General features: G+C 69.3%; 58 protein-coding genes (1 of these 58 only partly in view). 26 read left to right on the top strand and 32 right to left on the bottom strand.

Annotated features, from left to right (window positions below; genetic code table 11):
- Positions 1-2: 2 nt before the first annotated feature.
- The 5 genes from ISP17_RS08290 (at position 3) to ISP17_RS08270 (ending at position 7837) form a co-directional block, all read left to right on the top strand.
- Positions 3-2138, top strand: a complete 2136-nt coding sequence (locus ISP17_RS08290; RefSeq protein WP_404631977.1) for a RelA/SpoT family protein — start codon at positions 3-5, stop codon at positions 2136-2138.
- Positions 2139-2229: 91 nt separating this feature from the next.
- Positions 2230-3978, top strand: coding sequence for a tetratricopeptide repeat protein (locus ISP17_RS08285; RefSeq protein ID WP_404631975.1), 1749 nt, complete (start codon positions 2230-2232; stop codon positions 3976-3978).
- A gap of 32 nt (positions 3979-4010) precedes the next feature.
- Positions 4011-4856, top strand: a complete 846-nt coding sequence (locus ISP17_RS08280) for an SDR family oxidoreductase (protein ID WP_404631973.1) — start codon at positions 4011-4013, stop codon at positions 4854-4856.
- 120 nt (positions 4857-4976) lie between these two features.
- Positions 4977-7301 (top strand): penicillin-binding protein 1B, encoded by a 2325-nt coding sequence (gene mrcB / locus ISP17_RS08275; RefSeq protein WP_404631971.1) that lies wholly within the window; start codon positions 4977-4979, stop codon positions 7299-7301.
- A 5-nt stretch (positions 7302-7306) separates the two neighbouring features.
- Positions 7307-7837: a tetratricopeptide repeat protein gene (locus ISP17_RS08270; RefSeq protein ID WP_404631969.1), complete on the top strand. Its 531-nt coding sequence runs from the start codon at positions 7307-7309 to the stop codon at positions 7835-7837.
- On the opposite strand, the gene ISP17_RS08265 is transcribed toward ISP17_RS08270, so the two are convergent.
- Complete coding sequence (locus ISP17_RS08265; RefSeq protein WP_404631967.1) at positions 7831-8421, bottom strand: DUF4166 domain-containing protein; 591 nt, start codon at positions 8419-8421, stop codon at positions 7831-7833. The two genes, ISP17_RS08270 and ISP17_RS08265, sit on opposite strands and share 7 nt — an antisense overlap.
- On the bottom strand, positions 8414-8650 hold the full coding sequence (locus ISP17_RS08260) for a hypothetical protein (protein WP_404631965.1): 237 nt from the start codon (positions 8648-8650) through the stop codon (positions 8414-8416). Before ISP17_RS08260 ends, ISP17_RS08265 begins: the two co-directional genes overlap by 8 nt.
- A 122-nt stretch (positions 8651-8772) precedes the next feature.
- On the opposite strand from ISP17_RS08260, the gene ISP17_RS08255 reads away from it, so the two are divergent.
- The 5 genes from ISP17_RS08255 (at position 8773) to ISP17_RS08235 (ending at position 14403) form a co-directional block, all read left to right on the top strand.
- Positions 8773-10734 (top strand): ATP-dependent DNA helicase, encoded by a 1962-nt coding sequence (locus tag ISP17_RS08255; RefSeq protein ID WP_404631963.1) that lies wholly within the window; start codon positions 8773-8775, stop codon positions 10732-10734.
- A 15-nt stretch (positions 10735-10749) separates the two neighbouring features.
- A complete protein-coding gene (locus ISP17_RS08250) occupies positions 10750-11121 on the top strand; it encodes a VOC family protein (protein WP_404631961.1) in 372 nt (123 codons plus the stop codon).
- A gap of 130 nt (positions 11122-11251) precedes the next feature.
- Entirely contained in the window at positions 11252-12673 is a 1422-nt protein-coding gene (locus tag ISP17_RS08245; protein ID WP_404631959.1) for a sugar porter family MFS transporter, read from the top strand.
- Between the two features lie 135 nt (positions 12674-12808).
- Complete coding sequence (gene tsaB, locus ISP17_RS08240) at positions 12809-13507, top strand: tRNA (adenosine(37)-N6)-threonylcarbamoyltransferase complex dimerization subunit type 1 TsaB (protein ID WP_404631957.1); 699 nt, start codon at positions 12809-12811, stop codon at positions 13505-13507.
- A 38-nt stretch (positions 13508-13545) separates the two neighbouring features.
- Complete coding sequence (locus tag ISP17_RS08235; RefSeq protein WP_404631955.1) at positions 13546-14403, top strand: methyltransferase domain-containing protein; 858 nt, start codon at positions 13546-13548, stop codon at positions 14401-14403.
- A 9-nt stretch (positions 14404-14412) separates the two neighbouring features.
- On the opposite strand, the gene ISP17_RS08230 is transcribed toward ISP17_RS08235, so the two are convergent.
- Positions 14413-15462 (bottom strand): YeiH family protein, encoded by a 1050-nt coding sequence (locus tag ISP17_RS08230; RefSeq protein WP_404631953.1) that lies wholly within the window; start codon positions 15460-15462, stop codon positions 14413-14415.
- A gap of 92 nt (positions 15463-15554) precedes the next feature.
- Here ISP17_RS08230 and ISP17_RS08225 point away from each other — a divergent pair, with 92 nt between their 5' ends.
- Positions 15555-16427 (top strand): LysR substrate-binding domain-containing protein, encoded by an 873-nt coding sequence (locus ISP17_RS08225; protein WP_404631951.1) that lies wholly within the window; start codon positions 15555-15557, stop codon positions 16425-16427.
- A gap of 15 nt (positions 16428-16442) precedes the next feature.
- Here ISP17_RS08225 and ptsP read toward each other — a convergent pair whose 3' ends face one another.
- From ptsP to ISP17_RS08165, 12 genes are all read right to left on the bottom strand, one after another.
- On the bottom strand, positions 16443-18185 hold the full coding sequence (gene ptsP, locus ISP17_RS08220) for a phosphoenolpyruvate--protein phosphotransferase (RefSeq protein WP_404631949.1): 1743 nt from the start codon (positions 18183-18185) through the stop codon (positions 16443-16445).
- A gap of 162 nt (positions 18186-18347) precedes the next feature.
- Entirely contained in the window at positions 18348-18617 is a 270-nt protein-coding gene (locus tag ISP17_RS08215) for an HPr family phosphocarrier protein (protein WP_404631947.1), read from the bottom strand.
- Positions 18610-19002: a PTS sugar transporter subunit IIA gene (locus tag ISP17_RS08210; protein WP_404631945.1), complete on the bottom strand. Its 393-nt coding sequence runs from the start codon at positions 19000-19002 to the stop codon at positions 18610-18612. The genes ISP17_RS08215 and ISP17_RS08210 overlap by 8 nt, the downstream gene beginning before the upstream one ends.
- A 4-nt stretch (positions 19003-19006) precedes the next feature.
- Positions 19007-19912 (bottom strand): RNase adapter RapZ, encoded by a 906-nt coding sequence (rapZ, locus tag ISP17_RS08205; protein ID WP_404631943.1) that lies wholly within the window; start codon positions 19910-19912, stop codon positions 19007-19009.
- 3 nt (positions 19913-19915) lie between these two features.
- On the bottom strand, positions 19916-20866 hold the full coding sequence (hprK, locus tag ISP17_RS08200) for an HPr(Ser) kinase/phosphatase (RefSeq protein ID WP_404631941.1): 951 nt from the start codon (positions 20864-20866) through the stop codon (positions 19916-19918).
- Positions 20867-21028: 162 nt separating this feature from the next.
- Positions 21029-21358 carry a ribosome hibernation-promoting factor, HPF/YfiA family gene (gene hpf, locus ISP17_RS08195; protein WP_404631939.1) on the bottom strand — a complete coding sequence of 110 codons (330 nt, stop codon included), beginning with the start codon at positions 21356-21358 and terminating at the stop codon, positions 21029-21031.
- 146 nt (positions 21359-21504) lie between these two features.
- Positions 21505-22989, bottom strand: a complete 1485-nt coding sequence (locus ISP17_RS08190; protein WP_404631937.1) for an RNA polymerase factor sigma-54 — start codon at positions 22987-22989, stop codon at positions 21505-21507.
- 117 nt (positions 22990-23106) lie between these two features.
- A complete protein-coding gene (gene lptB / locus ISP17_RS08185; protein ID WP_404631935.1) occupies positions 23107-23826 on the bottom strand; it encodes an LPS export ABC transporter ATP-binding protein in 720 nt (239 codons plus the stop codon).
- Between the two features lie 3 nt (positions 23827-23829).
- Positions 23830-24402 carry a lipopolysaccharide transport periplasmic protein LptA gene (lptA, locus tag ISP17_RS08180; RefSeq protein WP_404631933.1) on the bottom strand — a complete coding sequence of 191 codons (573 nt, stop codon included), beginning with the start codon at positions 24400-24402 and terminating at the stop codon, positions 23830-23832.
- Entirely contained in the window at positions 24374-24970 is a 597-nt protein-coding gene (gene lptC, locus ISP17_RS08175) for an LPS export ABC transporter periplasmic protein LptC (protein ID WP_404631931.1), read from the bottom strand. The genes lptA and lptC overlap by 29 nt, the downstream gene beginning before the upstream one ends.
- Positions 24967-25512 (bottom strand): KdsC family phosphatase, encoded by a 546-nt coding sequence (locus tag ISP17_RS08170; protein ID WP_404631929.1) that lies wholly within the window; start codon positions 25510-25512, stop codon positions 24967-24969. Before ISP17_RS08170 ends, lptC begins: the two co-directional genes overlap by 4 nt.
- 57 nt (positions 25513-25569) lie before the next feature.
- Positions 25570-26580 carry a KpsF/GutQ family sugar-phosphate isomerase gene (locus ISP17_RS08165; RefSeq protein WP_404631927.1) on the bottom strand — a complete coding sequence of 337 codons (1011 nt, stop codon included), beginning with the start codon at positions 26578-26580 and terminating at the stop codon, positions 25570-25572.
- Positions 26581-26792: 212 nt separating this feature from the next.
- On the opposite strand from ISP17_RS08165, the gene ISP17_RS08160 reads away from it, so the two are divergent.
- Positions 26793-27032, top strand: coding sequence for a BolA family protein (locus ISP17_RS08160; protein WP_404631925.1), 240 nt, complete (start codon positions 26793-26795; stop codon positions 27030-27032).
- 45 nt (positions 27033-27077) lie between these two features.
- Complete coding sequence (gene murA, locus ISP17_RS08155) at positions 27078-28337, top strand: UDP-N-acetylglucosamine 1-carboxyvinyltransferase (RefSeq protein WP_404631923.1); 1260 nt, start codon at positions 27078-27080, stop codon at positions 28335-28337.
- Between the two features lie 67 nt (positions 28338-28404).
- Here murA and ISP17_RS08150 read toward each other — a convergent pair whose 3' ends face one another.
- The 3 genes from ISP17_RS08150 to purM all read right to left on the bottom strand — a co-directional run bounded on the left by ISP17_RS08150 (position 28405) and on the right by purM (position 30933).
- Positions 28405-29136: a DUF3108 domain-containing protein gene (locus ISP17_RS08150; protein ID WP_404631921.1), complete on the bottom strand. Its 732-nt coding sequence runs from the start codon at positions 29134-29136 to the stop codon at positions 28405-28407.
- A 66-nt stretch (positions 29137-29202) separates the two neighbouring features.
- Positions 29203-29868: a phosphoribosylglycinamide formyltransferase gene (gene purN, locus ISP17_RS08145; protein ID WP_404631919.1), complete on the bottom strand. Its 666-nt coding sequence runs from the start codon at positions 29866-29868 to the stop codon at positions 29203-29205.
- A gap of 30 nt (positions 29869-29898) precedes the next feature.
- Positions 29899-30933 (bottom strand): phosphoribosylformylglycinamidine cyclo-ligase, encoded by a 1035-nt coding sequence (purM, locus tag ISP17_RS08140; RefSeq protein WP_404631917.1) that lies wholly within the window; start codon positions 30931-30933, stop codon positions 29899-29901.
- Positions 30934-31027: 94 nt separating this feature from the next.
- Between purM and ISP17_RS08135 the strand changes: the two genes are divergently transcribed.
- From ISP17_RS08135 to ISP17_RS08115, 5 genes are all read left to right on the top strand, one after another.
- Positions 31028-32014, top strand: a complete 987-nt coding sequence (locus ISP17_RS08135; RefSeq protein WP_404631915.1) for a DUF2066 domain-containing protein — start codon at positions 31028-31030, stop codon at positions 32012-32014.
- Positions 32015-32061: 47 nt separating this feature from the next.
- Positions 32062-33231, top strand: coding sequence for an AI-2E family transporter (locus ISP17_RS08130; protein WP_404631913.1), 1170 nt, complete (start codon positions 32062-32064; stop codon positions 33229-33231).
- Positions 33228-33932, top strand: a complete 705-nt coding sequence (hda, locus tag ISP17_RS08125) for a DnaA regulatory inactivator Hda (RefSeq protein ID WP_404631911.1) — start codon at positions 33228-33230, stop codon at positions 33930-33932. The genes ISP17_RS08130 and hda overlap by 4 nt, the downstream gene beginning before the upstream one ends.
- A 17-nt stretch (positions 33933-33949) precedes the next feature.
- Positions 33950-34534: a hypothetical protein gene (locus tag ISP17_RS08120; protein ID WP_404631909.1), complete on the top strand. Its 585-nt coding sequence runs from the start codon at positions 33950-33952 to the stop codon at positions 34532-34534.
- Between the two features lie 87 nt (positions 34535-34621).
- Positions 34622-35011 (top strand): YbjQ family protein, encoded by a 390-nt coding sequence (locus tag ISP17_RS08115; protein ID WP_404631907.1) that lies wholly within the window; start codon positions 34622-34624, stop codon positions 35009-35011.
- Positions 35012-35078: 67 nt separating this feature from the next.
- Here the strand turns inward: ISP17_RS08115 and ISP17_RS08110 are convergent, their stop codons facing one another.
- Positions 35079-35882, bottom strand: coding sequence for an inositol monophosphatase family protein (locus ISP17_RS08110; protein ID WP_404631905.1), 804 nt, complete (start codon positions 35880-35882; stop codon positions 35079-35081).
- A gap of 156 nt (positions 35883-36038) precedes the next feature.
- On the opposite strand from ISP17_RS08110, the gene ISP17_RS08105 reads away from it, so the two are divergent.
- On the top strand, positions 36039-36803 hold the full coding sequence (locus ISP17_RS08105) for an RNA methyltransferase (RefSeq protein WP_404631903.1): 765 nt from the start codon (positions 36039-36041) through the stop codon (positions 36801-36803).
- Between the two features lie 15 nt (positions 36804-36818).
- Here ISP17_RS08105 and ISP17_RS08100 read toward each other — a convergent pair whose 3' ends face one another.
- The gene (locus tag ISP17_RS08100) at positions 36819-37427 is read right to left on the bottom strand and encodes an exopolysaccharide biosynthesis protein (RefSeq protein ID WP_404631901.1); all 609 of its coding nucleotides are present in this window, start codon (positions 37425-37427) and stop codon (positions 36819-36821) included.
- A gap of 16 nt (positions 37428-37443) precedes the next feature.
- The gene (locus tag ISP17_RS08095) at positions 37444-38781 is read right to left on the bottom strand and encodes a hemolysin family protein (protein WP_404631899.1); all 1338 of its coding nucleotides are present in this window, start codon (positions 38779-38781) and stop codon (positions 37444-37446) included.
- Between the two features lie 134 nt (positions 38782-38915).
- Between ISP17_RS08095 and ISP17_RS08090 the strand changes: the two genes are divergently transcribed.
- Both ISP17_RS08090 and ISP17_RS08085 read left to right on the top strand, forming a co-directional pair.
- Positions 38916-39545, top strand: a complete 630-nt coding sequence (locus ISP17_RS08090) for a DUF47 domain-containing protein (protein WP_404631897.1) — start codon at positions 38916-38918, stop codon at positions 39543-39545.
- Between the two features lie 54 nt (positions 39546-39599).
- Complete coding sequence (locus ISP17_RS08085) at positions 39600-40718, top strand: inorganic phosphate transporter (RefSeq protein WP_404631895.1); 1119 nt, start codon at positions 39600-39602, stop codon at positions 40716-40718.
- A gap of 72 nt (positions 40719-40790) precedes the next feature.
- Here ISP17_RS08085 and ISP17_RS08080 read toward each other — a convergent pair whose 3' ends face one another.
- Positions 40791-41195 carry a hypothetical protein gene (locus ISP17_RS08080; RefSeq protein WP_404631893.1) on the bottom strand — a complete coding sequence of 135 codons (405 nt, stop codon included), beginning with the start codon at positions 41193-41195 and terminating at the stop codon, positions 40791-40793.
- Between the two features lie 52 nt (positions 41196-41247).
- On the opposite strand from ISP17_RS08080, the gene ISP17_RS08075 reads away from it, so the two are divergent.
- Positions 41248-41610 carry an MGMT family protein gene (locus ISP17_RS08075; RefSeq protein ID WP_404631891.1) on the top strand — a complete coding sequence of 121 codons (363 nt, stop codon included), beginning with the start codon at positions 41248-41250 and terminating at the stop codon, positions 41608-41610.
- 74 nt (positions 41611-41684) lie between these two features.
- Positions 41685-43499: a DNA helicase RecQ gene (gene recQ / locus ISP17_RS08070; protein ID WP_404631889.1), complete on the top strand. Its 1815-nt coding sequence runs from the start codon at positions 41685-41687 to the stop codon at positions 43497-43499.
- A 162-nt stretch (positions 43500-43661) separates the two neighbouring features.
- Here the strand turns inward: recQ and ISP17_RS08065 are convergent, their stop codons facing one another.
- Positions 43662-43922: a hypothetical protein gene (locus ISP17_RS08065; protein WP_404631887.1), complete on the bottom strand. Its 261-nt coding sequence runs from the start codon at positions 43920-43922 to the stop codon at positions 43662-43664.
- A gap of 223 nt (positions 43923-44145) precedes the next feature.
- On the opposite strand from ISP17_RS08065, the gene ISP17_RS08060 reads away from it, so the two are divergent.
- Positions 44146-45192 (top strand): LacI family DNA-binding transcriptional regulator, encoded by a 1047-nt coding sequence (locus tag ISP17_RS08060; protein ID WP_404631885.1) that lies wholly within the window; start codon positions 44146-44148, stop codon positions 45190-45192.
- A gap of 61 nt (positions 45193-45253) precedes the next feature.
- Here the strand turns inward: ISP17_RS08060 and ISP17_RS08055 are convergent, their stop codons facing one another.
- From ISP17_RS08055 to ISP17_RS08035, 5 genes are all read right to left on the bottom strand, one after another.
- Complete coding sequence (locus tag ISP17_RS08055) at positions 45254-46780, bottom strand: cryptochrome/photolyase family protein (RefSeq protein ID WP_404631883.1); 1527 nt, start codon at positions 46778-46780, stop codon at positions 45254-45256.
- Positions 46777-46926 (bottom strand): DUF2256 domain-containing protein, encoded by a 150-nt coding sequence (locus ISP17_RS08050; RefSeq protein ID WP_404631881.1) that lies wholly within the window; start codon positions 46924-46926, stop codon positions 46777-46779. Before ISP17_RS08050 ends, ISP17_RS08055 begins: the two co-directional genes overlap by 4 nt.
- A gap of 17 nt (positions 46927-46943) precedes the next feature.
- Entirely contained in the window at positions 46944-47696 is a 753-nt protein-coding gene (locus ISP17_RS08045) for an SDR family NAD(P)-dependent oxidoreductase (RefSeq protein ID WP_404631879.1), read from the bottom strand.
- Positions 47697-47783: 87 nt separating this feature from the next.
- The gene (locus tag ISP17_RS08040) at positions 47784-48245 is read right to left on the bottom strand and encodes a cupin domain-containing protein (RefSeq protein ID WP_404631877.1); all 462 of its coding nucleotides are present in this window, start codon (positions 48243-48245) and stop codon (positions 47784-47786) included.
- A 30-nt stretch (positions 48246-48275) separates the two neighbouring features.
- The gene (locus ISP17_RS08035) at positions 48276-48713 is read right to left on the bottom strand and encodes a carboxymuconolactone decarboxylase family protein (protein WP_404631875.1); all 438 of its coding nucleotides are present in this window, start codon (positions 48711-48713) and stop codon (positions 48276-48278) included.
- Between the two features lie 108 nt (positions 48714-48821).
- On the opposite strand from ISP17_RS08035, the gene pdxR reads away from it, so the two are divergent.
- The gene (pdxR, locus tag ISP17_RS08030; RefSeq protein WP_404631873.1) at positions 48822-50258 is read left to right on the top strand and encodes a MocR-like pyridoxine biosynthesis transcription factor PdxR; all 1437 of its coding nucleotides are present in this window, start codon (positions 48822-48824) and stop codon (positions 50256-50258) included.
- 400 nt (positions 50259-50658) lie between these two features.
- Here the strand turns inward: pdxR and ISP17_RS08025 are convergent, their stop codons facing one another.
- The 4 genes from ISP17_RS08025 to ISP17_RS08010 form a co-directional block, all read right to left on the bottom strand.
- Positions 50659-51114 carry a ferritin-like domain-containing protein gene (locus tag ISP17_RS08025; RefSeq protein WP_404631871.1) on the bottom strand — a complete coding sequence of 152 codons (456 nt, stop codon included), beginning with the start codon at positions 51112-51114 and terminating at the stop codon, positions 50659-50661.
- A gap of 266 nt (positions 51115-51380) precedes the next feature.
- A complete protein-coding gene (locus ISP17_RS08020) occupies positions 51381-51992 on the bottom strand; it encodes a hydrolase (RefSeq protein ID WP_404631869.1) in 612 nt (203 codons plus the stop codon).
- Positions 51989-52489, bottom strand: coding sequence for a cupin domain-containing protein (locus ISP17_RS08015; RefSeq protein WP_404631867.1), 501 nt, complete (start codon positions 52487-52489; stop codon positions 51989-51991). Before ISP17_RS08015 ends, ISP17_RS08020 begins: the two co-directional genes overlap by 4 nt.
- Positions 52486-53415, bottom strand: a complete 930-nt coding sequence (locus ISP17_RS08010) for an alpha/beta fold hydrolase (protein ID WP_404631865.1) — start codon at positions 53413-53415, stop codon at positions 52486-52488. The genes ISP17_RS08015 and ISP17_RS08010 overlap by 4 nt, the downstream gene beginning before the upstream one ends.
- A 113-nt stretch (positions 53416-53528) precedes the next feature.
- Here ISP17_RS08010 and ISP17_RS08005 point away from each other — a divergent pair, with 113 nt between their 5' ends.
- Positions 53529-53998, top strand: the 5' portion of a protein-coding gene (locus ISP17_RS08005; RefSeq protein ID WP_404631863.1) for a LysR family transcriptional regulator. It continues 436 nt past the right edge of the window; only the first 470 of its 906 coding nucleotides appear in the window; the start codon lies at positions 53529-53531; its stop codon lies off the right edge, out of view.

The following is a 53998-nucleotide window of genomic DNA, read 5'->3' as shown; positions in this document are numbered from 1 at the left end:
CGATGATCCCCATCACCCACGGCAATACGCCCACGCTCGCGCCCTGGCTGGCGCGCCGCGCCGAGTTGCCCGCCGTGCTGGTCGCCGCGCTCGATGCCTGCGCCGAGGCACCGGTGCTGCAGGGCGAATGCGCCGACGTGCTGGACCTGCTGGTGATGCTCGGCTGCGATGCGCAGACCCAGGCCGCCGCGCTGTGGTTTGCCCTGGCGCAGGCGGCGCCGACCGCCTACGAGGCGCAGGCGGGCGCGCTGGCGCCGGAACTGCGCCGGCTGGTGGACGGCCAGCAGGCCGCCGAGAAGGTGTGGGCGCTGCATGCTCAGCGCAGCGGCGCGGCCAGTTCCGAAGGCTTGCGCCGGCTGCTGCTGGCGATCATCCGCGATCTGCGCGTGGTGTTCGTGCTGCTGGCGCGGCAGCTGGCGCGCATGCGCACGGCGCTGGCGCTGCCGGATCCGGCGCGCGCCGAGCTGGCGCGGCTGACCCGCGACATCCACGCCCCGCTGGCCAACCGGCTCGGCATCTGGCAGCTGAAGTGGGAGCTGGAGGATCTGGCATTCCGCTATCTGGAGCCGGACACCTATCGTCGCATCGCCAAGCTGCTCGACGAACGCCGCGAAGACCGCGAGAACTTCATCCGCGAGTCGCTGGCCGAACTGGGCAAGGCGCTGACCGCCGCCGGCATCCGCGCCGATCTGGCCGGGCGGCCCAAGCACATCTATTCGATCTGGAAGAAGATGCAGCGCAAGGCGCTGGATTTTTCCGACCTGTACGACATCCGCGCCGTGCGCATCCTGGTCGACAGCGTGGCCGACTGCTACGCCGCGCTCGGCGTGGTGCACACGCTGTGGCCGCACCTGCCGGGCGAGTTCGACGACTACGTGGCGCGGCCCAAGGCCAACGGCTACCGCTCGCTGCACACCGCGGTGATCGGCCCGCGCGGCAAGACGCTGGAAGTGCAGATCCGCACCCACGAGATGCATCGGGCCAACGAGCTGGGCGTGGCCGCGCACTGGCGCTACAAGGAAGGCGGCAGCGCGGATGCCGAGTTCGAGTCGAAGATCGCCTGGATGCGCAAGCTGCTCGAACCGCGCGCCGACGGCGAAGGCGAACTGGCCGCCGAGCTGCAGACCGAGCTGCTGGAAGACCGCGTCTACCTGCTCACGCCGCGTGGCGAAGTGTTCGATCTGCCGCACGGCGCCACCGTGCTCGATTTCGCCTACCACGTGCATACCGAGGTCGGGCACCGTTGCCGCGGCGCCAAGGTCAACGGGCGCATCGTGCCGCTGACCTTCCAGCCGCACAGCGGCGATCGCGTGGAGATCCTCACCACCAAGGTCGGCGAGCCCAGCCGCGACTGGCTCTCCACCCATCACGGTTACCTCAACACGGCGCGGGCGCGGGAGAAGGTGCGCGCGTGGTTCCGCCGCATCGCGCACGATGCCAACCTCGCCGCCGGCCGCGCCATGCTGGAGCGCGAACTCAAGCGCCTGGCGATGCCAAACGCCGATCTCGCCGGCCTGCCCGCGCAGTTCCACCTGAAGACGCACGACGAGTTGCTGATCGCGCTGGCGCTCGGCGAGGTGAACCCGGGACAGATTTCGCGCCTGCTGCAGGAGGCCGCGCAGCCCCCGGCGCCGCCCGAGGCGACGCCCGCACTGCCGGCATCGCGCGCGCCGGCGATCGATCAGAGCGCGCTGAGCATCGAGGGCGTGGGCAACCTGCTCACCGTGCTGGCGCGCTGTTGCCAGCCGCTGCCGGGCGATCCGGTGCGCGGCTTCGTCACCCGCGGGCGCGGCGTGTCGGTGCATCGGGCCGACTGCGCCGCGCTGGCGCGACTGGCGCGGCGCGATCCCGAGCGGGTGATCGACGTCAGCTGGGGACGCGTGGCGGCGCAGGCCTACCAGGTCGACATCGAGCTGCACGGCTACGACCGCAAGGGCCTGCAGAAGGACGTCACCGCGGTGATCAGCAATGCGAACATCCCGATCATCGCCTCCTCCAGCCGCATGTTCGTGCGCACCGGCGAGGTGGAGATGCGCTTCACCCTGCGCGTGCGCGACTACGAGCAGCTCTCGCACCTGCTGGCCAAGCTGGTGGCGCTGCCCAACGTGGTCGATGCACGCCGTGTCGGTGGTCGCTGAGCCGGCTGGCAGTTGAACGGCGCTGCGAACCGGGGCGGTGCGGCCGAGGTCCGATGCTAAGCTTCGGCGGTTTCATCCACAGCGGCAGATCATGAGCGGACGCAACGACCCGCGCGGCCCGCAAGGGCGCACCGAGCCCACCCTGGGCAACCTCGACGACCTCGATCGCCCGGCCGCGCCCGTTTCGGCGCCCACGGACGACCTGCCGCGCGTCACCATCGATCCATCGCCACGGCGCGGCGCGCCGACACCGGCGTCCCGGGCGCCGTCACCCGAGCCGCCGCCCCGACGCGGCTGGCTGGTTCCGCTGGCGCTGCTGCTGCTGGTCGGCCTGATCACGGTGCTCTGGCTCAATCAGGATTCGCTGCGCGGACTGGTGCCGCGCACCAGCTTCAACGACGTGCTCTCGCGCGCCACCGCCGCGCTCGACGCTGGCCATCTCGACGGCAGCGACGGCACCAGCGCGCGCGAATTGTTCCAGGCCGCGCGCGCGCTGGAGCCGGACAACGACCGCGCGCTGGCCGGCCTGCGCAACGTGGGGCAGGCCGAGCTCGCCCAGGCACAGAAGCAGCTGGCGGCCGGCCAGCTCGACGAGGCCGCGCGTTCCGCTTCCGCGGCGCGCGAACTGCTCGGCGGTGGCGACGAGGTCGACCAGCTCGATCGCCGTATCGCGCAGGCCCGCACCAACGGCGTGCACGCCGACGACTTGGTCGACCGTGCCCGACAGGCGCTGGCCGCCGGCCGCCTCGATGGCGACGACGGCGCCGCCGCGCTGTTCGCCAAGGTGCTCGCCGGTGATCCCGGCAACGCGGTGGCTGCGCACGGGCTGGACCAGGTCGGCGGCGCGTATGCCGACCAGGCGCGCAAGGCGCTCGATGCCGGCGACGCGGTCAACGCCGCCGGCGCCATCGACAAGCTCGCCTCGCTGCTGCCTCGCTACGGCGACCTGCCCTCGCTGCGCGCGCAGCAGGCGCAGGTGCAGCGCGCGCACGACGATGCGGTGAACCAGGCAGTCAGCCAGGGCATGGACGCGCTGCGCGCCGGCCACATCACCGGCAGCGGCGACGACACGGCGCTGGCGCTGTTCCAGAAGGCGCTCGCGCTCGATCCGCAGAATCCCGACGCGCGCGCCGGCCTGGGCAAGGTGGTGCAGGCGCTCACCGTGCAGGCCAACGCACTGATCGACAGCGGCGGCACGGATCAGGCCAGGGCGCTGCTGGACCAGGCCGACGCGCTGGCGCCGAAGTCGGCCGATCTCGCCGCCGCGCGCGCGCGCCTGCGCCAGGACGACAAACAGGCCGCACCGGCTTCGGCGAGCACGGCCGGCACCGTGGCCGGCGCGCCGGAGGCCGCGACGCCGAAACAGGACGCCAGCCTGCTGCCGGCAATGCTTTCACCCGAGCAGCGCGCCAGGGTGGACGCGCTGGTGAGCCAGGCCAGGGATGCGGCGCAGCGCGGCGACATCATGCTGCCGCCCGGCGCCAGCGCGTACGATCTGTACCGCGGCGCGCTGGCCATCGACGGCAACAACACCGCGGCGCGCGACGGCCTGCAGAACCTGCCGGCCGTGGTGGTGCGGCTGTTCAACCAGGCGCTCGACGACGGCCGCCTCGCCACCGCCGGCGACATGCTCGGCAACCTGAGCGATCTGGCGCCCGGCGATCCCAACCAGGACCAGCTGCGCAACCGCCTAGCCACCGCGTGGCTCGATCGCGCCGAGCAACAGCTCGACACCGGCGATCGCCCGGGCGCGGCGCAGTCGCTCGATCGCGTGCGCAAGCTGGCGCCGCAGCATCCGCGCCTGCCGGAGCTGACGGCACGGCTGAATTCGGAGCCGTGAACGCATGACGATGCCGGCATGACGAACCTGATATGACGATCCTGGTGCTGGGCGCCAGCAGCCAGATCGGTCACTTCCTGCTTCCCCGCCTGCATGCGGCTGGCCACGACGTGCTCGCCATCAGTCGGCATGCGCGCGAGGCGGGTGAACACATGCGCTGGATCGTGGGGCAGCTGCCCGACGCGATGCCGCCGGAGCTGCCCGCGCTCACCGGCATCGTGAGCTATGGCCCGCTGCTGCCGTTCGCGCAGTGGCTCGGCCAGGCGAGCTTTGCAGGCACGCCGCGCATCGTGGCGACCAGCTCGATGAGCGCGCAGACCAAGCGCGATTCCGAGGTGGCGGCCGAGCGCGCGATCGCGCAGACGCTGCGCGACGGCGAGGCGGCGCTGGCCGAGGCCTGCAGCAGACGCGGCCTGCGCTGGAACGTGCTACGGCCCACCATCGTCTACGGCGCCGGGTTGGATCGCAGCCTCACACCGATCGCGCGGCGCGCGGCGCGACTGCGCGTGTTCCCGCTGCCGGCCGGGCGCGGCCTGCGCCAGCCGGTGCATGCGGACGACATCGCGCAGGCCAGCGTGGCCGCGCTGCGCGATGGCGCACCCAGCGGCCACGTGCTGCCGATCGGCGGCGGCGAACGGCTGAGCGCCGCGGCGATGTTCGGCCGCGTGCGCGCGAGCCTGCCGGTGGCCACGCTGCCGTTGCCGATCCCGCGTGTGCTGCTGCACATGGGGCAACAGCTCGCGCCGTCGATGCGCGGTCCGCTGGCCCGGCTGGAGCAGGATCTGGTGGCCGACAACGCCGAGCTGATCCGCCTGCTCGGCGTCGAGCCGCGGCCATTCCATCCCGACGCGCGCAGCTGGGGCCTGGCGGCGCGCTGATCGTCATCGCACGCGCCCGATGCTGCCCGCGTTGCGCCACGCAAACCCGGTGCGCATTCATATTCGCGCCGGGCGGCAGGGCCTATCATCGTTTTTCGCCTTGATCCGGAACTCCACGCGTTGGCCTTTCTGACCCGACTTCAATCGTTCGCCCGCACCGCGTGGCCGTGGGTGCGCGTGCCGTTCTGGATCGGCATGGGCCTGTTCTTCGGCTTCCTGCTGCCATACACGCTGATCCTCAACAAGCGAGTGCAGGATCGTTTCAACGACCTGGTATTCGCCGTGCCCACCCGCGTCTACGCGCGGCCGCTGGAGCTGGCGCCCGGCGTGGCGATGACGCCCGCTGCGCTGGAGCTGGAGCTCACCTTCGCCGGCTACAGCAACGACGGCAAGGGCGAGGTGGCCGGCCGCTGGGCGAAGCAGGGCACGCGCTACACGATCGCCTCGCGCGGCTATGCCGGACCGGACGGCGGCGAGTTGCCCAAGCGCATCCGCATCGCGCTCGGCCGCGGGCAGGTGAGCTCGCTGGTGGATGCCGACAGCGGCAAGCCGATCAAGCTCACCCATCTCGATCCCGCGCGCATCGCCACGGTGTACGGCGCGCAGCAGGAAGAGCGTCGCATCGTGCGCCTCGCCGACGTGCCGCCGCTGCTGATCAGCGGCCTGCAGGCGGTGGAGGATCGCGACTTCAAGCACCACATCGGTCTCGATTTCACCGCCATCGCGCGCGCGGCGTTCGCCAACCTGCGTGCCGGCCACACCGTGCAGGGCGGTTCCACGCTTACCCAGCAGCTGGTGCGCAACCTGTTCCTGGATCGCAACCAGAACTTCACCCGCAAGATCAACGAGGCGATCCTCTCGCTGCTGATCGAGGCGCACTACCCGAAGGACCGGATCCTGCAGGCCTACGTCAACGAGGTGTTCCTCGGCCAGCAGGGCAGCCAGGCGGTGCACGGCTTCGCCGCGGCGGCGGAGTTCTATTTCGGTCGCCGGCTGGAAGACCTGCGTCCGCAGGAAATCGCCCTGCTGGTGGGCATGGTGAAGGGCCCGAGCTACTACGATCCGCGGCGTTATCCGCAGCACGCGCTGCAGCGGCGCAACCTGGTGCTGCAGCAGTTCCAGCAGACCGGCCTGCTCGACGCCGCGCAGGCCGGCGCGGCGCAGGCCGCGCCATTGGGCATCGCCGACAACGCGCAGCTGCCGCACAACCGCTTTCCCGCCTTCATGGACCTGGTGCGCAGCCAGATCACCGCCGACTTCGACGACGACACGCTGCGCGCCGGCAATCTGTCGATCTTCACCACGCTGGACCCGGCCGCCCAGCTCTACGCCGAGCAGGCGGTGACCAGCACGATGAAGACGCTGGGCAAGCGCGGCGATCCGGTGCAGGCCGCCGGCGTGGTCACCGATGCCCACACCGGCAGCGTGCTGGCGGTGGTCGGCAGCAAGATCCCGGGCGACACCGGCTTCAACCGCGCGATGGACGCGCAGCGCCCGGTCGGCTCGACGATCAAGCCGTTCGTCTACCTGGTGGCACTCACCGATCCGTCGCAATGGAACCTCGGCACCCTGCTGGACGACGGCCCGATCAGCATGCGCCAGCCCGACGGCACCATGTGGGAGCCGCACAACGACGACAACCAGAGCCACGGCATGCTGCCGATGGTCGATGCGCTGGCGCACTCGTGGAACCTCGCCACCATCCATCTCGGGCTGCAGGTGGGGCTGCCGCGCATCAAGGCGTTCCTCGAGTCGTTCGGCTTCACCGACATCAACCCCAGCCCGTCGCTGCTGATCGGCGCGCAGGACATGGCGCCATTGCAGCTGGCCCAGCTCTACCAGTACCTCGCCTCCGACGGCCACGCGCTGCCGCTGCTGGCGGTGCGTGGCGTGCTCGACGGCAGCGGCCGCACGATCAAGCGCTACGAGGTGCAGCAGGGGCCGGGCGAATACCAGAGCGCCGTGCGCCTCACCACCTGGGCGATGCAGCAGGTGGCGCTGTTCGGCACCGCGCATTCGATCGGCGACTCGGGGCTGGCCTGGCTCAATGCCGCCGGCAAGACCGGCACCAGCAACGACATGCGCGACAGCTGGTTTGCCGGCTTCACCGGCCAGCACCTGGCGGTGTTCTGGATGGGCCGCGACGACAACAAGCCCACCGGCCTGTTCGGCGCCACCGGCGCGCTGCGCGTGTGGCGCGACCTGTTCGCCAAGCTGCCCACGCGCCCGCTGTCGGCCGATCCAGGGCCCGGGCTGGAGCTGGCGTGGATGAATCCCTCCGACGGCAAGCGCACCGACCCGCAGTGCGAGGGGGCGCGCCAGCTTGCCGTGGTGGCTGGCAGCCTGCCGCCGGATACCGAGGGCTGCTTCTGGCAACGGGTGGGTGATTTCTTCGGCGGCAGCCACGACAATCCGCCGCCGCCCAATCCCGCTCCCGTGCAGTAGACCCCATGTCCTTGCGTCGTTCCCTGCGTTTCCTGATTCCCGCGTCCGCCATCGTGCTGGGCGGCTGCGCGCTGTTCGCCGCGCCGCCGCCTCCCGCCCCAGCCCGCACGCCGCGGCCGAACTACGATCTGGTCGCGTCGATCCGCGCCGCCGGCGAGCGCGAAAAATCCATCATCGACGTGACCCCGCTGCGCGATCCGGCGGTCACGACGTTGCAGGAAGGCGCTCGGGCGGACGAGCGCGCCGGCCGCTACCCCGACGCAGCCGCCAAGCTCGACCAGGCGCTCAAGCTCAGCCCCGAGTCGCCCGACCTGTTGCAGGATCGTGCCGAGATCGCCGTGCGCATGCGCGATTTCCCGATGGCCGAAAAGCTGGCGCACCAATCGTGGTCGCTCGGTCCGAAGCTGGGCCCGCTGTGCGCGCGCAACTGGCAGACCGTGGTGGAAATGCGCCTGCAGGCCGACGACGGCGCCGGCGCCGCCAGCGCGCGCAAGTGGGTGCAGACTTGCCACAAGGCCGGCGTCAACCGCTACTGATCGCCATCGTCCGCCAGCTGCAGCAGGCCGCCGTAGCCGAGCACCTCACCCAGCAGCGGCAGGGCGATGCTCACGTCGAACCGATAGTCGCCCGCCTCGATCCGCTTGCCTGCATGCGTCCTTGGCAGCAGCCACAGCGGCAGCGGCCAGCGTCCGAGGCGCGCACCGATGCAGCGCCACTGCCAGCCGCCGTCGACCACGTCCACCTGCAGGCGCAGGGTGATCGCACCGGTTTCCTCGATCCAGCCGCCGTCCGGCCAGCGGCCGTAGGGGCGGAACGTGGAGGCGAAGCGTGCGCCGTCGTCGAAGCGGCGATCCCAGTGCAGGCGGCCATCGAGATGGTGGATGCCCACCTGCAGTCGATGTACGGTGCCGTCGGTCGGAATGCCCAGCTTGCGCGCGAGACGCCGGCCGAAAACGCCGACCAGGCCGCGGCCGAAGCGGATCGTCAGCGGTCCATGCAGCGTGCCGCCGCGGCGGTGCAGGGTCTGCAGCTGCGGATGCAGTTGCCCGAACGCCGACCCGAACCAGCGGCTGACCGCGGTGTCGTCTGTGGCTGATTCCGGCGCGATCGGCTCAGCCATGTAGGTTGTTCCATGCCGCCAGCACCAGCCACAGCGCGAGCAGCGGCAGCAGGCCGGCTGCGCTGATCCAGTCGCTGCGCCGTTCGGCCCGGCGGTAGCCAGGCCAGTGACCGAGCGTCAGCAGCCGCAGCGTGACGCGGCCGAGGTGAAACAGCACGCGCTCCCACAGCAGATCGCCGAGCAGCCATCGGCCCAGATGCAGCAGTCCGTCCCACGCGGCTTCCAACATCGGCGGTCCCTGCAGTGGCGGTACCAAGGCGCAGCGTACCGACAAGCCAGCGGCGCGCAAGCGACGCCGCAGGCAGTCGCCGTGCGCTCGCCGCCTCCGCAGCCCTCCGCCATACTTGGTGGATGATCGATCTCGATGACGCCGCGACCGATGACATCGGTGCGCTGCTCGGCGCCGACGGCCCGTTTGCCCGCGAGCTGCCCAACTTCGCCCCGCGCGCCGCGCAGCAGGACATGGCGCGCGCGGTGGCGCACGCCATCGCCGAGCGCGAGACGCTGATCGCCGAGGCCGGCACCGGCACCGGCAAGACCTTCGCCTACCTGGTGCCGGCGCTGTTGTCCGGTGCGCGGGTGATCGTCTCCACCGGCACCAAGGCGCTGCAGGACCAGCTGTTCTTCCGCGATCTGCCGCGCGTGCGCTCGGTGCTCGGCAGCCGGCTGAAGACCGCGCTGCTGAAAGGGCGCGCCAACTACCTGTGCCTGTACCGGCTCGACCAGACCGTGCGCGACGGCGGCAGCCTGGATGCGGTGCAGGCGAACCAGCTCGCCGCCATCCGCACCTGGTCGGCGCGCACGCGTCACGGCGACCGCATGGAGCTGGCCGAGGTGCCGGAGGAGTCGCCGCTGTGGCCACGGGTCACCTCCACACCGGAGAACTGCCTGGGCGTGGAGTGTCCGTTCTACGACGACTGCCACGTGGTGAAGGCGCGGCGCGAGGCGCAGGAGGCGGACGTGGTGGTGGTGAACCACCATCTGCTGTTCGCCGACCTCGCGCTCAAGCAGGAAGGCTTCGGCGAGATCCTGCCCGGCGCGCAGGCGTTCATCCTCGACGAGGCGCACCAGGTGCCGGAGCTGGCCGGGCAGTTCTTCTCGCAGAGCGTGAGCGCGCGCCAGCTTGCCGAACTCGGCCAGGACACGCTGGCCGAATGCGCTGGCATCACCGGCGCGATCGGCCTGCTGCTGGAGCCGGTGGAAGCGCTGCAGGACGCGTTGAAGAAACTGCGCGCGGCAATGGAGTCGCTGCCGGCGCGCGGCCCGTTCGCCGAGCTGGACAGCCGCGCCGCCGTGCGTGATGGCCTGCACGAGGTGACCGAGCTGGTCGCCACGCTGTCCGACCAGCTGGCCTCGCAGGCCGAGCGCTCGCGCGGCTTCGCCAACGTCTACGAGCGCTCGCTGGCGATCAGCGAGCGGCTGGAGCGCATCGTCGAAGGCCAGGCCGGCGAGGCGCGCGGCATCGATGTGCGCTGGTATGAGCTGTTCCCGCGCGGCTTCGCCATCCACGCCACCCCGCTGGACCTGGCTGCGCCGCTGCGCGCGATGCGCGAGCGCACCCAGGCAGCGTGGATCCACACCTCGGCCACGCTGTCGGTGGGCGGCGAGTTCGGCCACTTCGCGCGTCAGCTGGGGCTGGAAGATCCGCAGACGCTGAGCCTGGAAAGCCCGTTCGACTACGCCACGCAGGCGCTGTGCTACCTGCCGCCGGGATTGCCCGACCCGGCCGCGCGCCACTACACCGACAAGGTGCTCGACGCCGTGCTGCCGGTGCTGCAGGCGTCGCACGGTCGCGCGTTCCTGCTGTTCACCTCGCATCGTGCATTGCGCCGCGCCGCCGAGCTGCTGCGCACGCGCGTGCCGTGGCCGCTGTTCGTGCAGGGCGAGGCACCGCGGCACCGGCTGCTGGAGGAGTTCCGTGCCAGCGGCCACGGCGTGCTGCTCGGCGCGGCGAGTTTCTGGGAAGGGGTCGACGTGGCCGGCGAGGCGCTCAGCGTGGTGGTGATCGACAAGCTGCCGTTCGCCGCGCCGGACGATCCGGTGCTGCAGGCGCGGCTGGAGGCGCTGGAGCAGGCTGGCATCAATCCCTTCATGGGCTGGCAGGTGCCCAGCGCGGCGATCGCGCTCAAGCAGGGCGCGGGGCGGCTGATCCGCGACGTGCGCGATCGCGGCGTGCTGGTGCTGTGCGATCCGCGCCTGCTCGGCAAGGGCTACGGCAAGCTGTTCCTGGCCAGCCTGCCGCCGATGCCGCGCACGCGTGAGCTCACCGACGTGCAGGCATTTTTTCAGGCGCCAGCTTCAGACCACGACTGACACGGGGAGATCGACATGGCCAAGGCAATCGGACTGGGCGGCATCTTCTTCCGCTCGCGTGACCCGCAGGCGCTGGCGCAGTGGTATGCCACGCACCTGGGGCTGGCGGTGGATCCTGCCTACGGCGGCGTGCGCTTCGACGAGGACGCATCGCGGCCCGGATTCACGCTGTGGACGCCGTTCGCGCAGGACACCGGGTACTTCGGCGACGAGGCACAACCGTTCATGCTCAACTTCCGCGTCGATGATCTCGATGCACTGCTCGACCAGTTGCGCGCTGCCGGCGTGTGGGTGGACGAGCAGCGTGAGGACGGCGAGTTCGGCCGCTTCGGCTGGATTCGCGATCCGGAGGGCCGGCGCGTCGAGTTGTGGCAGCCGCCCGGGTAAGCTGCGGCGGGGTGCACCCGGTCGCGATGCGGCTTGGTGCAGTGCAAGGTACATACGTATTCAGGTCGAGCCGGCGCCGGCGGCGTCGCAGAATCGGCCGGACTTCAACATCCAGGGGTGGGGACACACGATGGCAACGATTGCAACTACGGCGGACGCCGAACAGCACGCCACGCTGCGCGTGGTGGTGATCGCGGCGGCCGCCGCGCTGGGTGGCTTCCTGTTCGGCTTCGACACGGCGGTGATCAACGGCGCGGTGGACGCGATCCGCGGCGCGTTCGGGCTGAACGCAGGTGAGATCGGCATCACGGTGTCCTGCGCGCTGCTCGGCTCGGCTGCCGGCGCCTGGTACGCCGGTTCGCTGGCCGACCGCTTCGGCCGCGTGCGCACCATGCAGGTGGCGGCACTGCTGCTGGCGGTCAGCGCACTCGGCTCGGGCCTCGCCTTCGGCGTGTGGGATCTGATCCTGTGGCGCGTCGTCGGCGGCATCGGCGTGGGCGTGGCCTCGGTGATTGCGCCCACCTACATCGCCGAAGTCTCGCCGGCGCGCGTGCGCGGGCGACTCGGCTCGATGCAGCAGCTGGCGATCGTGCTGGGCATCTTCGTGGCGCTGCTCAGCGACGCGTGGCTGGCCGGCACGGCCGGCGGCGCGGCCAACACGCTGGCGTTCGGGCTGGCGGCCTGGCGCTGGATGTTCCTGATCGCGGTGATTCCGGCGCTGATCTACGGCGGCCTGGTGCTCGGCGTGCCCGAGTCGCCGCGTCACCTGGTGGCCAAGGGCAAGCTCGCCGAGGCCAAGAACGTGCTGCGCCAGGTGCTCGGCATGAGCAGCGATAGCGCGCTGGACAAGAAGGTGGATGACATCGCGCACAGCCTGAAGATGGAATACCGCCCGCGCCTGCGCGACCTGCGTGGTCCGACCGCCGGCCTGCTGCCGGTGGTGTGGGTCGGCATCCTGCTGTCGGTGTTCCAGCAGTTCGTGGGCATCAACGTGATCTTCTACTACTCGTCCACGCTGTGGCATTCGGTGGGCTTCAGCGAGGCCGACTCGTTCACCATCACCGTGGCCACCTCGGTGGTGAACGTGTTGGTGACCCTGGTGGCGATCGCGCTGGTCGACAAGATCGGCCGCAAGCCATTGCTGGTGGTCGGCTCGGCCGGCATGGCGCTGACCCTCGGCGTGATGGCGTGGTGCTTCTCGCAGGCCACCGGCACGGGTGCCGACCTGGTGCTGCCGCATTCGGTGGGGCCGGTGGCGCTGGTGGCCGCCAACGCCTACGTGGTGTTCTTCGGCCTGAGCTGGGGCCCGATGGTGTGGGTGCTGCTGGGCGAGATGTTCCCCAACCGCATCCGCGCGATCGCGCTGGCGGTGGCGGCCTCGGCGCAGTGGCTGGCCAACTTCGTGATCAGCTCCACCTTCCCGGCGCTGGCGCAGATCGGCCTGACCTTCGCCTATGGCCTGTACGCGGCGTTCGCGCTGATCTCGCTGTTCTTCGTGCTGTCGGCCGTGCGCGAGACCAAGGGCATCGAGCTGGAAGACATGCAGGGCTGACGCCCGCGCTCTTGCAGGATCGGGCCGGCGCGCCTGCGTCCGGCCCGATATCGTCATCGCGCCCGCGGCGACCCGCCCGGGCGCAGCCATCCGGCCGCGCTGTCATGCCCGTTCCGCCGATGCGAGAATGCGCGCATGAACCTGCTTGCGATCGAAACCGCCACCGAATCGTGCTCCGTTGCCCTCGTGCATGGCGATGAGGTGATCGCGCGCAGCGAACTGGCGCCGCGCCGCCACGCCGAGCTGGTGCTGCCGATGGCCGATGCGCTGCTGGCCGAGGCCGGCATCGGCCGCCACGCACTGGACGCGATCGCGGTGGGCCGCGGCCCCGGTGCCTTCACCGGCGTGCGACTGGGCGTGTCGCTGGCGCAGGGCATGGCGCTGGCGCTGGACGTGCCCGTGGTGACCATCTCCTCGCTTGCCGCGCTGGCGCTGGAGGCGCCCGACGACGACAGCGACGCGGCCATCCTCGCCGTGATCGACGCCCGCATGGGCGAGCTCTACGTGGCCTGCTACCGACGCGACGGCCTCGGCGGCCTGATCGCGCTGGACGACGAGCGGGTCGCCACCGCCGAGTCGCTACTGCTGCCTCCGAGCGATGCCTGGCATGTGGTCGGCAGCGGCTGGGCGACCTACGCCGAGGTGCTGGGTGAACGGCTGGCCGGACGCGTCGTGCGATCGGCGCACGGCGATCGCTTTCCGCAGGCCGTGCATGTGGCGAGCCTCGCGGTGCGCGAGTGTCTCGCCGGCCGGGCGCAGGCGCCCGAACTGGCGCTGCCGGTTTACCTGCGCGACAAGGTGGCGTTGACGCTGGCGGAGCAGGGGCGCCGATGAGCCGCTTCCTCGCGGGCTGGCGGCTGCGCTGAGCCACGATGACCGCTCCGTCCACCCGGCTCGATGTACTGGAACGCGATGCATCCCTGCGCGAGCCCGGACGGCTGCGCGAGCGCAGCGATGCGCTGGACTGGCTCGACACTTGCCTTGCGCTTGGCGTCTCCGCGGCCGGTGACGACGCGGTGCTGCGCCAGCGCATCGAGGCGCTCGCCGCCGAATTGCAGGCGGTGGACGACGCGTTGTCCGCGCAGATCCGCCAGGCGATCCGGCGCGGTGAGGGCGCGCAGGCTCTGCGTGCCTGGATGGCGGCCGCTGCATCCGGTCCCGACGCGGACGATTCCAGCGATCGCTATGACCATCTCGACAACCTGATCAGCGGCGTGCTGGCGATTCGCGAATCGCCGGGGCCGATCACGCCGCTGGACCAGGGCATGGTGTTCTACCAGCCCACGCCGGCGCGGCACATCTTCGACGCGCTGACCCGGCTGGCGCTGGACGAGCACGACGTGCTGGTCGACCTCGGCTCGGGGATGGGCCACGTTCCGCTGCTGGCGGCGATCTGTTCGCCGGCGCGCTGCATCGGCGTCGAATGGCAGGAGGCCTACGTGGCCTCGGCGCGCCGGTGCGCACAGGAGCTTGGGCTGGTGCGGGCGGCGTTCGTGCAGGGCGATGCGCGCCAGGCCGATCTGTCCAGCGGCACCGTGTTCTATCTCTACACGCCGTTTGATGGCGACATGCTGCACGTCATGCTCGACCGCGTCGCTGCCGAGGCGCGCAGCCGGCCGATCCGCCTGTGCACGCTCGGACCGTGCACGGAAAGGGTCGCCCGCGAATCCTGGCTGCGCCCGGTCGGTGCGTGCCGACCGGATCGCCCCGCCATATTCCACGGCCGCTAGCGCGGCCGCTCAGAGCTGTCCCATCGCCAGCTGCACGGCGAGGCTGCTGATCGCCACCGCCGCCCACACGCCCAGCCCGAGCAGGATCGGGCGCACGCCGGTGGAGGCCATGCGGCGCAGGTTGGCCGACAGGCCCACGGCGGTCAGCGCCACCACGATCAGGAACTCGGCCGCCATGTGCAGCGGCGCCTGCAGCGCCACCGGCACGAAGCCGGCCGAACGCACCGCCGAGGCCACCAGGAACCACAGGATGAACCAGGGGAAGATGCGCGACAGCTTGAAGTCGCTGCCGCCGCGGCGCTTCTCGCGCACCGCCACGGCGATCGCCAGCGCAATGCACACCGGGATGATCAATGTGGCGCGGGTCAGCTTGACGATGGTGGCGAAGTCGCCGGCGTCGCGGCTGTAGCTGTAGCCGGCCGCCACGACCGACGAGGTGTCGTTGATCGCCGTTCCGGCCCACATGCCGAAGCCCAGGTCGGACAGGTGCAGCAGGTGACCGAGCAGCGGGAACAGCAGCACCGCGACCAGGTTGAACAGGAAGATGGTGGAGATCGCGAACGCGGTGTCGTGCTCGTCGGGGCGCAGGATCGGCGTCACCGCGGCGATCGCCGAGCCGCCGCAGATCGCGGTGCCCACGCCGATCAGGATCTTCAGGTCGTCGTGCACGCGCAGCCAGCGCCCCAGCGCCCAGGCGGCTACGAAGGCCACGCTCATCGTCACCAGGGTGACCGACAGCGACTGCAGGCCGGTCTTCGCCACCTGGTCCAGGCTCAGCCCGAAGCCCAGCGCGATGATCGACCACTGCAGCACCTGCTTGGAGGCGAACTGGATGCCGGGACGCAGCCGTGTCGGCAGGCTGAGCGCGTTGGCAATGACGATGCCCAGCACGATGCCGATCACCGGGCCGCCGACCAGGGTGAAACGACGCCCCAGCGCGAACGCGGCGGCGGCGATCAGCACCGTCAGCAGCAGACCGGGCAGGCGGGCTGCCAGCGTGGGGGCCGCTGTCTCATTCGCCGGGGAGGTTGCTGGTGCATCGTGGAGAGCCGGGCTCATCGGGGTGTTCCTTGGGAAGGGCCGGGCCATGATCGTCGGAACTTTGAATCAGGAAAACTTGAAATATCTTATTCGTTGTATAAGTTCTACTGATGATCAACATCAGCCCGCGCCAGCTCGAGGTATTCGTGCACGTCGCCACGCTCGGCAGCGTGCGCGCGGCAGCCCAGCAACTGCACCTGACCCAGCCCGCCGCCAGCATGGCGTTGCGCGACATGGAGCATCAGCTCGATGCGCCGGTGTTCGATCGCGAGCGCGGGCGCCTGCACCTCAATGCACGCGGCCGCGAGCTGCTGCCGCTGGCGCAGGAGCTGCTGGAGCGCTATGCCGAGTTCGGCCGGCGCGGCAAGGACGACGTGATGCTCGGCGGCGAGTTGCGCGTCGGCACCAGCAACACGGTGGGCAACTACCGCGTGGGCGAACTGCTCGGCGACTTCATCGGCGCGCATCCGCAGGTGACCGTCCGCCTGCGCGTGGCCAACACCGAGGCGATTGCCGCGGCGATGCTCGATCACGGCCTTGACGTCGGCTGCGTGGAGGGGCCGGTGGCCCACCCGCAGCTGGAGGTGCGCCCGTGGCGCGTGGACAGCCTGGTGGTGTGCGCTCGCCCGGATCACCCGCTGGCCCAACGCCGTCGCCTCGCCGCCGAACACTTCGCTGGGGCGCGCTGGGTGCTGCGCGAGCCCGGATCGGCCACCCGCGTGCTGAGCGAGCGGGCGCTGGGCCAGCTGCCCAGTGGCGAGACCGTGCTGGAGCTCGATCAGATCGAGGCGATCAAGCAGGCGGTGGTGGCTGGCCTGGGCATCGCCTGCCTGCCGGCCGTAGCGGTGAGCGACGCGGTCGCGGCCGGGCGCCTGAAGATTCTCAAGACGCCGTTCCTCGATCTGGAGCGCCAGCTCTCGCTGCTGGTGCATCGCCAGCGCTACCGCAGCGTGGTGCTGGAGGCGTTCCTGCGGACCTTGTGATGGTCCGCGGGGCGGTCAGGCGGGCAGGGCGCTGTCGAGCGTGGCCAGCAGCGCCTCGACCTGTTCGTGGGTGTGCGCACGGATCAGCTGCGGCGCCAGGCGCCGCAGCTCGCTGCGGTCCAGCTCGCCGAGGCGGTCGCGCACCTGCAGGATCTGGCTGGGGTGCATGCTGAACTCGCCCAGGCCCAGCGCCAGCAGCAGCGCGGTGAAGTTCACGTCGCCGCCGATCTCGCCGCACAGGCTCACCGACTTGCCCACGCGCCGCCCGGCGCTGATGACGTGGCAGATCAGTCGCAGCAGCGCGGGGTGGAGCGGGTTGTAGACATTCTCCAGCGCGTCATTGCCGCGATCGGCGGCCAGCACGTACTGCGCCAGATCGTTGGTGCCGATGGCCAGGAAGTCGGCGTGCTCGAGCAGGGCGCGCACGGTGATCGCCGCGGCAGGCACCTCGATCATCGCGCCCAGCGGCAGTTTCTCCGGCAGGTCGATGCCTTCCTGCTTGAGTTCCTGCCGGGCCAGCTTGAACAACGTGCGCACCGCGATCAGTTCGTCCGGCTGGGTGATCATCGGCACCAATACGCGCATCGGCCCATAGCAGGCGGCGCGCAGGATGGCGCGGATCTGCGTGGTGAACACCGCCGGATGGCGCAGCGACAGGCGCACGCCGCGCACGCCCAGCGCCGGGTTGTCCTCGCCACGCAGTGCGATGCCCGCGGCGTCGGCCTTGTCAGCGCCCAGGTCGAGCGTACGGATCGTCACCGGCAGGCCGCCCATGCCCATCACCAGGTCCCGATAGGCAACGAACTGCTCCTCTTCGCTGGGCAGGCCCTTGTGGCGCAGGAACAGGAACTCCGTGCGGTACAGGCCCACGCCGTCGGCGCCGCGGGCGCGGGCCATTGCCACGTCGGTGGCGGATTCGGCGTTGGCCAGCAATTTGATTTCCACGCCATCGCGGGTGCGCGAGGGGGCATTGGCGAGCTTGGCCAGGCGCCGGCCTTCCAGCGCCGCCTCGCGTTGCCAGGCGCGGTAGCGGGAGAGATCCTGCGCGGTCGGATGGACGATTGCCTCGCCCTGCTCGGCGTCGAGCAGGATCAGGTCGTCGTCGTGGATGGTCGACAGCGCGTCGCGCGTGCCTACCAGCATCGGCAGGTCCAGGCTGCGCGCGAGGATCGCGCTGTGTGAGTAGGGGCTGCCCGAGCTGGCGACCACGCCGAGCAGGCCGTGCCCGGCCAGGTGCGCCATGTCGCCCGGCGCGATGGTGTCGGCGATCAGGATCTCGCCCACCCGCGCGGCCAGCTTGCGCTCCTCGGCGGTGGTCTGCCGCTGCAGCGCGGAAATCACCCGGTTGATGACCTGGTCGACGTCCTCGCGCCGGCTGCGCAGGTAGGGATCGTCCATCGCTTCGAACACCGCCGCGATGCGGTCGCGCTGCTTTTTCAGGGCGCTGCCGGCGCGGTAGTGGCCGATGCGGATCATGTCGTCGAGCCCGCGCAGCATTTCCGGGTCGTCCAGCAGCAGGGTGTGCGCGTCGATGAACTCGTTCACCTCGCGTGCCAGTGCGCCGTGCAGCTTGGTGCGCAGCTCACGCAGCTCCTGGCGGGCGGTGTCCAGCGCCAGATGCAGCAGTTCGAGCTCGGCATCGACCTCGTCCTCGCCCAGCGGACGGTTGTCCACCGCATAGCGGCTCGGCTGCACCAGGCGCGCACGGCCCAGGCACATGCCCCTGGCGGCCACGGTGCCGGGCAGGCTCTGCCTCATGCGTCGCCACCGCCCGCGGGGCGACGGATACGTGAGACGCGCGACGACAGCAAGCCAACGTGGGGAGGCGGCTCGACCGGCACGCCGCGACAGCCGCACACGTGCATCGCCGCCGATGCGCGCAGCGTTGCCGTTTCCCGCGTCACGTTTTCAGCCTTCATCTCATCCGCCCTCGTCGAACTTGCGCTCGAACAGGTCGACCACCGCATCCAGTGCGGTCTGTTCATCCGGCCCCTCGGTACGCACGGTCAGTGCGGTGCCGATGCCAGCTGCCAGCATCATCACGCCCATGATGCTCTGGGCATTCACCTCGCGCCCCTTGCTGATCAGCCACACGGTGGATTTGAAGCCCTGTACCAGCTGTACCAGCTTGGCCGAAGCGCGCGCATGCAGGCCGAGCCGGTTGGATACCACGATCTCTTTTTCAAGCATGGTCGATGAAGATTCCTCCGCGGCCACCGCTGGCGGCGATTTCCACCAGTTCGTCCAGCGGCTTGTCCGCATAGTTGAGCACGCGCAGCAGCATCGGCAGGTTGAGCCCCGAAACGCAGCGCAGACGGACCCCGAGCGAGGCCAGCGACAATCCGATGTTGCACGGCGTAGCGCCGTACAGATCGGCCAGTACCAGCACGCCATCGCCGTGGTCGAGCTCGCGGGCGTGGCGCGCGGTCAGCGTGCGCATCACTTCCGGATCGGCCTGCGGCGGCACCTCCACCGCGTCCACGCGCAGCGGCAGCTTGGGCATCACGTGATGCGCCGCGGAAATCAGCGCCCTGCCGACGGATTCATGGGTCATCAGGAGCACACCGACGCTCATGTCGTCACTCCAGTTCACGATGAAAGGTGAGTACGCCGCCGCGGCGCGCGCGGAAATGCGCGGCGAGCTGCTCCACCAGGTACACCGAGCGATGACGCCCGCCCGTGCAGCCGATCGAGATGGTGACGTAGCTGCGGTCATCCGCCTCGAAGCGCGGCAGCCAGGCTTCCAGCCAGCGCACGGTGTCGGCGAAGTACTCGCCGACCAGCGGATCGGCATCGAGGAAATCGCGCACCGGCGCATCCTTGCCCGACAGCGGCCGCAGCTGCGGCTGCCAGTGCGGATTGGGCAGGCAGCGCGCGTCGAACACGAAGTCCGAATCCAGCGGCAGTCCGCGCTTGAATGCGAACGACTGGAACATCACGGTGAGCCCTTCGGTGGCGCGCGCGTAGTCGGTGGCGACCAGGCGCCGCAGCTGGTGCACGTTGAGCGCGCTCGAATCGATCACCTTTTCAGCGATGCCCATCAGCGGGCGCAACAGGCGCCGCTCGGCTGCGATCGCGTCGGCCAGCGACACGTTGCGCATGGCCAGCGGGTGACGGCGACGCGTTTCCGAGTAGCGCTTGATCAGCACCTCGTCGCGGCAATCGAGGAAGATCAGGTGGACCTGCACGCCGGCCTCGGCCAGCTCGGAGAGCACGCTGGGCATGATCTCGATGTCGTGCTCGCGGTTGCGCGCGTCCACGCCTACCGCGATGCGTGTCATGCGCTGGCCGCCGCGGTCTTCCAGCACGGCATTCACCAGCCGCGGAAGCAGGCTGGCCGGCAGGTTGTCCACGCAGTAGAACTCCAGGTCCTCCAGCGCGCGCAGGGCCACCGTCTTGCCGCCGCCGGACATGCCGGTCAGCACCACCAGATGCACGGCGTTGGGTCCGGCCTGGGCAATCACCGCGGTGTCGTTAGGGTCCACACATCACCATGGGGGCAGGCGGCGCATCTGGTGCGCCTGTCGGTCGATGAAAGTCTGCGCCGGGTCGAAACCCTTGCTCTTGAGCGCGTGGTTGCGCACGGCCGCCTCGACCAGCACGCCGAGGTTGCGCCCCGGTGCCACCGGAATGGTGATCATCGGCACCGCCACCTCGAATATCTCGCGATGGCCGATGTCGCCGGTGAGGCGAGTCAGCGCGTCGGTGTCCTCGCCGTCGCGCAGCGGCTTCAGGTGGATCACCAGGCGCAGGTACTTCGACGCCTTCACCGCGGTATGGCCGAACATCTCGCGCACGTTGAGCACGCCCAGGCCGCGCACTTCCAGCAGGTCCTGCAGCAGCTCGGGGCAGGTGCCGTCGATGACGTCGGGCGCGATCAGGGTGAATTCGGTGGCGTCGTCGGCCACCAGCCGGTGACCGCGGCTGATCAGCTCCAGTGCCAGCTCGCTCTTGCCCGAGCCGGACTCGCCGGTGATCAGCACGCCGATCGAGAACACTTCCAGAAACACGCCATGCAGGGTGATCCGCGGCGCCAGCATGCGCGCCAGGTGGTACTGCATCCAGGTCAGCAGCTCGTGGCCGCGCTTGGCGCTGATCCACAGCGGGGTGTTGGTTTCCTCGGCCACCTCGCGCAAGTCGGAGGGCACCGCCTGGTCCTTGGTGACGATGAGCGCGACCGGCTGATACGCCGCGATCTTGTTGATCGCCTCCCAGCGTTGGCGCGAATCGAGCTCGTCGAGGTACTTCAGCTCCTCGGTGCCGATGATCTGGATCTTGTTCGGATAAATGACGTTGAGGTAGCCGACCAGCGAGGGACGGCGCGTCTGCGTCACGCCGCGTTCCAGCACGCGGCCTTCGCCGCGCATGCCGGCCGCCCAGCGCAGCGCCATGCGCTCATGCACGCCATCGAAGAGTTGTCGGGCAGTGAGCCGGTCCACGTCATCGGGTCCTTTGGCCGGGCTGGCGGCCGGTGCGGCCGCCAGGGGGCAGGGACCATTGTGCCAGCTTGTGCTGCGGCGGCGCAGTCGCGCCCGAGCGGAAACGAGAGCGGCCCGCCGAAGGGGCGGGCCGCGGGTGGATCGTGCGGACGGGGTGGCGGCTCAGCCGTACAGGCGCTCGTCGCGGCGCACTTCGGCCTTGTGCTTGTCGCACACTTTCTCGCGGTGCTTGCGCAGTTGGGTCACCAGCTTTTCGAACATGATGTCGATGGAGACGTACATGTCCGGCTCGAAGGCCTCGGCGTGGAGCAGGGCGCCGGAGGAGGTATGCAGCGTTCCTTCCGCCTTCTGCTGCAGTTTGTCCAGCGAAAGCACCACGGCCAGGCTGGTCAATCGGTCATCGAGGCGGGTGAGGCGGTCGAGCCTGTCGGTGACATGCGCGCGCATGGCTTCGGTGATATCGACGTGCTGACCGCTGAGTTGGAATTGCATGTTGCGCCTCCTCTGTTACTGCCGCCTTCGCGGCGTGATTCGATGCGTCGGCCGGGCCGCATGCCCGGTGCGCATCCACAGTCATCTGGTGCTGCCCCGTTCTGACGCCGTCGCCTCGCCGAGGTTCCGCGGGATGCGCGGATCGTTCAGCCGGCGCGCTGGCGTTCGCTGGAGCTGGGAATTCGCATGGCCTCCCGGTATTTAGCGACAGTGCGGCGCGCCACCTGGATGCCCTTGCGGTGCAGTTCCTCGGCGAGCGCCTGATCGGACAACGGTTTGCGCGGGTCCTCCGCATCGACAAGTTTGCGCAGCATGGCCTGGATCGCCGTGGACGAGGCGCTGCCGCCATCCTCGGTGGACACGCCGCTGGAAAAGAAGTGCTTGAGCTCGAATGTACCGCGTGGCGTGTGGATGTATTTGCGCGTCGTCACACGGGAAATGGTCGATTCGTGCATGCCCACCTCCTCGGCCACCTCGCGCAGCACCAGCGGGTGCATCGCCTCGGGGCCGTAGTCGAGGAACGCGCTCTGCCGCCGCACGATGGCCTCGGCCACCTTGAGCAGGGTCTCGGCCCGTGACTCCAGGCTCTTGATCAACCACCGCGCCTCCTGCAGCTGTCCGCGCATCCAGCTCGCGTCCTCGCCGCGGGCCTTGGCGATCAGGTTGCAATAGTGCTGGTTAAGACCCAGTCGCGGTTGGCAGTCGGCGTTCAGGCTGACTTTCCAGCGGCTGCCGTCCTTGTAGGCATAGACGTCGGGCGCCACGTATTCGACCGGCGTGGCGTCCATCGCGGCGCCGGGGCGCGGATCGAGGCTGCGGATCAGGGCCGAGGCGGCGATCACGTCGTTTTCGTCGGCGCGCAGTTTGCGGGCCAGCTTGGTGACATCGTTGCGGGCCAGCAGGTCCAGCTCACCCTCGACGATGCGTAGGGCCAGCTCGCGCTGCGGGGTGGCCGACGGGTCGAACTGCTCCAATTGCACGCGCAGGCAGTCGCGCAGGTCGCGACTGGCCACGCCCACCGGGTCGAATGCCTGCACCTGGCGACGCACCGACTCCACTTCCTCAGCGCTGGCCTGGAGGTTGGCCGGTAGCGCCGTGAGCAGCGCTTCGGCGCTTTCGGTGAGGTAGCCATCGGGGCTGAGCGCGTCGATGATCACCGTGGCGATGGCGCGCTGCCGCGTGCTGAAGCCGGAAAGATTGAGCTGCCACAACAGGTGTTCCTGCAGCGTCTCGACGGCGGCATTCTGGGGCTCGAAATCCTCGTCGCTGCGCGAACCGCTGTTACTGCTGCCGGCGCTGCTGCCGAGGGAGAAATCCATCGGCTGCTCGCCGGCGCCGTCGCCGTCGGCCCACTCGGGCGCGTCGCCGGTGTCATGGTCGTCGCTGGTGCTGCTCGACGTGGTGCTCGACGTGTTGCCGCCGCCTTCGGGCAGGTAGCTGCCTTCGGCTTCCTCGCCTTCCTCGGTCGACTCCGCTTCCTCGGCGAACTCCAGCAGCGGGTTGCCCTCGGCGATCTGGCGCAGCTCCGCCTCAAGCTCCAGCTGCGAGAGTTGTAGCAAGCGGATCGCCTGCTGCAACTGCGGCGTCAGGGTCAGCTGCTGATGGAGGCGGAACTGGAGTCCGGGTTTCATACCGACCGGGGAAGGTGGATTGCGACCCCATCCTAACCCCAGCCCGCGGGGCCGAACAGCCTTGAACCCGGCCGCGACGGCCCCGATGCAGGACCGATTGCCGCGGCCGTCCCGGCCTCAGAGGCGGAACTCGCGCCCCAGGTAGACCTCGCGCACCTTTTCGTCGGCCAGGATGTGCGCCGGAGTGCCGCGGGACAGCACCTCGCCCTCGTTGAGGATGTACGCGCGGTCGCAGATGCCCAGCGTCTCGCGCACATTGTGGTCGGTGATCAGCACGCCGATGCCGCGTTCCTTGAGGTGGCGCACGATGCGCTGGATCTCGCCCACCGAGATCGGATCGACGCCGGCGAACGGTTCATCCAGCAGCATGTAGCGCGGCTGCGCGGCCAGCGCCCGGGCGATTTCCACCCGGCGCCGCTCGCCGCCGGACAGGCTGATGCCCTTCTGGTCGGCGATGTGGGTGATCTTCAGCTCTTCCAGCAGGTTTTCCTGCTCGGCCACGCGCTCCTTCGCGCTCAGCCCCTCGCGCAGTTCGAGCACGGCCATGATGTTGTCGGCCACGCTCAGGCGTCGGAAGACGGACGGCTCCTGCGGCAGGTAGCCGATGCCCAGCTTGGCGCGTGAATGCATCGGCAGGCCGGTGATGTCCTGGCGGTCCAGCTTGATCGAGCCGGCGTCGGCCTCGATCAGGCCCACCACCATGTAGAAGCAGGTGGTCTTGCCGGCGCCGTTGGGGCCGAGCAGGCCCACCACCTCGCCCTGGCGGATGGAGAACCCGAAGTCGCGCACGACTTGGCGCGAGCGGAAACGCTTCTGGAGGCCTTCGGCAGAGAGCATCGATCAGGGCTTTTGGGTGCTGGAGGCCGGGGCGGGAGCGTCGGGCGCCGCCGGAGCTGCGGCCTTCTTCTTCGGCTGGAACACCATGTGCACGGTGCCGGTGCCACCGCTCTCGCCAGTCATCTGGCTGCTGGCGGTGTCGTAGGTGAGCTTGTCGCCGTGCGCTTCGCCGCGGCCCTGCTGCTTCACCGAGGCGTTGCCGGTGAGCACCGCGATGCCCTTGATGTTGTCGTAGTCGATCGTGGCCGCGTCGCCCAGCATCCGGTTGCCGCTGTCGTCCAGCTGCTCGATGTGCGCCGGACTGCCGGTGAGCACCACGCGGCTGATCTGGCTCTCGGCGTCGAAGTAGACCTTGGCCAGCGCGCCGGTGGCCTTCAGCGTGCCCTGCTGGATCACCACGTTGCCCTTGAGCGTGCTGATCGTGTTGGGTTTCGAGAATCCATCGAAATACTTCGCGTCGACCTTCATCGGCTGGTCGCGGTCGCCCTGCTTGGCGACAACCGGGGACAGGGCAAGCAGGCCGCAGGCGGCCAGCAGCCACCGGGCGCTAGCGTTTGCGCGGCGGGAACGTGACATGGACGTCATCGAGCAGCTCCAGGTGTTTGTCGGTGAGATTGGCGCGCATGCCAACTCCGCTCATTGTAAGGGCGCCTTGCACCATCCGCGCCGCGGCGGCGGTTTCCATCCGGTTGTCCTTCGGCCAGATGGTCATGTCCGCGGTGTCCAGCCGGGCGGCGGCGGTGTCGGCGAAGGCGTCGCGGTGCATGTGCACCGGGCCGAGCAGCTTGAGCAGGTCGCCGCCCTGGTTGACCCAGCCGTAGAGCGATTCGCCGCGCCAGTCCGGCACGCCCGTCTGATTCGACGGCAGGTCGAACACCGGCGAGTTGATGTACAACGACTCGTCGCCCTCGCGCCGCTCCAGGTGCGGCGCCTTCACGTTGAAGGCCGGCAGGCCCTCGCGGTCGTAGCTGGACAGCTGGAAGTTGGTGAGCGTGTAGCCCGAGCGCGGTGGTCCGACGAAATCGTGCTGGCCCGGTTCCGGCATCGTCCACCAGCGCACCAACTGGGTGAACCCGGCCAGCAGGCCGATCACCACGATCGCGGCGGGCAGCCGGCGCTCGCGCAGCCACGCGATCAGTCTCATTGCCAGCGGGCCCGTTCGGCATCGGCCTTGCCCTGGGCGAGCAGCAGCAGGTCGCTGACTTCGCGCGCGGCACCCGCGCCGCCGGCGAGGCGGGTTTGCCAGTGCGCCCGCTCGGCCACCCAGGGATGGGCGTTGGCAGTGGCGATGGCCAGCCCGGCGATGCCCATCGGGGGGAGGTCGGGCAGGTCGTCGCCGATGAAGGCGGCATGGTCGGGGGTCAGGTTGAGGGCGTCCAGCAGGTCGCGCAGGCAGGCGCGCTTGTCTCCTTGCCCCTGATAGACATGGGTGATACCCAGTTCCTCCGCGCGCAGCGACACGGTGTGGCTGATGCGGGCGGTGATGATCGCCACCTGGATGCCGTTGGCCTGCAGGCGCTTGAGGCCCAGCCCGTCATGCACGTGGAACACCTTGGTTTCGCGGCCATCTTCGCCGTAGTGCAGGCGGCCGTCGGTCAGCGTGCCGTCGACGTCGAACGCGGCCAAGCGGATTGCCGCGGCGCGGGCGAGCAGGTCGGCGGGGAGGTTGGTGAGGTACGCAGTCACGGCAGTCGCATCGATGGGGAAGAGGGGCCCGGGCGGCGCGTCGGCCGCCCGCCAGCGTCAGACGACGCGGGCGCGCAGCAGGTCGTGGATGTTCAGTGCGCCCACCACATGTCGCTCATGATCGACCACGATCAGCGCGTGGATCTGGTGCTTCTCCATCAACTGGGCCGCTTCCACGGCGAGCTTGTCGGCGGTGATGGTCTTGGGCGTGCGGCTCATCAGGCTGGCGACCGAGGCACCGCGCAGGTCCACGCCGTCGTCGTCCAGCGCGCGGCGCAGGTCGCCGTCAGTGAACACGCCGAGCAGCCGGTTCTGTTCGTCGACCACGGCGGTCATGCCCAAGTGCTTGCGCGTCATCTCCACCAGCGCCTGGGTGAGGGTGGCGTCGGGTCCGACTTGCGGCACGTCGCTGCCGTGGTGCATCACGTCGCTGATGTGCAGCAGCAGGCGGCGGCCGAGGCTGCCTGCCGGATGCGAGCGGGCGAAGTCGTCGGCGGTGAATCCGCGCGCTTCCAGCAGAGCGATCGCCAGTGCATCGCCGATCACCAGCGCCGCCGTGGTGCTGGCGGTGGGCGCCAGGCCCAGCGGGCAGGCCTCGCTGGAGACGCTGGCGTCCAGGTGCACGTCGGCCTGGCCGGCCAGCGAGGAACGGGGGTTGCCGGTGATGGCGATCAGCGGAATGCCCTGGCGCTTGATGACGGGCAGGATGAACAGCAGCTCGTCGGTTTCGCCGGAGTTGGACAGCGCCAGCACCACGTCCTGCGGCATGATCATGCCCAGGTCGCCATGGCTGGCCTCGCCCGGATGCACGAAGAACGCGGGCGTGCCGGTGGAGGCGAGGGTGGCGGCGATCTTGCGGCCGATGTGGCCGGATTTGCCCATGCCGCTGACCACCAGCCGCCCCTGGCAACCCAGGATCAGCCGGCAGGCCTGCACGAAATCGCCGTTGACCCGCGGCTCCAAGGCCCGGATCGCGGCGGCCTCGGTAGCGATGACCGTGCGCGCGCTGCGGGCGATGGCGTCGGGATCGACGGAGATCTCGGCAGAAGGGGCGATGCGTGCGTTCATGGGTCCTTCGGCGGCGGCGCCAGGATGCGGAGGCGGGAGGAAGTCCACGGAATAGCTTTGCAGCCGCTGGCTGAATGACGTCCCGTCATTTCTGAGCCAGCGACTTTCCATTACCATGGCCGACTTGCAGTTTACCTTCATATGACAGCGCGTTGGACGCCGCCCGCCGGGCGACTCCGTACCGGCGACGCCCTCCAGACAGTGGATTTCCGATGGACGCAGAGCGCATCCAGGCTTTGATCGAGAGCGGCTTGCCCGGTGCCCGGGCGGACGTGAGCGGCGCCGACGGCGTGCATTTCGAGGCGGTAGTAGTGGCCGAGCAGTTCGCCGGCAAGCTGCCGCTGGCCCGCCATCGACTGGTCTACGCCACACTCGGCGACCTGATGGGTGGCGCCATCCACGCGCTGGCGCTGAAAACCCTCACTCCTGCGGAAGCCGCTGCGCGCGCCTGATCGCGCCGCACGCTGCCGCCGTTCCGACTCTTCCGAAGGACCTCCATGGCCAAGATCCTCATCAGCGGCGGGCAGCCGCTCAACGGCGAGGTCGGCATCTCCGGCGCCAAGAATGCCGTGCTGCCGATCCTCGCCTCCTGCCTGCTGGCGGACGAGCCGGTCACCATCTCCAACGTGCCGCACCTGCACGACGTCACCACCACCATGGAACTGCTCGGCCAGATGGGCGTGCAGCTGGTGCTGGACGACCGCATGAAGATCCACGTCGATCCGCGGCCGGCCGACCGCTACTTCGCCCCGTACGATCTTGTGAAGACCATGCGCGCGTCGATCCTGGTGCTGGGCCCGCTGGTGGCCCGCTTCGGCCAGGCCGAGGTCTCGCTGCCCGGGGGCTGCCAGATCGGCTCGCGTCCGGTCGACCAGCACATCCGCGGCCTGCAGGCGCTGGGCGCCGAGATCGTGGTGGAGAACGGCTACATCAAGGCACGCGCCAAGCGGCTCAAGGGCGCCCGCATCTCGATGGACATGGTTACCGTCACCGGCACCGAGAACATCATGATGGCAGCGACCCTGGCGCAGGGCACCACCATCATCGAGAACGCCGCGCAGGAGCCGGAGGTGGTCGACCTGGCCCATTGCCTCAATGCGATGGGCGCGCAGATCGAGGGCGCCGGCACCGCCACCATGGTGATCCACGGCGTGGAGCGCCTGCACGGCGCGGAGTACGAGGTGCTGCCCGATCGCATCGAGACCGGCACCTTCCTGGTCGGCGCGGCGATGACCGGAGGCAAGGTGCGCGCCCGCGGCGCCCGTGCCGACACCATGGAAGCGGTGCTGTCCAAGCTGGAGGAAGCAGGGGCCCACATCTCCGTCGGCGACGACTGGATCGAGCTGGACATGCAGGGTCGCCGGCCCAAGGCCGTCAACATCATCACTGCACCGTACCCGGCGTTCCCCACCGACATGCAGGCGCAGTTCACCGCGCTCAACTGCGTGGCCGAGGGTGTGGGCGTGATCACCGAGACGGTGTTCGAGAACCGTTTCATGCACGCACACGAACTGCAGCGCCTGGGCGCGGATATCCGGCTGGAAGGCAACGCGGCGATCATCCAGGGCGTGCCGAAGATGAGCGGCGCGCCGATCATGGCCACCGACCTGCGCGCCTCGGCCTGTCTGGTGCTGGCCGGCCTGGTCGCCGAAGGCGATACGACGGTGGACCGCGTGTATCACATCGATCGCGGCTACGAGAACATCGAGGAAAAGCTCGGCGTGCTCGGCGCGAAGATCCGTCGCCTGCCGAACTGAGCGGCAGCGCATAAAAAAAAGCCGGAGCGCGCAGCGCTCCGGTTTTTTTTATGTTCGCAACCTGCGTCTATGGCGAGTGGAACTTCACCAGCAGCAAGGTGAGATCACCACCGTCGGACTGCGCCAGCTTCACCGGCAGCGGGAACTTCGACGTCACGTACCAGGCGTCGAACGGCTTGTCGGTGTCGGTGCGGCTCACGCGCTGCGCCTTGAACTCGCCCGCCGGCACCGAGACCGGCTCGGTCGCCTGCACCGCGTACTGCTGCTGCTCGACGCGCTGTTTCACACCCACCGGCAGCACCACGCTCTTGCGCCCTTCGCGCAGCGCCAGGCCGAGCGCCAGCGGCAGGGTATTGCGGTCGACCATGCCCGGCGCACTGGCGTAGCGGATCGGCCCCTTGCCCTCGTCCACGGTTACCTGACCAGCGGCCCAGTCGACCTCGAGGTGGCGATGCTTCTGCTTGATCGCCGCGTCCATGCTGTAGTCGTAGGTCAGCGTTTCGGGCGCGTCGTCGTGCCAGCGGAAGCGGGTGGTCTCGTCCGAGCTGGCGCCCAGCAGCGCGGCCAACCCCGACGTGCCGCGGGTCTGGTTGCGGTAGGCGTAGGTGTCGCTGCCCGATGCGCTGAGGGTGATGGTCGCCTCGCCAATCGTCTGGCCGTCACGCTGCACCTGATAGGTGGCGGTGAATGGCGTCGGTGCGCTGGCCGCTGCGCTCAGCGGCACGATGCCAACGAAGAGCAGGCCCGCCAGCAGGGCGCGGACGGGGCGGGAAAAGCGGGTGCGGAGGATGTCAGTCATGAGGCCCGAGTCTACGGCCCGCGCCTGAACCGACCGTGGCGCACGGGTGGACGGCACGGTTTGCACTCAGCGCGTCAGCGCGTGCTCATGCCACCGCAGTGGCGCGTCCAGCGGCAGGCCGTCCAGGTACACCCGGCCGTCGCGCAGCGCCAGCCGCCCCTGTGCGATATGCGACACGACCGCCGGCAGCAGCCGGTGCTCGTAGGCCAGCAGGCGCGACGCCAGCGCCTGTTCGTCATCACCCGTCGCGATGGCGATGCGCGCCTGCGCGATCACCGGCCCGCCATCGAGTTCGGCAGTGACGTAGTGCACGCTGGCGCCGTGCTCCGCATCGCCGGCGGCGAGCGCGCGGCGATGCGTGTGCAGGCCACGGTACTTGGGCAGCAGCGAGGGGTGGATGTTGATCATCCGGCCGACCCACGGCGCGAGTGTCGCGCCGTCGATGATGCGCATGAAGCCGGCCAGCACCAGCAGCTCGGCGCCGGACTGCCCGACGTGTTCGAACAGGGCGTGGTCGAAGGCGGCACGGTCGGGGTAGTCCCGCGGCGATAGCGCAAGCGTGGGTACGTCGGCGGCGCGGGCCAGCGCCAGTGCGCCGGCGTCGGCCCTGTCGCTGCCCACCAGCACGAACTCCACCGGCAGCTCGCCGCGCGCGCGGGCTTCCAGCAGGGCAGCGAGATTGCTGCCGCGGCCGGAAGCGAGCACGGCAACGCGCAACGGGGCGGTCGTCATCGTATGAGTCAAGGCGGGCCGAAGGGCTGATCAGCCGATGTGCACGCGCTCGCCGCCGTGCGCAGCCACGACTTCGCCGATCACCCTGGTCGCCAGCCCGTGCTGCTCCAGCAGCGCCGCGACGGCACTGACCGCCGATGGCGGCAGGATCACGGTGAAGCCGATGCCGCAGTTGAAGGTGCGCCACATTTCCTCGCGCGCCACGTTGCCTTCGCGCATCAGCCACTCGAACACCGGCGGCAGCACGATGGACGAGGCTTCGAGCGACAGGCCCAGGCCGTCCGGCACCACGCGGATGATGTTTTCCTTCAGCCCACCGCCGGTGATGTGCGCCATGCCGTGCACCTGCCCGGCATGCTCGCGCAGCAGGGCCAGCATCGGCTTGACGTAGATCGTGGTGGGCGCCATCAGGGCATCGGCCAGCGTGACGCCGCCCAGGTCCAGGTCGAGCGGGTTGCCTGCACGCTGGAGGATCCTGCGGATCAGCGAATAGCCGTTGGAATGCGGGCCGGAGGAGGCCACGCCCAGCACCAGGTCGCCGGCGACGATGGCGTCGCCGCTCATCAGGTCGGTCTTTTCCACCGCGCCGACGGTGAAGCCGGCCAGGTCGTACTCGCCCGGCGGGTACATGTCGGGCATCTCGGCGGTCTCGCCGCCGATCAGCGCGCAGCCGGCCAGCTCGCAGCCCTTGGCGATGCCGCCGACCACGGCCACCGTGGTGTCCACGTCCAGCTTGCCGGTGGCGAAGTAGTCGAGGAAGAACAGCGGCTCGGCGCCCTGCACCAGCACGTCGTTGACGCACATGCCGACCAGGTCGATGCCGATGGTGTCGTGGCGGCCCAGCGTCTGCGCCAGCTTGAGCTTGGTGCCCACGCCGTCGGTGCCGGAGACCAGCACCGGCTCCCGGTAGCGGGTGCCGAGGTTGAACAGGCCGCCGAAGCCGCCCAGCCCGCCCATCACCTCGGGACGAAAGGTGCGCTTGACCAGCGGCTTGATGCGTTCGACCACGGCGTTGCCGGCGTCGATGTCAACGCCGGCGGCGCGGTAGGTGAGGGCGTCGGACATGGCAGGAACCCGCGTCGATAAACGCCTAATGATAGACGCTGGGGGCCGGATTGGGCAGACTTCCGGGACGCTTTCAAGGATGTCGCCCCCGCCCATGCGCCTGCTTCGCCTGCTGTCGATCCTGTTCGTGTTCAGCCTGGCCGGGCTGCCGACCGCCCGCGCGCAGGGTGTACCTAATTCGCCGTACACGGTGACTCTACCGGTGACCGACACCGGCGAGGTGCAGCGCGACGCCACCTTCGCCAACGCGCTGGGCCAGGTGCTGGCGCGCGTCGCGGGCGGCCAGGATCTGCGCGGCAAGCCGGGCTTCGACGATGCGGTGAAGGGCGCCGGCGGCCTGGTGAGCAACTTCCAGTACCTGCGTGCGGGCGACGGTCTGGCCCTGCAGGTCACCTTCGACCGCGGCGCGGTGAACCATCTGATCGGCCAGCTCGGCGCTCCGGCCGCGGGCGTGAAACCGCCCGTGCTGCTGTTGGTGCAGGGCACCGACGGCAGCCTGCTCGGCGGCGATTCGCTGGACGCGCTGGCGAAATCCGCCGCGGCGCAGGGCTACGGCGTGGTCTATCCCGATCCTACCCAACCGCCGTCGCTGGATCGCGTGGCTGCGGTCGATCCGGCCGCGATGGCCGACCTCACCGCGCGCTACAAGACTGGCCTGGTGCTGGTCGGACGACTGCACCCGGGCAGCGTCGACTGGACCCTGGTGTCCGGCGGTGTCGCGCAGGGCTGGAGCGGCACCGGCGCCACCGAGGACGCGATGTTCGCGGCCGCCGGCAGCGCGATGGCCTCGCGGGTGGGCAAGCAGCTCAACGTGATCGGTGCCGGCAGCAGTGACGGCACGCTGTGGGTCGAGGGCGTGCGCTCGGCGATGGATTACGCGCAGCTGCTCAACGTGCTGCGCAACGATCCGGCCGTGCGCAAGGTTGCCACGCAGGGGGCCAAGGACGACGGTGTGCTGCTGCAGATCACCTCGGCGCTGCCGCTCGGCGCGCTGGCGTCGAACCTCGCCGCGGGCGGCCGCCTGCTGCAGGCGCCGGCGGCGCACCCGGGTGCGGACGCCAGCCTGCGCTGGCTGCACTGAATGCGTTCGCTGCCGTCGCCGGCCGAGCGCTCACCCGGAGTCCGGCCATGAACGCCCAGGAATCCCGCCGCTGGCAGCTGCTGGCCATCGTCGCCGTCATCGGCTACCTGATCTACCTGCTGGCGCCGGTGCTGATGCCCTTTGCAGTGGCCGGCATGCTGGCCTACCTCGGCGATCCACTGGCCGACCGGCTGGAGCGGCTCGGGCTCGGCCGCACGCTGGCGGTCACCATCGTGTTCGTGGTGATCGTGCTGCTCACCGTGGGTGCGCTGCTGCTGCTGATCCCGCTGATCTCGCACCAGGTCGACAACCTCATCCAGAACCTGCCGCGCTACGGCGAGTGGATCCGCGACACCGCCGTGCCGTGGGTGCAGGCCAAGCTGCGGCTGGACCCGCACACCTTCGAAATCGACCGCGTGATGGACGCGGTGAAGGAGCACATCGGCTCCATCGGCAGCGTGATCGGCAAGCTGTCGCGCTCCGGCGTTGGCGTACTGATGTGGATGACCAACCTGGTGCTGATCCCGGTGGTCGCGTTCTACCTGCTGCGTGACTGGGACCGGCTGGTGGCCTGGGTCGACGCCATGCTGCCGCGCTCGATCGAGCCCACCGTGGCGCACCTGGCGCGCGAGTCGGACAAGGTGCTCGGCGCCTTCGTGCGCGGCCAGCTGCTGGTGATGCTGGCGCTGGGCATCTTCTATGGCGCCGGGCTGGCGCTGATCGGGCTGTCGGTGGGGCCGCTGATCGGGATGGTCGCCGGCCTGCTCAGCTTCGTGCCGTATCTGGGCTTCATCGTCGGCTTCGGCGCCGCGGTGATCGCGGTGCTGGTGCAGTACGGCGACTGGGTGCACCTGCTGCTGGTGTGCGGCGTGTTCGTGATCGGCCAGCTGCTGGAAGGCTACGTGCTGGTGCCCAAGCTGGTCGGCGACAAGATCGGCCTGCATCCAGTGGCGGTGATCTTCGCGGTGCTCGCCGGCGGCTACCTGTTCGGCTTCCTCGGCGTGCTGCTGGCGCTGCCGGCGGCTTCGGTGATCCTGGTGCTGCTGCGCTACCTCACCGAGCGCTACCGCATGAGCGAGCTGTACACCGAGACCGGGCGAGATGATCCGGTCATCGCCGACGTCGACGCGAGCGTGGGCCCCGAAGCGGGCGAGGTCCATTCCGAAGCCCACCCGGCGGCCTCCAGTACGGACGGACAGCCGCCAGTCGCGCCATGACCGCCCAGTTGCCGCTTGCCTTGCGCTGGCCGCGCCGCCAGCGCTTTGAGCACTTCCACGCCGGCGCGCACAACGCGGCGGCGCTGGCTGGCGTGCAGGCACTGGCCAGCGAGCCTGGTGCGCCGTGGGTCTATCTGCACGGGCCGACCGGGAGCGGCCGCAGCCATCTGCTGCTCGCGGCGGCGCAGGCGGCCAGCGCCGCCGGCCGTCGCGTCCAGTACCTGCCGCTGGCCACGCTGGCCGATCGCGCGGCCGCACTGCGCGGTGTGGCGGGCAGCGAGTGGCTGGCGCTGGACGACCTGGGCGCGCTCGCCGGCGAGCGTGAGGCCGAGCACGCGCTGTTCGACCTCTACAACCGCACCCGCGCCGACGGCGGCGCCATGCTGTTCGCCGCGGCGGCCATTCCGTCGGAGCTGGGCATCGCGCTGCCGGACCTGCGCTCGCGCCTGGGCGCCTGTACCCAGTTCGCGCTCAAGACCCTGGACGACGCCGAGCGCCGCGACGTGCTGAAGGCGCAGGCGGCCGCCCGCGGCATCGAACTGGACGAACCCGTGCTCGACTGGCTGTTCGCCCGCTACGCCCGCGACCTCGGCGCGCTGCTGGACCTGCTCGACCGACTCGACCAGGCCTCGCTCGCCGCGCAGCGGCGCATTACGGTGCCGTTCCTGCGCGGCTTCCTGCGCGAGGCAGGAGCGCCGTAAAGCCCGGGAGGGCATCGATGTTCGGGTGGTCGCAAGCATGGTTGCTGATCGGGATGCTGCAGGCGGCAGCGCAGGATCCTTATGCGACCGCGCATCCGCCAGCTTACGCGGGCGTCTATGCCGTTCGCTTCTGCCATGGCACGTGCTCGGACGTGTCGGTCGATGCGGATCGCACCGGCACCTTGGTGCTGTCCGGACGGCCGCTGCTCAACCGGGCCGGCCGGCGGATGCGCCAGTGGATGGAGCGCGATCCGGTCAACGGCTGCCTGTTCCTTGAGCCAGCCCGCCCGGGGGGTGGCGAGGGAATCCACGCGCCGCAGGCCAGACGGTTCCGGTTCCTGACCTGGACGCTTTGGCCAGATGGCAGCGGGGCTTCGTTCGACCTCGGTCGCTCGCCGGACGGCGGGGTGGACGTGATGCTGCAGCTGGCGCCTACCGGCCTGAGCGGAAACGTAGGCGTCTGGGGTGGCGCGTTGGGTGCGGTCGCGCCGGACAGCGCAGTGGCGCCGCGGGATCAGGTCCTGGCCGAGCGGATCGGCGATGTGGACGTCACCGACTGCCCGCAGCCGCTCCCGGCAAAACACCAGGACGCGGATCACTGACCGCCCCGACGGCACTGTCCGGCAGGGCGTCGATCATGGATGCTGCGGCGGCCGCGATTCGCCTGGCTCCAGACCGAAGGAACGTTGATGTCCGATCCCTACAACTCCGCTCAGGCCCCGCTCGACGCTGGCGTGGCGCTCACCGACGCCATGGTGACCACGGCGCTGGAGATCCCGGGCTATCGCGTGGTGAAAAACATGGGCGTGGTGCGCGGCCTCACGGTGCGCTCGCGCTCCATCGTCGGCAATTTTGTCGGCGGGCTGCAGACCCTGTTCGGCGGCAACATCACCATCTACACCTCGCTGTGCGAGCAGGCGCGGGCGGAGACCTACCGCCAGATGGTCATGCACGCGCGGCAGAAGCGCGCCAACGCGATCATCGCCATGCGCTATGACGCCACCGAAGTGATGGCGGGCCTGACCGAAGTGCTCTGCTACGGCACCGCGGTGGTGGTGGAGCCCGATCCCTCGCGTTGACGCTGCCGTCCCGAAACGACGAAGGGCGCCGTGAGGCGCCCTTTGTGCGTACGTTGGATCAGGGACCTCAGGCCTTGAGCAGCGCCGGCGTGGCGTTCGCACCGATGGCGTCGACCATCGCCTTGGCCACGTTGAGGTTGCCGGCGATCAGGTTGCCGCTGGCGGGGATGCCGTCGCGGCCGGCGAAGTCGCAGTAGCGACCGCCCGCTTCGTGCACCAGCAGCACGCCGGCGGCCATGTCCCACGGCTTCAGGCCGATCTCGAAGTAGCCGTCGTAGCGGCCGGCGGCGGTGTAGGCCAGGTCCAGCGCGGCGGAGCCCGAGCGGCGGATGTCCTCGGCCTGGCCGAGGATCGCGCGGGTCATGTCCAGCTGCGGGGTGAGGTGCGCGCGCTGGCGATAGGGGAAGCCGGTGGCGATCATCGCGCCGCCCAGGTTCTCGCGCTTGCTCACGCGCATGCGGCGATCGTTGAGGAAGGCACCGTCGCCCTTGCTGGCGGTGTACAGCTCGTCGCGCAGCGGATCGAACACCACGCCGTGCACCGGCACGCCCTTTTCGAGCAGAGCGATCGACACGGAAAAATGGGGGATGCCGCGCAGGTAGTTGTGGGTGCCGTCGAGCGGGTCGATCACCCACTGCAGCGGGCCCTTGCCGATGGCGCCGCTTTCCTCGCCGAGGATGGCGTGGTCGGGGTAGGCGCGGCGCAGTTCCTTGATGATCTCGGCCTCGGCCAGCTTGTCGACTTCGGAGACGAAGTCCATCTGCTGCTTCTCGACGACATTCAGCCCGTCGATGCGGTTCATGTAGCGCAGGATGATGTTTCCTGCAGCGCGCGCGGCGCGCGCCGCGATGGTGACGGCGGGTCTGGGCATGGCTTCGACTTTGCAAAAGAGCGGGTTAGCGGCCGCGGATTCTAGCAGAGCCGGTCGCCGGCGGCAGTTCGTGGCGCGGCGGCCCGCCCGGAAAGGGGCGGGATTGGCGCCATCTCGACTATTCTTGGCGCCCGTTTTTTGTCCGGATGGCTCCGCATGCCCGCCCTCGACCTCGCCCCGCTGTTCCGCTTCGTGCTGGTGCGTACTTCGCATCCGGGCAACATCGGCAGCACCGCGCGGGCGATCCGCACGATGGGCTTCACCCGGCTTAGCCTGGTGGCGCCGCACCGCTTCCCCGACCCCGAGGCATCGGCGCTGGCCGCCGGCGCCGATGACGTGCTGGAGTCCGCCCCGGTGCATGACGGCCTGGTCGACGCGCTGGCCGGCAGCACCTTCGCGCTGGGCCTGTCCGCGCGCCGGCGGGGGGTGAACCTGCCCGAGCTGAGTCCGCGCGAAGGTGTGGCACAAGCGTTGGCCGCGGCCGCCCGGGGCGAGCAGGTGGCGCTGGTCTTCGGCAACGAGCGCACCGGTCTGGAGAACGAGGAGCTGGCCCGCTGCCACGCGATGGTGCGCATTCCCAGCGTGGAGGATTTCAGCTCGCTCAATCTCTCCCAGGCGGTGCAGGTCATGGCCTACGAACTGCGCCTGGCGCTGCTGGGCGGCGAGCTGCCCGAGGCGCCGCCGCTGCACGAGGAGCCGCCGGCCGATGCCGAGCAGATGGAGCGCTTCTTCGAGCACCTGGCGCAGACGCTGGACGACATCGACTTCCACAAGGGCCGCACGCCGACCACGATCATGCTCAGGCTGCGCAAGCTGTTCCAGCGCGCGCAGATGAGCGAGCGCGAGCTGCGCGTGATGCACGGCATCTTCGCCGACGCGCAGCGCATGGCCCAGCTGGCCGGCGAGCGCGGCCAGTCCTGATCCGGCGATCCCTGACTAGAAGTAGCTGCGCAGCAGCTCCAGCAGCGCGCGGCTGAGCGTGGCCGACGCCGCCAGACTGGCCAGCGTGGCCAGCCAGATGCCCAGCAGCAGCGCGCCGTCGCGCTCGATCAGGGCAAACGCGAACGCCAGCAGCAGGCCGCCGAATAGGTAGTTGGTGAACGGCAGCGGCAGCGCGAGCAGCAGCCCGAGCACGAGCATCACCACGCCGGAGAGCACCGTGAGCGGTCGCTGCGTGAGCCCGGGCAGGCGTGGCCGGCAGGCGCGCTCCAGCCAGCGCGTAGCCGGCGCGATCCGCTGCAGGAAGCGCAGCAGCGCGGCGCGCGACAGCGTGCGCCGGCCCAGCCAGCGCGGCAGCCAGGGTTGCTCCAGCCCCGCCGCCATCTGCACGCCCAGCGCGATTACGCCTACACCCATCACACCGCCGATGCCGATCGCCACCGGCATGAAGTTGGGCACGGCCAGCAGGATCAGCAGGAAGCCGAACGCGCGCCGCTGCAGCGGTTGCAGCAGCGTGTCCAGCGGAATGCGTTCCCCGGCGTGTGCTTCGATCGCGCGCCGCAGCAGCTCGGTGGCGCGGGGATGATCGTCGGGTGTGGCGCGCATGGCGGGGCAGACGGGTTCAGCCGCCGCGCGTGGCCTCGTCGTCGGCGTTGTCCGGCGCGGCCGTGCGCGCCACCAACAGCTTGTCGATGCGCGCGCCGTCCAGGTCCACCACCTCGAAGCGCACGCCGCGCCAGGCGAACACCTCGCCCACCTGCGGGATATGCCCCAGCGCGGTCATCACCATGCCGGCCACGGTGCGGAAATCGTGCTCGTCCTCGCCGGGCAGCTCGCCCACGCGCAGCAGCTCGCGCAGGTCGTCGGTGGACAGCGTACCGTCCACCAGCCAGCTGCCATCCTCGCGCCGCACGATCGGCGAGTGCTCCTCGCCGGTGCTGCCGTGGCCGAGCTGGGCCACTCCCACCACCGCCGAGAGCAGGTCGTTGATGGTAACCACGCCTTCGATGTCGCCGTATTCGTCCACCACCAGCGCCATCGGCGTCTCGGCGTCGCGGAATTCCTCCAGCAGGTCCAGCGCGCGCCCGGTGGCCGGCACGTAGAGAGGCTTGGACAGATGCCGGAACAGGTCCGGCATGCCCTGGCCCAGGTCGGCCAGCAGGCTCTTCACCTCCACCACGCCGACGATGTCGCTCTCGTCGCCGCGGTACACCGGATAGCGGGAGTACGGCGTCTCGCGTAGTACCTCCAGGTTCTCCGCCAGCGGCGCGGCGATGTCCAGCCAGGCGATGCGCATGCGCGGGGTCATCACGCTGTCCACCGAGCGATCGCCCAGGCGCAGCACGCGGTTGACCATGTTGTGCTCGTCGGCGTCCAGCACGCCCTGTTCGGCACTCTCGGCCACCAGCAGGCGGATCTCTTCCTCGGTCACCGCGCTGGTGCCCTTGTCGGTGACCCGCAGCAGCCGGAGCACCAGCGAGCTGCACACGTTGAGCAGCCACACGAACGGCGCGCAGATCCGTGACAGCACCAGCATCGGCAAGCCGACCGCCATCGAGGCGGTTTCCGGTGCGGCCAGCGCGAGGCGCTTGGGCACCAGTTCGCCGAACACGATCTGGATGAACGAGATCGCCACGAAACCCAGCGTGAAACCCAGCGCGTGGGCATAAGGCTCCAGCCAGGCTGCTCCACCGCGGTGCAGCGCCTCGGCGATGTGGTCGCCCAGCGCATCGCCGGCCAGTGCGCCGGTGAGCAGCATCACGATGGTGATGCCCACCTGCACGGTGGAGAGGAAGCGCTCCGGCGCCTCGGCCTGGCCCAGCGCCACGCGGGCGCGGCGGCTGCGGTCGGCCAGCTGCTTCAGGCGGCTCTTGCGCGAGGCCACCAGCGCCATTTCCGACAACGCGAAGAACCCGTTGCACAGCGAGAGCACGAAGACGAGCGCGATTTCGGTCAGCATCGCGCGGTTTGAGAGTGGGCGAACATCGGCACAGTGTAGGGCGCGGGGCGCCACTGTTCACGTGGGCGGCGCTGCGGCTGGGCTGGGCGGTCCTGTAATATAAACGTCATTTATGCCGTCCCAAGGTGCCCCTGATGTTTTCCCTGCAAGCGATGTTTGGCAAAGGCGACCGCTTCTACGGCCTGCTCGAACAGAGCGCCGAGGCCGCCTGCGAAAGCGCCCGCGCCCTGCGCGAGCTGGTCAGCCAGACCGACCACGCCCCGGTGATGGCCGCCTTCGCCTCCAGCCGCGCTCGCGAAAAGGCGCTGGCCGCCCAGATCAGCGAGGAGCTGGTGAACACCTTCGTCACCGCGCTCGATCGCGAGGACATCGAGGCGCTGAATTCGGCGCTGTACAAGATTCCCAAGACGGTGGAGAAGTTCGCCGAACGCTACGCCATCGTGGTGGATCGACTGCAGGGCGTCGATTTCGCCCAGCGCGCGCTGGTGCTGGAACGCTCCGCCGAGGTGGTGGTGGAGATGATCGGCGAGCTGCGCCGCGGCCTGCGCATCGATCCGGTCAAGAAGCTGCAGGACCGCCTGCAGGCGCTGGAGTCCGAAGGCGACAAGATGCTGCTCGCGCCGTACCGCAACCTCTATGTGGAGGGTGGCGACGTGATGCGCGCGATGCTGGCCAAGGACCTGTTCGAGCTGATCGAGAAGGCCATCGACAAGTGCCGCGACGTCGGCAACGTCGTGTACTCGATCGTGCTGAAGAATTCCTGAGGGCGCCGCCGTGTCGCTGACGCACAAGCTTCGCGCCGTCCACGGGAGCCGCGCATGACCATGGGCATGGTGGTGATGGTGCTGGCGATCGCGCTGGCCTTCACCTACATCAACGGATTCCACGACACCGCCAACTCGATCGCCACCGTGGTCGCGACCAAGGTGCTCACGCCCGGCCAGGCTGTGCTGATGGCCGCGGTCACCAACCTGGTCGGCGCGCTGTGGGGTACCGCGGTGGCGGTGACCATCGCCAAGGGGCTGATCGACATCCACGTGGTCGACGTGGGCCCGCAGCTGCTGGTCTGCGCGCTGCTCTCGGCGATCGCCTGGAACCTGCTCACCTGGTGGCTTGGCCTGCCGTCCAGCTCCAGCCATGCGCTGGTCGGCGGGCTGGTGGGCGCGGCCGTGGCCGGGGCCGGCAACAACTTCGGCGCGGTGATCTGGGCCGCCGGCAGCTGGTGGTCGGGCAGCGGCGTGATCCCCAAGGTGATCGTGCCGATGGTGGTGTCGCCGCTGATGGGCTTCGTGCTCGGCTTTGCCTTGATGGGGGCGCTGTACGCGCTGTTCTCGTGGCTGGCCAACCGCACCGGCTTCCTTCGGCGTTTCGGCCGCACGCCGTTCGTCAACGCGCTGTTCGGCAAGGCGCAGATCGTTTCCGCCGCGGCGATGGGCATCTCCCACGGCATGAACGACGCGCAGAAGAGCATGGGCATCATCGCGCTGGCGCTGGCCGGCGCCACCAGTGCCGGGCAGTTCGATCACCTGCCGGACTGGCTGCACTTCCTGCGCATCACCTCCGACGCCAGCCATCCGTTCGCGGTGCCGGTGTGGGTCACCGTGGTGTGCGCGCTGACCATGGCGGCTGGCACCGCCGGCGGCGGCTGGCGCATCATCCGGACGCTCGGCCACAAGATGGTCAAACTGCATCCGATCAACGGCTTCGCCGCGGAAGGCAGCTCGGCAGCGGTGATCCTGTTCGCCTCGTCGCTGGGCATTCCTGTATCGACCACGCACAACGTGTCCGCCTCGATCATGGGCGTGGGTGCGGCCAAGCGCTTCAACGCGATCCGCTGGACGGTGGTCGAGCGCATGGTGTGGTCGTGGATACTCACCCTGCCGGTCACGGCGCTGCTGGCCTACGCTCTGGTGCGACTGGTGCAGGGCTGGAGCTGATCGCGAGGTGATAAAAAAACCGGGCCGCTTCCCAGCGGTCCGGTTTTTTTGCGTCCGTCGACCCGGCGCGGATCAGAAGCTGTCGCTCTCCGCGGCGATCGCCTGTTCCAGCTGGTCGCCCAGCGTGCCCAGCTCCATGATCACGCGCTCCAGCTCGGCCGCATCGAGTACGTCATAGGGGCGGTTTTCGCACAGGTGCAGGTAGGGCGAGCCGTCGAGGTCGGTGACCGCGAGGAAGCCCGTACGCTGCTCCCAGTTGAAGCGCAGGGCGCGCTTCGGATCGATGCCCGAGAGCGGCCCGATCGGCGTGGAAATGCGCAGGTAGCGGCGGTCCGACTCGTCCTCCAGCTCGGCCAGGTAGATCCCCTGCTGACGGCCGCTGACCACGGCGAGGTCGAAGCTGATCAGGTACGGGTCGTTGTGACGCAGCGCGTGCTGGGCGCCGAGATGCGAGCGGACGGCTTCGAAGTGACGCATGGCGAGGGCTTCCGTGGCAGGCTTGTGGCTCGTTCTACTTTGACACGACTGCATGATCACGTCGCGTGAGCCCCTGACCGAGGCGCAGCAGCGCATCTACGCCGCCATCGCGGCCATTCCGCCCGGACGCGTGGCCAGCTACGGCGCCATCGCAGCGCGCGCGGGCCTGCCCGGCCGGGCGCGGCTGGTCGGCCGTTTGCTGGGCGAAGTGCCGGACGACATCGAGTTGCCGTGGTTTCGCGTGCTGCGCGCCAGCGGGCACATCGCGATGCCGCCGGGCAGCAGCGGATTCCGCGAGCAGGCGCGCCGGCTCAAGGCCGAGGGCGTGGCCGTGGTGAACGGCCGCGTGCCGCTGGCGCGGTTCGGGCTGGACGCTGACCTGGACCGCGCCGTGTGGGGTATGCCCGGCTTCTGAGCGCGCACGGCGCCGATGTCGCAGACCGCGCCGCACCGGCAGGCGCTGCCGGTGCGTTTGTTACCATCTGCCGGATGCCTTCCTCTCCGCTCCACATCCTGCAAAGCGTTTTCGGTTACTCCAGCTTCCGCGGTCCGCAGCAGGCCATCGTCGAGCAGGTGATCGAGGGCGGCGACGCGCTCGTGCTGATGCCAACCGGCGGCGGCAAGTCGCTGTGCTACCAGATTCCCGCCATCGTGCGGCAGGGCACCGGCATCGTGGTGTCGCCGCTGATCGCGCTGATGCAGGATCAGGTCGACGCCCTGCACGAAGCCGGCGTCGCCGCGGCCTACCTCAACTCCAGCCAGGACAACGACACCCAGCGCGAGGTCGAGCGCCAGCTGATGGCCGGCGAGCTGGACCTGCTCTACGTGGCGCCAGAGCGATTGCTCACGCCGCGCCTGCTGGCCCTGCTCGAACGCACCGAGGTGGCGCTGTTCGCCATCGACGAGGCGCACTGCGTGTCGCAGTGGGGTCACGATTTCCGCCCCGAATACCGCGAGCTGGCGGTGCTGCACGAGCGCTTTCCCCACGTGCCGCGCATCGCGCTCACCGCCACCGCCGACCCGCGCACGCGCGAGGAGATCGTCGAGCGCCTGGCGCTGCAGCAGGCACGGCAGTTCGTCTCCAGCTTCGACCGGCCCAATATCGGCTATCGCGTCAGCCTCAAGCACAACCCGCGCACGCAGCTGATGCAGTTCCTCGACGGCCACCGCGGCGAGTCCGGCATCGTCTATTGCCTGAGCCGCAAGAAGGTCGACGAGACCGCCGCCTGGCTGGCCGACGCCGGCTTCGAGGCACTGCCGTACCACGCCGGGCTCGATGCCGCCGTGCGCGCGAAGAACCAGCAGCGTTTCCTGCGCGAGGATGGCGTGGTGATGGTCGCCACCGTCGCCTTCGGCATGGGCATCGACAAGCCCGACGTGCGCTTCGTCGCCCACCTGGACCTGCCGCGCTCGATGGAGGGCTACTACCAGGAAACCGGCCGCGGCGGCCGCGACGGCCTGCCCGCCGAGGCGTGGATGATCTACGGCCTGGCCGACGTGGTGACGATGAGCCAGATGATCGCCCAGTCCGAATCGGCCGACGAGCGCAAGCGCATCGAGCGGCAGAAGCTGGAATCGCTGCTGGCCTACGCCGAGGCCACGCGCTGCCGTCGCGAGCTGCTGCTGGGCGCGTTTGGCGAGCCCTACCAGGGGCCGTGCGGAAACTGCGACAACTGCGTCGCCCCGCCGAAAACCTGGGACGCCACCGTGCCGGCCCAGAAGGCGCTCTCGGCGGTGTACCGCAGCGGTCAGCGCTACGGCTCCGGCCACGTCATCGACATCCTGCGCGGCATCGACGGCGAGCGCGTGAACCAGCTCGGCCATGACAAGCTCACCACCTTCGGCGTCGGCGCCGACATGGACGAGAAAGCCTGGCGTTCGGTGTTCCGCCAGCTGCTCGCCGCCGGCCTGCTGGCCACCGATCCGGAGGGTTATGGCACGCTGCGCCTCACCGCCGCCAGTCGCGACGTGCTCACCGGCGGCCAGCGCGTGCTGCTGCGCGAGGACGCGCGCCCCGTGCGCAGCGCGCGCCGCCGCCGCGACAGCCAGATCGTCACCGGCGCGAGCATCGGTATCGAGGCCTACGAACAGCCGCTGTGGGACGCGCTACGCGCCACCCGCTCGCAGCTGGCCAAGCAGCACGGCGTGCCGCCCTACGTGGTGTTCCACGACGCCACGTTGCTGGCGATGCTGCGCGCCATGCCCGCCAACGAGGACGAGCTGGCCTCGATCAGCGGCGTGGGCGAAGCCAAGCTCAAGCGCTACGGTCGCGACTTCCTCACCGTGATCAACGCCGCGGAATAGCCGCCCCGCGTCCCTCGGTGTAGGAGCCCGCTGGCGGGTGATGCCTTTCCCTCTGGATGCCGATGCAAAGCCAACAGCATCGCCCGCGAGCGGGCTCCTACCGGCACGTGATGCCCTCCGCCCGTAACCTCTCGGCGCGGGCCACGATGGGCGCGGGAGGTCTTACGCCTCCAGCTGCCAGTGCAGCTCGTCGGCATCGCTGGCCCGCGCGTGCACCAGCGCCAGCTGCGGCAGGAAGCGCCAGCGTTCGAGCCGCGCCGGCAGGCGCGCACGCGGGTACTCGTCTCGCAGCGCATGCAGCGCGCTCTGCTCGCATTCGAAACGGCCCAGCTCGGCGCCTTCGCGCAGGGCGCGCCAGCGTCTGCCATGGCGGATGATGCGGAACAGGCCGAGGGTCGAGGGGTACACATACTGCGCGAGCACGGGGAAGCATTCCTTGCGGTGGGGCGGCGGAATCTAAGCAGCCCTCTGTGACCGCGGCGTTATCCGTTTGCTACGCGCCGATGCCACCGTTCAGGCTGCCGGGTTCGGGCGCTGCACTTCGCGTCGCATTGCCGCGCGACCTTGCCGCGCAAAACCGCTAGGATTCGAGTGCTCCGGTCTGGGCCGCGCGCATACCTCCATCCAAGGGCAATCGCACCGCATCGTGGCGACCAAGGGAAAAATCACCTCGCTGGATATCGCCTACCTGGCCGGCGTCTCGCAGGCCACGGTGTCGCGCGCGCTGCGCGGCAGCCCGCTGGTCAACGAGGAGACCCGCCGGCGCATCGAGGCGGCGGTCAAGCAGCTCAACTACAAGGTCGACAAGAACGCGTCGAACCTGCGCACCCAGCACTCCGGCACGCTGGCGCTGCTGATCTTCGAAGATCCCACCGCCGACGATTCGCACATCAATCCGTTTTTTCTTTCGATGCTGGGCTCGATCACCCGCGCCTGCGCGCAGCACGGCTACGACCTGCTGATCTCGTTCCAGCAGTTCTCGCGCGACTGGCACGCCGACTACGCCGACAGCAAGAAGGCCGACGGCATCATCCTGCTCGGTTACGGCGATTACCTCGCCTATCGCGACAAGCTGGCCACGCTGGTGGAGCAGGGCACGCAGTCGGTGCGCTGGGGCGCAGTGCTGCCCGACCAGCCGGACGTCTCCATCGGCTGCGACAACTTCCAGGGCGGCCGCGCCATCGCCGAGCACCTGCTCGCGCAGGGCTGCCGCCGCATCGCCTTCATCGGCGACGCCTCCAGCCACTACCCGGAATTCCAGGAGCGCTATCGCGGCTATGCCGACGTGCTCGCGGCCGCGGGCGTGGCGGTCGATCCCGCGCTGCAGGTGGACGCCGAAACCACCGAGCTGGCCGGCTACGAGGCGATGCAGGCGCTGATCGCCAGCGGCGCGCCGTTCGATGCCGTGTTCGCTGCAAGCGACCTGATCGCCTTCGGCGCCATGCGCGCGCTGGACGAGCACGGCCTGAAGGTGCCCGAGGACGTGGCGCTCGCCGGCTTCGACGACATCCCCATGGCGCGCTTCGTCAATCCGGCGCTCACCACCGTGCTGCAGGACACCCGCCAGGCCGGCGAGATGCTGGTCGAGGCGCTGCTGCGGATGATCCGCGGCGAAAAGGTGGAGAGCGCGATCCTGCCGGTGAAGCTCACCGTGCGGCGGTCCAGCCTGCGCGGTGGGGCAGGTGGCAAGTAAGTCGCCCTGACGTCGCGATACGGTGTCGGGTCCCCGCTGTCCGGCCTCGTTTCAACGCGGGTTACAGCGTATCTACCTGGGCCAGATACCGCTCCGCCTGCGCCAGCGTGGACGCCCGTTCGGCTGGTTCCATCTTTTCCCAGCTGCGGTAGGTCATGCCCAGCCGCGGATTGCGCCCGAAGGTCGCCTGGTGCCGCGCGTGGAAATGCCAGTACAGACTGTTGAACGGGCAGGCGCGTTCGCCGTGGCGTTTGGTGTGCGTGTAGTGACAGCCCTTGCAGTGGTCGGACTGACGATTCACGTAGGCCGCCGATCCGCTGTACGGCTTGCTGCCCACGATGCCACCGTCGGCGAACTGGCTCATGCCGCGCGTGTTGGGCATTTCCACCCACTCGAACGCGTCGACGTAGATGCCCAGATACCAGGCATCGACTTCATCGGGATCGCAGCCGGCGAGCAGGGCGAAATTGCCGGTGAGCATCAGCCGCTGGATGTGATGCGCGTAGCCCAGCGCCAGCGACTGGCCGATCGCCGCGCGCAGGCAGGCCATCTTGGTGTCCGCCGTCCAGTACCACGCCGGCAGCGGCCGCTTCGCGTCGAGCGCATTGAGGGTGGCGTAGTTCGGCATGCGCGCCCAGTAGATGCCGCGCACGTACTCGCGCCAGCCGAGGATCTGCCGCACGAAGCCTTCGGTGTCAGCCAGGTCCGCCTCGCCGCGCTCGAAGGCCTCCACCGCCGCCTCGATCACCTCGCGCGGATGCAGCATCTTGAGGTTCAGCGCGAACGACAGCCCGGCGTGGAACAACGTGCGCGACCGCCCGCTGATCGCATCCTGAAAGCGCCCGAAATGCACCAGCCGCTGGGCGATGAAATCTTTCAGCCAAGCCTGCGCCTCGCGCCGTGTGAGCGGCCAGCCAAACGCCTCCGCCGACGGCTCGCCCATCGTCTGCACGCCGGCTGCCTCGATCTCTTCCCACAGCGCGCGCAGGTCGTGCTTCTGCCACGGCCATGCCGGCGCCGGTGGATCGCCCGGCCACTTGGCGCGGTTCTCCGCGTCGAAGTTCCAGCGTCCGCCGCGCGGTTCGCCATCGGGTTCCAGCAGGATCTGGTGGCGCCGGCGCAGGTCGCGATAGAAGAACTCCATCCGCGGCACTTTCTTCTCGAAGCGCCTGGCCGCCTCGTCGCGCTCCAACAAAAAGTGCTCGGCGCTCACTACCGCGTTGGGCAGGGCGCTCGCCTCGAACGCTTCCAGCAGCGCCTGCTCCACCCGCCACTCGTCCGCTTCCATTCGTTCCAGCCGCGTGGCGCCGAGCTGCGCGATCAGCCACGGCAGGTTGGCGGCGAAGCTGTGCTGGTTGCGGGTGTCGCCGATGCGCAGGTATTCCACGCGGTGCCCGGCCTTGACCAGCGCCTCGCCGAAGCGGCGCATCGCGGCGAAGATGCCCAGCACTTTCTGCGCGTGGTGGCGCACGTAGTCGGTCTCGCTGCGCACCTCCATCATCACGTAGACGATGGCGTCGTCGACGTCGCGGAACCACGGGTGCCGCGCGTTGAGCTGGTCGCCCAGGATCAGTCGCAGGCAGGTCATGGCTTCACCTCCGGGGTTTTCGAACGACGGCAACGCTCGCTGCAGTAGCGCACCTCGTCCCACACGCGCTCCCACTTCTTGCGCCACGCGAACGGGCGTTGGCACACGGGGCAGGTCTTGCTCGGCAGGTGCGGTTTGCGGTGCATGTTGGCAGCAGTGTGATTCAGGCTTTGGGCAGCGGGTGGACCACCGCCTGGCCGCCGTCCACGCCGATCTGCTGCGCGGTGATCCAACGAGCGTCGTCACTGAGCAGAAGGTCGATCAGCGCCGCGCTGTCCTCGCCTTCGCCGACCACGCCCATCGGATTCATCTTGCTGTTGCGCTCGATCGCCTCCGGCGTGCCAGTGAGCCGCGCCGACAGCGCCGAGCGGGTAAGGCCCGGATGCACGCAGTTCACCCGGATGCCTTTTTCCGCGTAAGTCGCCGCCGTGCTCATCGCCAGCGCCGCCACCGCCGCCTTGGCGCTGGCGATCGCCTCGTGATTGGGAAAGCCCGCCTGCGCCACCAGCGTGCCCACCAGCACCGCACTGGCCGGTTCCTTGTGCTTGAGCGCCGCGGCGACAAACGCTTTCAATGCGTGGAACGCGCTGAAGTAGTTCAGCTGGAAGATCGCCTGCAGGTCCGCCTCGCCGGTGAGGTGCAGCGGGCGAATCAGGGTGGAACCCACGCAGTGCGCGAAGCCGGTGATCGGCCCCAGCGTCGCCTGCGCCGTCTGCAGCAGCGCGGTGGCGGTCGCCGCGTCGGTCAGGTCGCCGGCCAGCACCAGCGCTTCGCCCGGCAGACTGGCGGCCAGATGGTCCAGCCGCGAGCTGTCGCGCGCGGTGAGTGCCAGCCGGCAGCCGCGCGCGGACAGCCGCCGCGCCAGCGCCGAGCCGATCGCGCCGGAAGCGCCCGTGATCCAGATGGTGTGTGCCATGGCGTATCTCATCGGAAAGAAGTGCGAGAGATACGTAGCGAACCGGCAGACGGTTGCACGCGCGGGTGCGCAGTGGCGGGTATTCGATCAGTACCCGGCGATGCGCGGCAGCAGCGCGGCGGTGGCCCTGGCATCAGGCAACGGAAGTTTGATCGGCTCACCCTCGCCGCCTACCGCGAATACAAGCAGCGTCGCCGGCTGGGTCGAGCTGGCATTGCGCGACACCAGGTGGTGCACGCGCGGCGTCTCGTACCAGCTCTCGCCTTGGCGATAGGTGTGCGGCGGCTGGCCTTCCAGCTGGGAGATCACGGCGCCGGTGAGCACATAGGCGAACACCGAGCCGGGGTGCAGGTGCGCGTCGGATGCGGCGCCCGGCGCGTAGGTCACGGTGACCATCACCACGTGCTTGCCCGGCGCGTCGGGCAGCGCCTGCTGCATCAGCAGCTGGTGCGATTCCTTGCCGCCGGTTTCATGCGCCAGCAGCGGCGCGCTGGCGGCGAAGGCGAGCGGGATGGCTAGGGCGGACAGGCGACGCAGGAACGTGCTCATGCGGTGGACTCCGTGGGGCGGCGAGGGCGCTCAGGCCGGCAGCTTGCGGAACGCGATGGCGAAGCGGTTCCAGCCGTTGATGGCGGTCACCAGCAGGGTGAGGTCGGTGAGCTCGGCGTCGGTGAAGTGCGGGCGCACCTCTTCCCACAGTTCGTCCGGCGCGTGGGTCTGGCTGATCAGGGTGAGCGATTCGGTCCAGGCCAGCGCGGCACGCTCGCGATCGGTGAAGAACGCGGTCTCGCGCCACACGCTCAGCGTGGCGAGGCGACGCTCGTTCTCGCCGGCCTTGCGGGCATCGGCGGAATGGGTGTCCACGCAATACGCACAGCCGTTGATCTGCGAGGCGCGCAGGCGCACCAGCTCCACCAGGGACTTTTCCAGGTCGCTCTTCGCGATGCGCTGTTCCAGGCCCACCATGGCCTTGATGGCTTCCGGGCTGGCTTTGTAGAAATCGAGACGCTGTTGCATGACGTGACTCCTCGAGATGGCGGGATGGGTGATTCGGTGGGAACAGGCTAGGCTTCCCACTGGTTTGCTTGAATAACCATTTTCAGGAATTTCGAGGTAACCAGTGCCATGGACATTCACGTCAGCATCCACGGCCGCCGCGACCTCGCCGGACAGCTTTATCGCCAACTGCGCGGGGCCATTGCCGATGGGCGCCTGCCGGCCGGCGAACGGTTGCCGTCCACGCGCGACCTGGCCACGCAACTGGGTGTGTCGCGCAAGACCACGCTGGAAGCGTTCGACCAGTTGATCGCCGAGGGCTACCTCGTGGCGCGGCAGGGCGATGGCACCTTCGTCGCCGATGGCGTGGCGCACGACGCCGCGCACACGGAAGCGCGCAGCCCGCGCGGCCCGCGTCCTGCGTCCGTGTGGAAACGTGTGCCACCGGCCCTGGCGATGCCCACGCCAGGCAGCACGCCGCCCATCGATTACCTCGGTGGCGTCACCGACAAGACGCTGTTTCCGTTCGACGCCTGGCGCCGTTGCATCGCCCACGCGCTGCGCGTGCAGGCACGCGGGCGGGGCAGCTATCGCGATCCCGCCGGTGAGCAGGAACTGCGACTGGCCATCGCGCAATACGTCGGCTTCAGTCGCGCGGTCGCCTGCCAGTGGCAGCAGGTGATCGTGACCCAGGGCGCGCAGCAGGCGATCGACCTCACCGCGCGCGTGATGATTGCGCCCGGCGACACCGTGGCGATGGAAGACCCCGGCTACCCGCCCGCGCGCGCCAGCCTGCTCGCGCTCGGCGCACGCGTGGTGCCGGTGCCGGTGGACGCGCAGGGGCTGGTGGTCGAGCGGCTGCCCGACGATGCCAAGCTGGTCTACGTCACGCCCTCGCACCAGTTTCCGCTGGGCATGCCGATGAGCCTGGAGCGCCGGCTCGCGCTGCTGGCCTGGGCGTCCGGACGCGGTGCACTGATCCTCGAGGACGACTACGACGGCGAGTTCCGCTTCGAAGGCCGCCCGCTCGATTCGCTCAAGAGCCTGGACCGCGCCGGCGTGGTGGTCTACGTCGGTACCTTCTCCAAGACGATTTTTCCGGAGCTGCGCATCGGCTACGCGGTGCCGCCGGCCGGCCTGCTCGACGCCTTCACCAAGGCCCGCCAGCTCAACGACTGGCACGGCTGCAACCTCACCCAGACCGCGCTCGCCCGCTTCATGCTGGACGGCCACTTCGCCAAGCACCTGCGCCGCGTGCAGAAGCACTACGCCCGCCGCCGCGAGGCATTGCTCGACCACCTCCGCGGCGGACTCGCGCCCTGGTTCGAGCCCATCGTCCCCGCCGCCGGCATTCACCTCACCGCGCGTCTGCGCCACGGGCTCACCGAGGCTGCGGTGATCGATGCGGCGCGTAGAAAACAGATCGGCCTCTACGGCATCGCCGGCTTCCACGCGGGGCGACGGCGCGGGCAGGGCCTGCTGTTCGGCTACGGCGACATTCGCCTGGATGCGCTTCATGCCTCGATGACCACCCTGAAAATGCTGCTGGGCAAGGCCGCCGGATAGGCTGCCGAATGGTCAGGCTGGGGCGCAAAGCATCGGTGGGATTGAAGTTCCTGGCTCGGCTGTCCCGACCGTGCCTATCCGCACCGGGGCGGATAGCGAGGTCGGGTACCTGCGGATTTTTCGCCGGATGGCGCGTCGGCGTGGCGGCGGCTCGCGCACCGCTGGTTCGGTGCGCCGCCCGAAAGCCTCGCCCGCCGAGCTGTTTTCCCGAGCCGCGGAGTGCCGAGCTCGGCGCACGGAGCCCAGAACGAGCGGAGCTCGGAACTCCGCGCCTGAAGAGCCGGCGGGCAGCAGCACCGCGAGGCGCCCCATGGGCTGCGGGGCGGGCGCGCCCCGTCGCCCAGCCGCATGGCGGCCGGTGTCCCGGCGGTGAACTGCGCGGGCCCTTCCCGAGCCGGCGTCAGCCGGTGAACTCGGCGATGTCGCCAGGCTTGCGCAGCATCTTGTTGACCTCGCCGGCATGCAGCTCTTCGGCGGCGATCAACTCGCGCGCGTATTCCTCCAACAGCACCGACTTGCCCGTTGCCAGCTCCAGCAGGTCGTAATACGCCGCCAGCGCCAGCTTCTCGTGCTCCAGCGACTCGCGCAGGATCGGTCCGATATCGTGCTGGTGGGTTTCCAGCAGCGGCCCGATCCCCAGCGACGGATGACCGCCGAACTGGGTGATCAGCTCGCCGGCACGGCGGGCGTGCAGCAGGCTCTCGTCGGCCTGGCCGGACAGCCAGCTCACGATCGGGATGCGGTTGTAGCCGTAGATCATCAGCGCGTAGTGCGTGTAACGCACCACACCGGCCAGCTCCAGTTCGAGGATGCGGTTGAGTACCGCGATGGCGCGCTCTTTGTCCTGGGCATGCATGGAGGCTTCCTCCGATGGGCGAGATGGGGGCGCATGCCGCGGGCCGCGGCACGCCGCCTTAGCCTACTCTCAGGATGCAAGGTCGTGCGGTGTCGCCGGGCCATTTTTCGTTCGCGATTACGCGGGCCTCCGCGGGCTGCGGTGGTCGTGATGGGCTGGGCTCCGCGAATGAATTCGACACATGAAGGAAGGCTTGCGCGAACGTGCTGTGTCTTCCGGCGAGGTGCGCTCTGCCTCCGGTAACAACCTGCAGTGGTGATGCCGGATCAGTGACCGACTTCGGCAAAGACGATGTCGGCAAAGCCTGCCGCCGTGCTCTCGCGATTCCAGTCGCGTTGCATCTCGCAGGCCAGCTGGATCCAGGTGATGGGCACGCCGCCGGCCTGCACGATGCGCTCCAGTCCTGCGCGGTGGGCCTCCGGTGAGGTGCCACCGACAGCGTCCACGACGACATAGACCTCAAAACCTGCCTGCAGTGCGTCGAGGGCAGGGAACACCAGGCAGACCTCGGTCCACAACGCGACCATGATCAGTTTCCTGCGTCTGGTCGCCTTGACCGCGGCGACGAAGTCGTCGTCTTCCCAGGCATTGATCGAGGTGCGGTCGATGATGTCCGCATCGCCCAGCACGTCGGTGAGTGCCCGGATCATCGGCTGGTTGCGGCCGGTAGCCACATTGACGGTGGAGAGCACCATCGGCACGCCGTAGAGCCTGGCGGTGCGCGCCAGCGCCACGACATTCGCCACCAGCAGCCGCTTGTTCATCGACGCGATGGAAGCCACCTGGATGGGCTGGAAGTCGATGATCACGACACTGGCGTTCTGTGGCGTCAGCATGTGGTCGGTGACCGGATCGCGCGGCGTGCGGGGCGAGGTCATGGCTTGGCTCCGGTGGCAGGGCCGGGTGCGTCGGTGGAAGTCGCATAGCGCGTGTCGGTGGGGCCGTCGCCGGTGATGATCACCGCGACCGCGGAGTCGCCGGTGTGCGCGAAATGCGCCACGTTCGCCGGTTCCGTGTAGAAGCTTCCCGGCCCCAGTGCCTTGACGGTGGCGTCTTCCGCTTTATTGCCGTAGCCGAAGTACCAGGTGCCGGACACGACGACTGCCGAGCGGCTGTCGCGATGCTCATGGGCGTTGATGCGCGTATGTGCGGGTACCAGCAATTCAACCGTGTAGATACCTGCCTTCGCAGGGTCGCCGGAGAGAACAATGGTGCGTATGCCCGCCAGGCCGGAGGTGCCTGCTATCGCGCCAGAGTGGGGTTGCGTTGCGATCTCGGCGGCGGTCATTCGCCGCTGGGCCATCTGGCCGATGGCGCTGGACGGGTTGGCCAGCAGCGCAACGGCCGATACGGTGAGGGCGAAAGTCAGCTTCATGGTGTTGCTTCCAGGAAACCCTGGACCGCCGCGATGGTTGCCTCGGGCTGTTCTTCCATCAGCCAGTGCCCGGCATCGGGAATCACCTGTTCGGTGACGTTGCTGGCCGCCGCACGCATCACCACCGCCATCGTCGGCCCGAAGGACTTGGCGCCGCCGATGGCCAGTACCGGCATGCTCAGTTTGCCCTTGGCCAGAGACACCTGATTGTCCCTGGCGTCCTGATCGAAAGCAGCGAACTGGGCGAACCCCGCGTGCATGGCGCCGGGCATCGCATAGAGCCTGGCATAGTGCTGGCGATCGGCCTCGGTGAAGCGACGCGGATCGGCCGAGAAATCGTTCCAGAAGCGGTCGAGGTAGATCCGCTCGCGCCCGGCAACCAGGCGTTCCATGTCGGGGCCGCCGAAGTGGAAGTGCCACAGCATCGGGCTCTTGAGTATCTCGTCCCATGGGCCGATCCCGGGGAGAGGCGCATCCATCAGCACAAACCGTCTCACCCGGTCGGGATGCCCGGCCACGAAGGCATAACCGACCATGTTGCCGATGTCATGCGTGACCACGTCGGTGCGATCGACCTTCAATGCGTCGAGAAGTCCCGCCACATCCTCGCCCTGGGTTTTCTTGTCGTAGCCGCCGGCCGGTTTGCTGGACAGGCCGAGGCCGCGCAGGTCCGGCACGATCACGCGATGATTGCGGCTGAGCGCCACCGCCAGCGGTTCCCACATGTCCCCGGTTTCGCCGTAGCCGTGCAGCAGGATCACCGCCGATCCACTGCCGCCGACCCGCACGTGCAGGGTCACGCCGTTGGTGGGGATGTCGCGGATTTCGAACGAAGGCGGGAACGGTTTGACCAGCGCGATCGCGGTCGAAGAAACCATCCACCCTGTCAGCAGGGCCAGGCTGGCCCACACGGTCAAGCGTCGCATATCGAATCTCCCTTGGAACCGGAAGGCGGGTGATGGCGCCAGTTGGTGGACAGGAGTCTTGCACCGGGGCAAAGTCGCCAGTAGCCGCCTGCTGCCGAAACTGGTTTACGGCCATGCCGAACGATATGAAGCTCCAGGGGCTCGCCGCGTTCGTCGCCGCCGTCGAGGAAGGCTCCGTCAGTGCCGCCGCCCGCCGACTCGGATACGCCAAATCCGTAGTCAGCGAGCGTCTGGTCGATCTGGAGCAGACGCTGGGCACCCGCTTGCTCCAGCGCACGACCCGCCGGATGTCGCTGACGCTGGACGGCGAGAGCTTCCTGCCGAGGGCGCGTCGCATCCTGCAGGAAGCAGCTGAGGCGGCGACCGAGTTGGCGGAACGGCGCAGCTCGCTGACCGGTCCGCTGCGTATTTCGGCGCCGGTGAGTTTTGGCGTGCTGCATCTTGGGCCGGCGCTGTATGCCTTCCTCGCGCAACATCCCGGCATCGATCTCTCACTCGAACTGGACGATCGCTTTGTCGACGCCGCCGCCGACGGGTTCGATGCCGTGCTTCGACATGGACCGGTGGCCGACAGCCGCCTCGT

The organism is Dyella ginsengisoli (assembly GCF_044904665.1).
Lineage (GTDB): Bacteria > Pseudomonadota > Gammaproteobacteria > Xanthomonadales > Rhodanobacteraceae > Dyella_A > Dyella_A ginsengisoli.
Note: the sequence above shows the minus strand (reverse complement) of the source record. Positions and strands in the feature narration are given on the sequence as shown.

Bases quoted from the DNA above. Each gene is read 5' to 3' on its own strand.
- ISP17_RS08100 (WP_404631901.1), bottom strand. From the start codon at position 37,427: ATGCGCGCCACACCCGACGATCATCCCCGCGCCACCGAGCTGCTGCGG.
- murA (WP_404631923.1), top strand. From the start codon at position 27,078: ATGGCCAAGATCCTCATCAGCGGCGGGCAGCCGCTCAACGGCGAGGTC.
- ptsP (WP_404631949.1), bottom strand. From the start codon at position 18,185: ATGAGGCAGAGCCTGCCCGGCACCGTGGCCGCCAGGGGCATGTGCCTG.
- ISP17_RS08150 (WP_404631921.1), bottom strand. From the start codon at position 29,136: ATGACTGACATCCTCCGCACCCGCTTTTCCCGCCCCGTCCGCGCCCTG.
- ISP17_RS08105 (WP_404631903.1), top strand. From the start codon at position 36,039: ATGCCCGCCCTCGACCTCGCCCCGCTGTTCCGCTTCGTGCTGGTGCGT.
- pdxR (WP_404631873.1), top strand. From the start codon at position 48,822: ATGGACATTCACGTCAGCATCCACGGCCGCCGCGACCTCGCCGGACAG.
- ISP17_RS08110 (WP_404631905.1), bottom strand. From the start codon at position 35,882: ATGCCCAGACCCGCCGTCACCATCGCGGCGCGCGCCGCGCGCGCTGCA.
- ISP17_RS08130 (WP_404631913.1), top strand. From the start codon at position 32,062: ATGAACGCCCAGGAATCCCGCCGCTGGCAGCTGCTGGCCATCGTCGCC.
- ISP17_RS08120 (WP_404631909.1), top strand. From the start codon at position 33,950: ATGTTCGGGTGGTCGCAAGCATGGTTGCTGATCGGGATGCTGCAGGCG.
- ISP17_RS08115 (WP_404631907.1), top strand. From the start codon at position 34,622: ATGTCCGATCCCTACAACTCCGCTCAGGCCCCGCTCGACGCTGGCGTG.
- hda (WP_404631911.1), top strand. From the start codon at position 33,228: ATGACCGCCCAGTTGCCGCTTGCCTTGCGCTGGCCGCGCCGCCAGCGC.
- ISP17_RS08045 (WP_404631879.1), bottom strand. From the start codon at position 47,696: ATGGCACACACCATCTGGATCACGGGCGCTTCCGGCGCGATCGGCTCG.
- ISP17_RS08010 (WP_404631865.1), bottom strand. From the start codon at position 53,415: ATGCGACGCTTGACCGTGTGGGCCAGCCTGGCCCTGCTGACAGGGTGG.
- hpf (WP_404631939.1), bottom strand. From the start codon at position 21,358: ATGCAATTCCAACTCAGCGGTCAGCACGTCGATATCACCGAAGCCATG.
- ISP17_RS08135 (WP_404631915.1), top strand. From the start codon at position 31,028: ATGCGCCTGCTTCGCCTGCTGTCGATCCTGTTCGTGTTCAGCCTGGCC.
- ISP17_RS08095 (WP_404631899.1), bottom strand. From the start codon at position 38,781: ATGCTGACCGAAATCGCGCTCGTCTTCGTGCTCTCGCTGTGCAACGGG.
- ISP17_RS08090 (WP_404631897.1), top strand. From the start codon at position 38,916: ATGTTTTCCCTGCAAGCGATGTTTGGCAAAGGCGACCGCTTCTACGGC.
- purM (WP_404631917.1), bottom strand. From the start codon at position 30,933: ATGTCCGACGCCCTCACCTACCGCGCCGCCGGCGTTGACATCGACGCC.
- ISP17_RS08245 (WP_404631959.1), top strand. From the start codon at position 11,252: ATGGCAACGATTGCAACTACGGCGGACGCCGAACAGCACGCCACGCTG.
- ISP17_RS08250 (WP_404631961.1), top strand. From the start codon at position 10,750: ATGGCCAAGGCAATCGGACTGGGCGGCATCTTCTTCCGCTCGCGTGAC.
- lptB (WP_404631935.1), bottom strand. From the start codon at position 23,826: ATGCTCTCTGCCGAAGGCCTCCAGAAGCGTTTCCGCTCGCGCCAAGTC.
- ISP17_RS08020 (WP_404631869.1), bottom strand. From the start codon at position 51,992: ATGACCTCGCCCCGCACGCCGCGCGATCCGGTCACCGACCACATGCTG.
- lptA (WP_404631933.1), bottom strand. From the start codon at position 24,402: ATGTCACGTTCCCGCCGCGCAAACGCTAGCGCCCGGTGGCTGCTGGCC.
- ISP17_RS08190 (WP_404631937.1), bottom strand. From the start codon at position 22,989: ATGAAACCCGGACTCCAGTTCCGCCTCCATCAGCAGCTGACCCTGACG.
- ISP17_RS08235 (WP_404631955.1), top strand. From the start codon at position 13,546: ATGACCGCTCCGTCCACCCGGCTCGATGTACTGGAACGCGATGCATCC.
- tsaB (WP_404631957.1), top strand. From the start codon at position 12,809: ATGAACCTGCTTGCGATCGAAACCGCCACCGAATCGTGCTCCGTTGCC.
- ISP17_RS08035 (WP_404631875.1), bottom strand. From the start codon at position 48,713: ATGCAACAGCGTCTCGATTTCTACAAAGCCAGCCCGGAAGCCATCAAG.
- recQ (WP_404631889.1), top strand. From the start codon at position 41,685: ATGCCTTCCTCTCCGCTCCACATCCTGCAAAGCGTTTTCGGTTACTCC.
- ISP17_RS08255 (WP_404631963.1), top strand. From the start codon at position 8,773: ATGATCGATCTCGATGACGCCGCGACCGATGACATCGGTGCGCTGCTC.
- ISP17_RS08265 (WP_404631967.1), bottom strand. From the start codon at position 8,421: ATGGCTGAGCCGATCGCGCCGGAATCAGCCACAGACGACACCGCGGTC.
- ISP17_RS08165 (WP_404631927.1), bottom strand. From the start codon at position 26,580: ATGAACGCACGCATCGCCCCTTCTGCCGAGATCTCCGTCGATCCCGAC.
- ISP17_RS08025 (WP_404631871.1), bottom strand. From the start codon at position 51,114: ATGCATGCCCAGGACAAAGAGCGCGCCATCGCGGTACTCAACCGCATC.
- ISP17_RS08160 (WP_404631925.1), top strand. From the start codon at position 26,793: ATGGACGCAGAGCGCATCCAGGCTTTGATCGAGAGCGGCTTGCCCGGT.
- ISP17_RS08210 (WP_404631945.1), bottom strand. From the start codon at position 19,002: ATGAGCGTCGGTGTGCTCCTGATGACCCATGAATCCGTCGGCAGGGCG.
- ISP17_RS08285 (WP_404631975.1), top strand. From the start codon at position 2,230: ATGAGCGGACGCAACGACCCGCGCGGCCCGCAAGGGCGCACCGAGCCC.
- ISP17_RS08080 (WP_404631893.1), bottom strand. From the start codon at position 41,195: ATGCGTCACTTCGAAGCCGTCCGCTCGCATCTCGGCGCCCAGCACGCG.
- ISP17_RS08085 (WP_404631895.1), top strand. From the start codon at position 39,600: ATGACCATGGGCATGGTGGTGATGGTGCTGGCGATCGCGCTGGCCTTC.
- ISP17_RS08270 (WP_404631969.1), top strand. From the start codon at position 7,307: ATGTCCTTGCGTCGTTCCCTGCGTTTCCTGATTCCCGCGTCCGCCATC.
- ISP17_RS08055 (WP_404631883.1), bottom strand. From the start codon at position 46,780: ATGACCTGCCTGCGACTGATCCTGGGCGACCAGCTCAACGCGCGGCAC.
- ISP17_RS08075 (WP_404631891.1), top strand. From the start codon at position 41,248: ATGATCACGTCGCGTGAGCCCCTGACCGAGGCGCAGCAGCGCATCTAC.
- ISP17_RS08230 (WP_404631953.1), bottom strand. From the start codon at position 15,462: ATGAGCCCGGCTCTCCACGATGCACCAGCAACCTCCCCGGCGAATGAG.
- ISP17_RS08040 (WP_404631877.1), bottom strand. From the start codon at position 48,245: ATGAGCACGTTCCTGCGTCGCCTGTCCGCCCTAGCCATCCCGCTCGCC.
- ISP17_RS08015 (WP_404631867.1), bottom strand. From the start codon at position 52,489: ATGAAGCTGACTTTCGCCCTCACCGTATCGGCCGTTGCGCTGCTGGCC.
- ISP17_RS08215 (WP_404631947.1), bottom strand. From the start codon at position 18,617: ATGCTTGAAAAAGAGATCGTGGTATCCAACCGGCTCGGCCTGCATGCG.
- lptC (WP_404631931.1), bottom strand. From the start codon at position 24,970: ATGAGACTGATCGCGTGGCTGCGCGAGCGCCGGCTGCCCGCCGCGATC.
- purN (WP_404631919.1), bottom strand. From the start codon at position 29,868: ATGACGACCGCCCCGTTGCGCGTTGCCGTGCTCGCTTCCGGCCGCGGC.
- ISP17_RS08050 (WP_404631881.1), bottom strand. From the start codon at position 46,926: ATGCACCGCAAACCGCACCTGCCGAGCAAGACCTGCCCCGTGTGCCAA.
- ISP17_RS08260 (WP_404631965.1), bottom strand. From the start codon at position 8,650: ATGTTGGAAGCCGCGTGGGACGGACTGCTGCATCTGGGCCGATGGCTG.
- ISP17_RS08280 (WP_404631973.1), top strand. From the start codon at position 4,011: ATGACGATCCTGGTGCTGGGCGCCAGCAGCCAGATCGGTCACTTCCTG.
- ISP17_RS08290 (WP_404631977.1), top strand. From the start codon at position 3: ATGATCCCCATCACCCACGGCAATACGCCCACGCTCGCGCCCTGGCTG.
- ISP17_RS08225 (WP_404631951.1), top strand. From the start codon at position 15,555: ATGATCAACATCAGCCCGCGCCAGCTCGAGGTATTCGTGCACGTCGCC.